Source organism: Janibacter limosus NBRC 16128 (genome assembly GCF_001570985.1).
Taxonomy (GTDB): Bacteria; Actinomycetota; Actinomycetes; order Actinomycetales; family Dermatophilaceae; genus Janibacter; species Janibacter limosus.
Genome location: NZ_BCSS01000006.1, coordinates 1 through 55676, shown reverse-complemented (window position 1 = coordinate 55676; position 55676 = coordinate 1). Strand labels below are relative to the sequence as shown.

Annotated in this window: 58 protein-coding genes and 2 tRNA genes (1 of these 60 running past the window's edge); 16 read left to right on the top strand and 44 right to left on the bottom strand. The window is 69.0% G+C overall.

What is annotated here, in order from left to right; genetic code table 11:
* Both JLI01S_RS03420 and pknB read left to right on the top strand, forming a co-directional pair.
* Positions 1-921, top strand: the 3' portion of a protein-coding gene (locus JLI01S_RS03420; protein WP_068259945.1) for a peptidoglycan D,D-transpeptidase FtsI family protein. Its footprint begins 534 nt before the window's first position; 921 of the gene's 1455 nt are visible here — the last part of the coding sequence; its start codon lies beyond the left edge, outside the window; it ends in the stop codon at positions 919-921.
* Positions 922-970: 49 nt separating this feature from the next.
* A complete protein-coding gene (pknB, locus tag JLI01S_RS03415) occupies positions 971-2842 on the top strand; it encodes a Stk1 family PASTA domain-containing Ser/Thr kinase (RefSeq protein WP_068259942.1) in 1872 nt (623 codons plus the stop codon).
* Positions 2843-2853: 11 nt separating this feature from the next.
* On the opposite strand, the gene JLI01S_RS03410 is transcribed toward pknB, so the two are convergent.
* The 3 genes from JLI01S_RS03410 to JLI01S_RS03400 are packed head-to-tail and all read right to left on the bottom strand — an operon-like array spanning position 2854 to position 5275.
* Entirely contained in the window at positions 2854-3837 is a 984-nt protein-coding gene (locus JLI01S_RS03410) for a YihY/virulence factor BrkB family protein (RefSeq protein WP_084349170.1), read from the bottom strand.
* Positions 3838-3852: 15 nt separating this feature from the next.
* Entirely contained in the window at positions 3853-4509 is a 657-nt protein-coding gene (locus tag JLI01S_RS03405; RefSeq protein ID WP_068259940.1) for an aminodeoxychorismate/anthranilate synthase component II, read from the bottom strand.
* A gap of 16 nt (positions 4510-4525) precedes the next feature.
* Positions 4526-5275 (bottom strand): DUF881 domain-containing protein, encoded by a 750-nt coding sequence (locus JLI01S_RS03400; RefSeq protein ID WP_245634513.1) that lies wholly within the window; start codon positions 5273-5275, stop codon positions 4526-4528.
* A 131-nt stretch (positions 5276-5406) separates the two neighbouring features.
* Here JLI01S_RS03400 and JLI01S_RS16580 point away from each other — a divergent pair, with 131 nt between their 5' ends.
* On the top strand, positions 5407-5805 hold the full coding sequence (locus tag JLI01S_RS16580; RefSeq protein WP_245634512.1) for a cell division protein CrgA: 399 nt from the start codon (positions 5407-5409) through the stop codon (positions 5803-5805).
* Positions 5806-6004: 199 nt separating this feature from the next.
* Here JLI01S_RS16580 and JLI01S_RS03390 read toward each other — a convergent pair whose 3' ends face one another.
* Both JLI01S_RS03390 and JLI01S_RS03385 read right to left on the bottom strand, forming a co-directional pair.
* A complete protein-coding gene (locus JLI01S_RS03390; protein WP_068259935.1) occupies positions 6005-6904 on the bottom strand; it encodes a rhomboid family intramembrane serine protease in 900 nt (299 codons plus the stop codon).
* A gap of 6 nt (positions 6905-6910) precedes the next feature.
* Positions 6911-7432, bottom strand: a complete 522-nt coding sequence (locus JLI01S_RS03385; RefSeq protein WP_068259933.1) for a peptidylprolyl isomerase — start codon at positions 7430-7432, stop codon at positions 6911-6913.
* A gap of 122 nt (positions 7433-7554) precedes the next feature.
* Here JLI01S_RS03385 and JLI01S_RS03380 point away from each other — a divergent pair, with 122 nt between their 5' ends.
* Positions 7555-8526 carry a hypothetical protein gene (locus JLI01S_RS03380; protein ID WP_068259931.1) on the top strand — a complete coding sequence of 324 codons (972 nt, stop codon included), beginning with the start codon at positions 7555-7557 and terminating at the stop codon, positions 8524-8526.
* Positions 8527-8629: 103 nt separating this feature from the next.
* On the opposite strand, the gene JLI01S_RS03375 is transcribed toward JLI01S_RS03380, so the two are convergent.
* Together JLI01S_RS03375 and JLI01S_RS03370 are read right to left on the bottom strand one after the other, a co-directional pair.
* Positions 8630-9460, bottom strand: a complete 831-nt coding sequence (locus JLI01S_RS03375) for an alpha/beta fold hydrolase (RefSeq protein ID WP_068259929.1) — start codon at positions 9458-9460, stop codon at positions 8630-8632.
* A gap of 68 nt (positions 9461-9528) precedes the next feature.
* Positions 9529-10977: an MFS transporter gene (locus JLI01S_RS03370; protein WP_068259926.1), complete on the bottom strand. Its 1449-nt coding sequence runs from the start codon at positions 10975-10977 to the stop codon at positions 9529-9531.
* A gap of 96 nt (positions 10978-11073) precedes the next feature.
* Between JLI01S_RS03370 and JLI01S_RS03365 the strand changes: the two genes are divergently transcribed.
* Both JLI01S_RS03365 and JLI01S_RS03360 read left to right on the top strand, forming a co-directional pair.
* Positions 11074-11526: a MarR family winged helix-turn-helix transcriptional regulator gene (locus JLI01S_RS03365; protein WP_068259923.1), complete on the top strand. Its 453-nt coding sequence runs from the start codon at positions 11074-11076 to the stop codon at positions 11524-11526.
* On the top strand, positions 11523-11879 hold the full coding sequence (locus JLI01S_RS03360) for an MmcQ/YjbR family DNA-binding protein (RefSeq protein ID WP_068259921.1): 357 nt from the start codon (positions 11523-11525) through the stop codon (positions 11877-11879). Before JLI01S_RS03365 ends, JLI01S_RS03360 begins: the two co-directional genes overlap by 4 nt.
* Positions 11880-11997: 118 nt before the next feature.
* Here the strand turns inward: JLI01S_RS03360 and JLI01S_RS03355 are convergent.
* From JLI01S_RS03355 to JLI01S_RS03290, 15 genes are all read right to left on the bottom strand, one after another.
* Positions 11998-12070: transfer RNA gene (locus JLI01S_RS03355), tRNA-Ala, on the bottom strand.
* A gap of 24 nt (positions 12071-12094) precedes the next feature.
* Entirely contained in the window at positions 12095-12271 is a 177-nt protein-coding gene (locus JLI01S_RS16850) for a DLW-39 family protein (protein WP_157074805.1), read from the bottom strand.
* 24 nt (positions 12272-12295) lie between these two features.
* Positions 12296-12372: transfer RNA gene (locus tag JLI01S_RS03350), tRNA-Ile, on the bottom strand.
* Between the two features lie 88 nt (positions 12373-12460).
* A complete protein-coding gene (locus tag JLI01S_RS03345; protein WP_245634511.1) occupies positions 12461-12931 on the bottom strand; it encodes a DUF3566 domain-containing protein in 471 nt (156 codons plus the stop codon).
* A complete protein-coding gene (gyrA, locus tag JLI01S_RS03340) occupies positions 12928-15528 on the bottom strand; it encodes a DNA gyrase subunit A (RefSeq protein ID WP_084349168.1) in 2601 nt (866 codons plus the stop codon). The genes JLI01S_RS03345 and gyrA overlap by 4 nt, the downstream gene beginning before the upstream one ends.
* A gap of 68 nt (positions 15529-15596) precedes the next feature.
* Positions 15597-17702: a DNA topoisomerase (ATP-hydrolyzing) subunit B gene (gyrB, locus tag JLI01S_RS03335; protein ID WP_439645558.1), complete on the bottom strand. Its 2106-nt coding sequence runs from the start codon at positions 17700-17702 to the stop codon at positions 15597-15599.
* Between the two features lie 190 nt (positions 17703-17892).
* Positions 17893-18759, bottom strand: a complete 867-nt coding sequence (locus JLI01S_RS03330; protein WP_157074804.1) for a hypothetical protein — start codon at positions 18757-18759, stop codon at positions 17893-17895.
* A 4-nt stretch (positions 18760-18763) separates the two neighbouring features.
* Positions 18764-19633 carry a hypothetical protein gene (locus JLI01S_RS03325; RefSeq protein ID WP_068259911.1) on the bottom strand — a complete coding sequence of 290 codons (870 nt, stop codon included), beginning with the start codon at positions 19631-19633 and terminating at the stop codon, positions 18764-18766.
* Between the two features lie 117 nt (positions 19634-19750).
* Complete coding sequence (locus JLI01S_RS03320; protein ID WP_068259908.1) at positions 19751-21205, bottom strand: aldehyde dehydrogenase; 1455 nt, start codon at positions 21203-21205, stop codon at positions 19751-19753.
* Positions 21202-21426: a tautomerase family protein gene (locus tag JLI01S_RS03315; protein WP_068259905.1), complete on the bottom strand. Its 225-nt coding sequence runs from the start codon at positions 21424-21426 to the stop codon at positions 21202-21204. Before JLI01S_RS03315 ends, JLI01S_RS03320 begins: the two co-directional genes overlap by 4 nt.
* Before the next feature lies 1 nt (position 21427).
* Complete coding sequence (locus JLI01S_RS03310; protein WP_068259902.1) at positions 21428-22213, bottom strand: 2-keto-4-pentenoate hydratase; 786 nt, start codon at positions 22211-22213, stop codon at positions 21428-21430.
* Positions 22213-23277, bottom strand: a complete 1065-nt coding sequence (gene dmpG, locus JLI01S_RS03305) for a 4-hydroxy-2-oxovalerate aldolase (protein ID WP_068259899.1) — start codon at positions 23275-23277, stop codon at positions 22213-22215. Before dmpG ends, JLI01S_RS03310 begins: the two co-directional genes overlap by 1 nt.
* Positions 23274-24251, bottom strand: coding sequence for an acetaldehyde dehydrogenase (acetylating) (locus JLI01S_RS03300; RefSeq protein ID WP_055989698.1), 978 nt, complete (start codon positions 24249-24251; stop codon positions 23274-23276). The genes dmpG and JLI01S_RS03300 overlap by 4 nt, the downstream gene beginning before the upstream one ends.
* A gap of 11 nt (positions 24252-24262) precedes the next feature.
* Positions 24263-25054 carry a 2-keto-4-pentenoate hydratase gene (locus JLI01S_RS03295; RefSeq protein WP_068260111.1) on the bottom strand — a complete coding sequence of 264 codons (792 nt, stop codon included), beginning with the start codon at positions 25052-25054 and terminating at the stop codon, positions 24263-24265.
* A 147-nt stretch (positions 25055-25201) separates the two neighbouring features.
* Positions 25202-26017: an IclR family transcriptional regulator gene (locus JLI01S_RS03290; RefSeq protein WP_068259896.1), complete on the bottom strand. Its 816-nt coding sequence runs from the start codon at positions 26015-26017 to the stop codon at positions 25202-25204.
* Between the two features lie 104 nt (positions 26018-26121).
* Between JLI01S_RS03290 and JLI01S_RS03285 the strand changes: the two genes are divergently transcribed.
* A complete protein-coding gene (locus JLI01S_RS03285; RefSeq protein WP_218005450.1) occupies positions 26122-26844 on the top strand; it encodes an IclR family transcriptional regulator in 723 nt (240 codons plus the stop codon).
* Positions 26845-26875: 31 nt separating this feature from the next.
* Here the strand turns inward: JLI01S_RS03285 and JLI01S_RS03280 are convergent, their stop codons facing one another.
* The 6 genes from JLI01S_RS03280 to JLI01S_RS03255 form a co-directional block, all read right to left on the bottom strand.
* A complete protein-coding gene (locus JLI01S_RS03280; RefSeq protein WP_068259890.1) occupies positions 26876-27973 on the bottom strand; it encodes an NADH:ubiquinone reductase (Na(+)-transporting) subunit F in 1098 nt (365 codons plus the stop codon).
* Between the two features lie 35 nt (positions 27974-28008).
* The gene (locus JLI01S_RS03275) at positions 28009-28335 is read right to left on the bottom strand and encodes a phenol hydroxylase subunit P4 (RefSeq protein ID WP_068259887.1); all 327 of its coding nucleotides are present in this window, start codon (positions 28333-28335) and stop codon (positions 28009-28011) included.
* Position 28336: 1 nt separating this feature from the next.
* Positions 28337-29908: a YHS domain-containing protein gene (locus JLI01S_RS03270; protein WP_068259884.1), complete on the bottom strand. Its 1572-nt coding sequence runs from the start codon at positions 29906-29908 to the stop codon at positions 28337-28339.
* Positions 29909-29999: 91 nt separating this feature from the next.
* Positions 30000-30314, bottom strand: a complete 315-nt coding sequence (locus JLI01S_RS03265) for an MmoB/DmpM family protein (RefSeq protein ID WP_068259882.1) — start codon at positions 30312-30314, stop codon at positions 30000-30002.
* A 15-nt stretch (positions 30315-30329) separates the two neighbouring features.
* Complete coding sequence (locus JLI01S_RS03260) at positions 30330-31340, bottom strand: ferritin family protein (protein ID WP_084349166.1); 1011 nt, start codon at positions 31338-31340, stop codon at positions 30330-30332.
* Positions 31341-31377: 37 nt separating this feature from the next.
* Positions 31378-31818: a hypothetical protein gene (locus tag JLI01S_RS03255; protein ID WP_068259879.1), complete on the bottom strand. Its 441-nt coding sequence runs from the start codon at positions 31816-31818 to the stop codon at positions 31378-31380.
* Between the two features lie 235 nt (positions 31819-32053).
* Here JLI01S_RS03255 and JLI01S_RS03250 point away from each other — a divergent pair, with 235 nt between their 5' ends.
* The gene (locus JLI01S_RS03250) at positions 32054-33004 is read left to right on the top strand and encodes an AraC family transcriptional regulator (RefSeq protein WP_068259876.1); all 951 of its coding nucleotides are present in this window, start codon (positions 32054-32056) and stop codon (positions 33002-33004) included.
* An 18-nt stretch (positions 33005-33022) separates the two neighbouring features.
* Here JLI01S_RS03250 and JLI01S_RS03245 read toward each other — a convergent pair whose 3' ends face one another.
* The 9 genes from JLI01S_RS03245 to dnaA all read right to left on the bottom strand — a co-directional run bounded on the left by JLI01S_RS03245 (position 33023) and on the right by dnaA (position 41701).
* On the bottom strand, positions 33023-33451 hold the full coding sequence (locus JLI01S_RS03245) for a GlcG/HbpS family heme-binding protein (RefSeq protein ID WP_068259873.1): 429 nt from the start codon (positions 33449-33451) through the stop codon (positions 33023-33025).
* On the bottom strand, positions 33451-34380 hold the full coding sequence (locus tag JLI01S_RS03240) for a catechol 2,3-dioxygenase (RefSeq protein ID WP_068259871.1): 930 nt from the start codon (positions 34378-34380) through the stop codon (positions 33451-33453). The genes JLI01S_RS03245 and JLI01S_RS03240 overlap by 1 nt, the downstream gene beginning before the upstream one ends.
* A gap of 2 nt (positions 34381-34382) precedes the next feature.
* Positions 34383-34751, bottom strand: a complete 369-nt coding sequence (locus JLI01S_RS03235; protein WP_068259868.1) for a 2Fe-2S iron-sulfur cluster-binding protein — start codon at positions 34749-34751, stop codon at positions 34383-34385.
* 116 nt (positions 34752-34867) lie between these two features.
* Positions 34868-35422, bottom strand: coding sequence for an LURP-one-related/scramblase family protein (locus JLI01S_RS03230; protein WP_157074803.1), 555 nt, complete (start codon positions 35420-35422; stop codon positions 34868-34870).
* 20 nt (positions 35423-35442) lie between these two features.
* Positions 35443-35991 carry a DciA family protein gene (locus JLI01S_RS03225; RefSeq protein WP_068259863.1) on the bottom strand — a complete coding sequence of 183 codons (549 nt, stop codon included), beginning with the start codon at positions 35989-35991 and terminating at the stop codon, positions 35443-35445.
* Positions 35988-37193 (bottom strand): DNA replication/repair protein RecF, encoded by a 1206-nt coding sequence (gene recF, locus JLI01S_RS03220; protein WP_068259861.1) that lies wholly within the window; start codon positions 37191-37193, stop codon positions 35988-35990. The genes JLI01S_RS03225 and recF overlap by 4 nt, the downstream gene beginning before the upstream one ends.
* A 1-nt stretch (position 37194) precedes the next feature.
* Positions 37195-38280 carry a phosphogluconate dehydrogenase (NAD(+)-dependent, decarboxylating) gene (gene gnd, locus JLI01S_RS03215; protein WP_068259858.1) on the bottom strand — a complete coding sequence of 362 codons (1086 nt, stop codon included), beginning with the start codon at positions 38278-38280 and terminating at the stop codon, positions 37195-37197.
* 49 nt (positions 38281-38329) lie between these two features.
* On the bottom strand, positions 38330-39463 hold the full coding sequence (dnaN, locus tag JLI01S_RS03210; RefSeq protein WP_068259855.1) for a DNA polymerase III subunit beta: 1134 nt from the start codon (positions 39461-39463) through the stop codon (positions 38330-38332).
* A gap of 756 nt (positions 39464-40219) precedes the next feature.
* Entirely contained in the window at positions 40220-41701 is a 1482-nt protein-coding gene (gene dnaA, locus JLI01S_RS03205; protein WP_068259852.1) for a chromosomal replication initiator protein DnaA, read from the bottom strand.
* 452 nt (positions 41702-42153) lie between these two features.
* Here dnaA and rpmH point away from each other — a divergent pair, with 452 nt between their 5' ends.
* From rpmH to JLI01S_RS03165, 8 genes are all read left to right on the top strand, one after another.
* On the top strand, positions 42154-42291 hold the full coding sequence (rpmH, locus tag JLI01S_RS03200) for a 50S ribosomal protein L34 (RefSeq protein ID WP_068259849.1): 138 nt from the start codon (positions 42154-42156) through the stop codon (positions 42289-42291).
* A 10-nt stretch (positions 42292-42301) separates the two neighbouring features.
* On the top strand, positions 42302-42676 hold the full coding sequence (gene rnpA, locus JLI01S_RS03195; RefSeq protein WP_068259846.1) for a ribonuclease P protein component: 375 nt from the start codon (positions 42302-42304) through the stop codon (positions 42674-42676).
* Positions 42673-43005: a membrane protein insertion efficiency factor YidD gene (gene yidD / locus JLI01S_RS03190; RefSeq protein WP_084349164.1), complete on the top strand. Its 333-nt coding sequence runs from the start codon at positions 42673-42675 to the stop codon at positions 43003-43005. The genes rnpA and yidD overlap by 4 nt, the downstream gene beginning before the upstream one ends.
* Entirely contained in the window at positions 43002-44042 is a 1041-nt protein-coding gene (yidC, locus tag JLI01S_RS03185; protein WP_084349163.1) for a membrane protein insertase YidC, read from the top strand. The genes yidD and yidC overlap by 4 nt, the downstream gene beginning before the upstream one ends.
* A gap of 51 nt (positions 44043-44093) precedes the next feature.
* Positions 44094-44735, top strand: coding sequence for a Jag family protein (locus tag JLI01S_RS03180; RefSeq protein WP_084349162.1), 642 nt, complete (start codon positions 44094-44096; stop codon positions 44733-44735).
* Positions 44736-44765: 30 nt separating this feature from the next.
* Positions 44766-45410, top strand: coding sequence for a 16S rRNA (guanine(527)-N(7))-methyltransferase RsmG (gene rsmG / locus JLI01S_RS03175; protein WP_068259844.1), 645 nt, complete (start codon positions 44766-44768; stop codon positions 45408-45410).
* Positions 45411-45842: 432 nt separating this feature from the next.
* Positions 45843-46739: a ParA family protein gene (locus tag JLI01S_RS03170; RefSeq protein WP_068260103.1), complete on the top strand. Its 897-nt coding sequence runs from the start codon at positions 45843-45845 to the stop codon at positions 46737-46739.
* Positions 46736-47839, top strand: a complete 1104-nt coding sequence (locus JLI01S_RS03165) for a ParB/RepB/Spo0J family partition protein (protein WP_068259842.1) — start codon at positions 46736-46738, stop codon at positions 47837-47839. The genes JLI01S_RS03170 and JLI01S_RS03165 overlap by 4 nt, the downstream gene beginning before the upstream one ends.
* Before the next feature lie 129 nt (positions 47840-47968).
* Here the strand turns inward: JLI01S_RS03165 and trxA are convergent, their stop codons facing one another.
* The 7 genes from trxA to JLI01S_RS17095 form a co-directional block, all read right to left on the bottom strand.
* Positions 47969-48292 carry a thioredoxin gene (trxA, locus tag JLI01S_RS03160; protein WP_068259840.1) on the bottom strand — a complete coding sequence of 108 codons (324 nt, stop codon included), beginning with the start codon at positions 48290-48292 and terminating at the stop codon, positions 47969-47971.
* Positions 48293-48321: 29 nt separating this feature from the next.
* Complete coding sequence (gene trxB, locus JLI01S_RS03155; RefSeq protein WP_068259837.1) at positions 48322-49341, bottom strand: thioredoxin-disulfide reductase; 1020 nt, start codon at positions 49339-49341, stop codon at positions 48322-48324.
* Positions 49342-49451: 110 nt separating this feature from the next.
* On the bottom strand, positions 49452-50213 hold the full coding sequence (locus JLI01S_RS03150) for an RsmA family anti-sigma factor (RefSeq protein ID WP_157074802.1): 762 nt from the start codon (positions 50211-50213) through the stop codon (positions 49452-49454).
* The gene (sigM, locus tag JLI01S_RS03145; protein ID WP_068259832.1) at positions 50206-50835 is read right to left on the bottom strand and encodes an RNA polymerase sigma factor SigM; all 630 of its coding nucleotides are present in this window, start codon (positions 50833-50835) and stop codon (positions 50206-50208) included. Before sigM ends, JLI01S_RS03150 begins: the two co-directional genes overlap by 8 nt.
* 8 nt (positions 50836-50843) lie before the next feature.
* Complete coding sequence (locus JLI01S_RS03140; protein ID WP_068259829.1) at positions 50844-52808, bottom strand: hypothetical protein; 1965 nt, start codon at positions 52806-52808, stop codon at positions 50844-50846.
* Between the two features lie 47 nt (positions 52809-52855).
* Positions 52856-54529, bottom strand: coding sequence for a murein biosynthesis integral membrane protein MurJ (murJ, locus tag JLI01S_RS03135; protein WP_084349161.1), 1674 nt, complete (start codon positions 54527-54529; stop codon positions 52856-52858).
* On the bottom strand, positions 54529-55676 hold a 1148-nt coding region (locus JLI01S_RS17095), incomplete at its 5' end, for a DUF6049 family protein (RefSeq protein ID WP_169797281.1). The genes JLI01S_RS17095 and murJ, both read right to left, overlap by 1 nt.

Sequence of the window (55676 nt, the reverse complement as noted above, 5' to 3'; positions counted from 1 at the left end):
CCGACGCCGCTCGTGAGCCACAACCCCTCGACCGAGAAGAAGGCCTGGGAAGCGCTCAACGGCGACCCGGCGCGTCCGCTCGTCAACCGCAGCATCTCCGGCAACCTCTACCCGCCCGGGTCCGTCTTCAAGATCGTGACCGCCGCGGCGGCCCTCGAGAGCGGCGACTGGACCGGGGACTCCTCCATCCCCGGGCCAGCAGTCCTCGACCTGCCCCAGACGGAGGTCGGCCTGCCCAACTCGCACCCCGGCGCCTGCGGCCCCGACGACAAGGTGAGTCTCGCCGTCGCCCTGCAGGACTCGTGCAACACCGCCTTCGGGTGGCTGGGTATGGAGCTCGGTGGCGACGCCATGCGTGAGCAGGCCGGCAAGTTCGGCTTCGGCGACGACCTCGAGGTCCCGATGAAGGTCACGCCCTCGACCCTCCCCGGGCAGATGAGCCCGGCGCAGGAGGCCCAGGTCGGCATCGGGCAGTACGACGTGCGCGTCACGCCCCTGCAGATCGCCATGGTCACCTCCGCGGTCGCCAACGACGGCGTGGTCATGAAGCCCCACCTCGTGCAGTCCGTCCTCGGCTCAGACCTGTCGACGATCAGCGAGACCAAGCCGGAGCAGCTGTCCAAGGCCATGGAGCCGGAGACCTCCGACACGCTCACCGACATGATGCAGCTCGTCGTGGAAAAGGGCACCGGCACCCAGGCCGCCGTGCCCGGCACGAGCGTCGCCGGCAAGACCGGCACCGCTGAGCACGAAACCGGTCAGCCCCCGCACGCCTGGTTCACCGGGTTCGCCCCGGCCGACAACCCCCAGATCGCCGTGGCCGTCGTCGTCGAGGACGGCGGACGGGCCGGCAGCGAGGCGTACGGCGGGTCGGTCGCAGGACCGATCAGTGCTGCTGTGATGAAGGCGGCCCTCCAGTGATCACGACCCGACACCAGACCACTTCGACCGGCAAGCCCAGGGAGACACGATGAGCACAGCGGCACCCCGCCTGCTCGGCGGACGTTACGAGGTCGGCGAGCTCATCGGCCGTGGCGGCATGGCCGAGGTCCACCTGGGTCACGACACGCGACTGGGTCGCCCGGTTGCCATCAAGATCCTGCGTACGGACCACGCCCGCGACGCCGCCTTCCTCGGCCGCTTCCGCCGGGAGGCCCAGTCCGTCGCCGGGCTGAACCACCGCTCGATCGTGGCCGTCTACGACTCCGGCGAGGAGCGGATCATCGAGACCGGCGGCGCCCCCCTGGACATCCCGTACATCGTCATGGAGTACGTCGACGGGTACACCCTCAGGGAGCTGCTCAACGACTCGGAGACGGGCACCCTCGAGCCCACCGAGGCCGCCAGGATCGTCCAGCAGGTCCTCGAGGCCCTCGACTACAGCCACAACATGGGCATCGTGCACCGCGACATCAAGCCCGGCAATGTGATGATCTCCGACGACGACAGCGTCAAGGTCATGGACTTCGGCATCGCCCGGGCGATCGCCGACACCCAGGCGACGATGACGCAGACCCAGGCCGTCATCGGGACCGCCCAGTACATCTCCCCCGAGCAGGCACGCGGCGAGACGGTCGACAAACGCAGTGACGTCTACTCCACCGGGTGCCTGCTCTTCGAGCTGCTCACGGGACGCACGCCGTACACGGGTGAGCCCATCGCGCTCACCTACCAGCACGTCAACGCCGACATCCCCCTCCCTTCGTCCATCGAGCCCTCAGTCCCGCCGGAGCTGGACGCGATCGTCCACCACGCGCTGACCAAGGACCGGGACGAGCGCTACCCCGACGCCAAAGCCATGGCGGAGGACCTGGGCGCCTACCGCGGCGGGATGCCGATCAGCCCCATCGCCACCGAGCGTCTGGACGCAGCGACGACCACGCTGCCGCTCGCCGCACCGCGGGCCGAGCCGGTGCCCCGTCAGGACCCTGAGACCGCCTCCATGCCCGCAGCCCAGGCTCGTCGCCGTGGGGGTGGCCTGGGGTGGCTCATGGCCGCGCTCCTGCTGATCCCCATCGCCCTGCTCGGGTGGTTTGCCTGGGATGCCAGCCAGGGCGAGGAGATCATCCAGGTGAGCGTCCCTCGCGTCGTCGGCATGGACGAGGACGCAGCGGTCGCCAAGCTGGAGCAGGTGCAGCTCACGGCGGATGTCGAGACCGTCACCGATGACGCGGCGGTCGGCACCGTCGTGCGCCAGAACCCGACCCCGGGCACGAGTGTGCCCGAGGGTGACACCGTCGTCGTCGAGGTCTCCGCCGGCCCTGACGAGGCCGGCGTGCCCAGCGTCGTGGGGATGGAGCGTGGTGAGGCGACCCGGGCCATCGAGAATGCCGGGCTGACCGTCGGTCAGGTCACCACCGAGGACAGTCCCGACCAGGCGGCCGACCACGTCCTCAGCTCCAGCCCCGGCGCTGCCGAGTCCGTGGCCAAGGGGACCAAGGTCGACCTGGTCGTCGCCTCGGGTGACGTGGACCTGAAGGACTACACGGGCAAGAAGATCGACGACGTGCGCAGCGACATCTTCGGACTGAAGCTGAAGATCAAGGAGACCACGCGCGAGTCCTCCGAGCCGGAGGGCACGATCCTCGACCAGAGTCCCGGTGCGGGCACGATCAAGCAGGGTCGCACGGTGACCTTCGTCGTGGCGAGGGAGCCGGCCCAGACGGTCACCACCACGTCGAGTCCGAGCGAGACGAGCGAGCCCTCGGACACCTCCACCGACGAGCCCACCTCGACACCGACGTCGACGGACAGCCCGACGGACTCCCCGACCTCGTCGACCAGCGAGCCGAGCAGCACCCGCTCGACGAGCATCACGACCCGGTCGCCGGCGAGCCCCTGACCCTCCGGGCGTCAGTCCTCCTCGTCGCGCCCTCGGGCCTCGTCGAAGAACACGTCGATGCGCTGGAAGCCCTTGAGCCGCTGGGCCTCTGCGTGCCGTGAGTAGGCACGCTGGTCCGCACCGGTGAGCACGACCTGATCGGTGAAGGGGGTGAGGAGCGCCCGCGGCCACAGGTGCTCCTTGCGCACGACGTTGACCTCGACGCACAGCATGGTGACGACCGCCATCGTGTAGAGGAAGACGAGCAGCCCGAGCACGAGGGCAAAGACCGAGTTGAGATTGCTCGCGCGCTCGATGACCGTGCTGACGTACACGGCACCGACGGACTGCATGCCCTGCCAGGCCAGGGCCGCCAGGACCGCGCCGGGCAGTACGTCGAGCAGGTCGAGGGGTCGGGTCGTCGAGATGATGAAGACCAGCCCGATGACCCCCGTGTTGAGGGCGATGGAGGCGATGGTGATGGCCCAGGCCGTGTAGCCGCCCGCGACCAGCCACTGCAGGTACGTCGTCAGGCCGGTGGTGACGACGATCGTCGCTGCGGCGACGGCCAGCAGGAGGAGCCCCCGTCCACGGCTGGCGAAGGGGTTGGGGCGGGAGTTGCGCGGGATCATCCACGCGGTGTTGTTGGCGTACTGCAGTGCCTGGCCGACGCCGAGCCCGCCGTAGAGGGCGGCCAGCCCACCGATGAGCAGTCCGACCGGTCCCCCGCCGAGGGTGCCGGTGCTGCGCAGCTCGTCCCCGACGATGGGGAAGTCCGACAGGGCCGAGTCGAGGATCCGCTCCTGCCACTCGGGCTGCCCCTGCAGGACGAAGCCGACGGCGGTGGACAGCAGCAGCAACGCGGGGAAGAGCGAGAGGAACCCGTAGTAAGTCAGGAGCGCGCAGAGGTACCCGCCGAAGTCGTCGAAGAACTTGTAGACGACGGCGATGGGGAAACCGATGACAGGGTGGCGACGCTGGAGACGATCCAACGGACCGATCGTCGGATCACTCACGGCGGGTCCTCCCCGTCAGCCGGCGGCAGCGGCTCGGGCCACGCCCTCGACGTCACGCACGAGGGGGGACAGCCCCTCGCTACGGCCGACCGCCCCGTCATCACCGGTCAGCGCCAGCCAGTTGGCCAGGATGCGGTGCCCACCCTCCGTGAGCACCGACTCGGGATGGAACTGCACCCCGTGCAGCGGCAGGTCGCGGTGCTGAGCGGCCATGATCACTCCGGACTCCGTGTGGCCGTTGGGCACCAAGGCGTCCGGGACGGTGGTCGGGTCGATCGTCAGCGAGTGGTAGCGGGTCGCGGTGAAGGGGGAGGGCAGCCCCGCCAGGACTCCGGTCTGGTCGTGCAGGACCCGGCTCGTCTTGCCGTGCAGCAGCTCGGGCGCGCGACCGACGCGCGCTCCGAGGACGATCCCGAGGGCCTGGTGCCCGAGACAGACCCCGAGCATCGGCTGCGCGCGCTCGGCGCAGGCCTCGATCATCGCAGTGGAGACGCCTGCGAGCTCGGGGGTACCGGGTCCGGGAGAGATCAGGACGCCATCGAAGTCCGCGCCATCAGCTGGCACGACGGCGTCGTTGCGCACGACGGTCGTCTCCGCACCGAGCTGCTGGAGGTAGCCCACGATGGTGAAGACGAAGCTGTCGTAGTTGTCGACGACGAGGATCTGGGTCACTCGGACAGTATGTCCCTCATCCGCCCTCAGGCATCGGTCGGGCGTACTCGAGCCGGGTGCGACCGGTGAAGGCGGGCAGCTGCGTCGTCTCCTCGGTCGTGACCTCGTAGCCCAGCCCCACCGCGTCGACGTACTGCCGGTAGATGTCGACGGCCGGGTCGTCGTCGAGCGCCTGGCGCAGCTCGTCCGGGTCGCCGATGGCGGTGATCGTGAAGGGCGGCGAGTACACGCGCCCCTGGAGGATGAGGGTGTTGCCGACACAGCGGACCGCGCTGGTGGAGATCACCCGCTGGTCCATGATCTGCATGGCCTCGGCACCGCCTCGCCACAGCGCGTTGACGACACCCTGGACATCCTGCTGGTGCACGACGATGTCATCGACGGTGAAGCCCTCCGGCACCTCGCTCGCGGCGAGGTCCGCATCGTCGAGGGAGACGGTCAGCGACGGGCCGGCGACGGGGGTCAGGCCGGCGTCCTGGCTGCGGGCGCTCGTCTGGCGGGAGATTTCCTGCAGACGGGTGCTGCCCGGGGCCGCGTCACGGGTGAGCCCGTCGACGTCGCTGCGCAGGCTCTCCACCCGCTTGCCCGAGCGCTCGTTGTCGATGGTGCGCTCACGGATGACGTCGGGCAGGCCCGTGGCCTCGCTGCGCAGGTCCGTGCCGCGGGCTGTGGTGCTCGACGTGGCGAAGAGCAGCCCGGCCCCCAGGGCGATGACCGGGACGAGGGAGGACCAGCGGCTCGGTCGCTGGGTGAGCCAGGTGCGCACGCGTGGTCCCAAGCGGGTCTCGTCAGGTGACGGGCGTTCGTCGGGCACAGGGCGCACCCCCTTCGCTCGGTTGGTCGGGCTCTGGGCTCTACGCTAGGCCACGAACCGCACCATCCTTGAAGGAGCACCCTGTGGCGAAGTCCGCCGACGACGCGAAGGACACGACCGGCACCACGGACGTGACCACCAGCGAGACCACGACCACGTCGACCACCGCCACGGGCAAGGGGGCGGCCAAGGACAAGGGCGCTGCCAAGCGCTCCGGTGACCCGCGCAAGCGCGCGGCCGCCCAGGCGGAGGATGACAAGGCCGAGACCAAGGCCCGCCACAAGGTCAAGGCGCAGCGCATCGGCAACCCGGCGTGGTTCGTCCCCGTCATGCTCGGCCTGATGCTCATCGGGCTGGTGTGGGTCGTGACCTTCTACATCACCCAGGAGCAGTACCCGGTCGAGTCCTGGGGGCGGTGGAACCTCGGTGGCGGCTTCGCCTTCATCCTCGCCGGGTTTGCGATGACCACCCGCTGGAAGTAGCCCGCCGCTCCCGCGTCCCCACCACGGACCGGTCAGCGCATGCAGAGGCCGCATTGCCCACGGGCAGTGCGGCCTCTGTGCGTCCACCTCTGTGCACACAAGCCTGTGGACAACTGAGGTTATCCACAGGCTTGTTCACAGTTGGGGACAAATGACACGGGTGTAACTCCCGGAATCCCGGGGTTCTTGCCCCGGACCCTCAGACGAAGGGGATGAGGACCGGGGCTGGGGACGAGGCGTACTTGCCCACAGCCAGCGCGATGACCACTGCCAGCACGGCCCCGAACGCGACCCAGGCCAGGGCCGGGCGACGCTGGCTGCGCGAGACGGCGATCGCGAATGCGAGGAGGCCACCGGCGACGAGCCCACCGAGGTGGGCCTGCCACGCCACATTGGGGACGACGAAGCCGATGACCGCATTGATCCCGATGGTCGCGATCATCGACGAGCTGTCCCGGCCGAGGTGCCGGTTGAGGACGATGACCGCGGCGAAGAGGCCGAAGACCGCCCCGGAGGCGCCCACCACCGGGACCCAGGCCCCTTGGTTGCTCGGGTCGACGGGCTGGAAGAGCAGCCAGGTCACGGAGCCGGCGAGGGCGGTCACGAGGTACATCGCCAGGTAGCGGGCCCACCCGAGCATGCGCTCGAGGTAGCCGCCGACGATCCACAGCGCGAGCATGTTGAAGATGATGTGCATCGGCTGGGTCGGGCTGTGCGCGAAGGCCGAGGTGATCAGGCGCCAGGGCTCGCTCGTGCCGAGGGCCGGCGCGAAGGCGACCTCTTGGAAGACGCGGGGGGAGAGCAGCTCGCCCAGCCAGACGACGACACAGATCGCGATGATCGCGATGGTCAGATAGGGACGGTCGGCGCCCGCCCGGCCACCGAAGACGGTGACCTGCGGCCGGATCCCCTTGGCCTGCTCACGGATGCAGTCCACGCACTGGACACCGACGGCGGCGCTGCGCTGGCACTGCGGGCACACCGGGCGGCGGCACCGCTGGCAGCGGATGTAGGACACCCGGTCTGGGTGTCGGGGACAGGTGGGGACCTCGGTGCCGGGGCCGCCGTCCGGCACCCGGCCGGACGGCGGCTGCGACATCGTGGATCAGTCCTGGACGATCTCGACGGACTCGATGACCACCGGCTCGACCGGCTTGTCCATCGCACCCGTGGGGACAGCGGCGATCTTGTCGACGACCTCACGGCTGGGACCGTCGGCGACCTCGCCGAAGATGGTGTGCTTGCCGTTGAGCCACGGGGTCTCGCCGACGGTGACGAAGAACTGGGAACCGTTGGTGCCCTTGCCTCCTCGCTTGCCCGCGTTGGCCATGGCCAGCAGGTACGGCTTGGCGAAGGTCAGCTCGGGGTGGATCTCGTCGTCGAACTCGTAGCCGGGTCCGCCGACGCCCTGACCGAGCGGGCAGCCGCCCTGGATCATGAAGCCGGGGATGATCCGGTGGAAGCCGAGGCCGTCGTAGAACTTGGTCGGGTTGGTCCGCCCGGCGTCGTCCTTGTACTCCTTCTCGCCAGAGGCGAGGCCGACGAAGTTGTCGACGGTCTTGGGAGCGTGGTTGGGGAACAGCTCGATGGAGATGTCGCCATGGGTCGTGTGCAGGATCGCCTTCATGCGATCCATCGTAGTCAGCCCTTCCGAGGCGTGGACGTGGTGGGGCTCATCGGCCCCTTCGGTTTCCTCGGCGACGGATCCGGTGCAGGATGGGGGAGTACCCCACGTCCGCAGGAGGAAGTGTGTTCCAGAAGAACAACAAGGTCGAGGGTGGCCGCGTGCGCGCTCACGAGACCGCCGAAGCCACGTCGCTCAAGGTCCACGAGATCATCGACAAGGTCGCCGCGCAGACCGAGCAGGGCACCGAGCGCGCTCACGAGCTCAAGGGCTCCGCAGCCGACCACGCCACCGCCGCGCGGGAGACCGCCGCAGCCCGTGCCGCCGACCTGCGTGAGCAGGCGCAGGAGGCCAGGAAGCAGGCTGCCAAGGACGCCAAGAAGGGCAAGAAGGACGCCCGCAAGAAGGTGCGCAAGGCCACCAAGCAGGCGCGCAAGCAGGGCAACAAGGCCGGCAGTGATGTGCAGGACCTGCGCGACACCTTCGTCGACGACGTCCTGCCCAAGGTCGTCACGACCGCGTCGGGTCTGGCTGCTGCCGGTGCCGCCGCGAGCCGCAAGGCTGCGGACGAGGCCGCGCACCGCGCTCCCGATGTCATCGCTGCCCTGCGTGACGAGCAGGACCCCAAGTTGGCGCTCGCCGCCGCCAAGGGGGAGAAGCCCAAGAAGCGTCGCGGGCTGAAACTGCTGCTCCTCGCGCTCGTCGCCGGTGGCATCGCCGCCGTCGTCGCCAAGCAGAAGCAGGGCCCCAAGAAGGACCCGTGGGCCGTCCCCGCAGGCGACCCCTACAAGGCGCCCGCGACCGGCCGCGAGTCCACCGTCCCGTCCACCCCGGCTCCGGCCGCTGCTGCTGGTGTCGCACCCGCCGCTGCGGTCGTCGACAGTGCCGACGTCACGGACCCGCTGGCCGCGGCTCCGGTCGCGGATGCACCCGAGGCCGGTGCGGAGACCGCGGAGGGCGATGATGCCTGGAGCTCGGCCCGCGACTGGGCCGACAACTCGGCGGTCCCGTCCACGTCGGACACCTCCGAAGGCACGGACCTGTCGACCGACCACCTCGGTGGCGACCTCCCGGTCGATGGTGACAGCAAGGCCTGACGTCACCCACCGCTGCAGCAGCGCTCCCTGAGGAGCTTGCGCAGCAAGCGTCTCGAAGGGGTCGGTCCGCATCGTGCGGACCGACCCCTTCGTCTTGCCCCGCTCAGGCGAGGAAGTTGCCGACCAGCTGGGTGAAGCCGGCGGTGTGCTCGATCTGCACCCAGTGCCCGCACTGGCCGTAGACGTGGAGCTCGGACTGCTCGATGAGCTCGTTGAGGCGCATCGAGTTGCTCAGCGGGATGACCTCGTCGTCGCGACCGTGCACGATCAGCGTGGGCTGGGTCAGCGAGCGGATGTCGGCGTCGGGGACGGTCATGGCCTCGACCGAGCGCTGCCGGGGCGCGGGGAACATCGCACTGTAGGCCTCGTGCACCCCCGGGCGGGTCGCCGCCTCGAGGCGGAGCTTGGCCAGGTCCTCGGTGAGCAGCGAACGGTCGTAGGCGAAGACGTCCATGAGGTCGACCATGTTGGGCAGGCTCGGCTCGAAGCCCCACACCCTGTCCAGGCCTTCGGTGATCTCGAAGGGGACGCCGACAGCGCCCATGAGGACGAGCTTGCTCACGCGGTCAGGGTGGTGCGTCGCGACATTGAGCGCGAGCGCCCCGCCGAAGCTGTTGCCGATGATGGCGACCCGGTCGAGCCCCAGGGCGTCGAGCAGACCCACGAGGTGCTCGGTCCACGTCGCCATGTCATAGGTGACACCGTCGGGGCGCTCCGTGTAGCCGAAACCGAGGATGTCGGGGGCGATGACCCGGTGCTGCTTGGACAGCTCGGGCAGCACGGTGCGCCAGTTGGCCCACGCGCTGACGCCCGGACCCGAGCCGTGGATCAGCAGGACGGGATCGCCCTCACCCACGTCGTGGTGGTTGGTGGCGATGCCGTTGACGTCAATCGTGACGGCGATCTCTGGGTTGGCGGTCTCGACAGTGCTCATGCTCGGCAACCTAGAGGCTCCGGGTCGGCCGCGAAGGGGGTGTTCCGCACAGCGCACCCCCGCCGCGCTCAGGCGTTGACCGGCAGCGGCTCCGGCTCGGGCTCCACCTGCTGCGTCCGCTGGCGCGGGATCAGCAGACAGACCAACGCACCGGCGAGCGTGGCAGCGGCTCCGACGAGGAAGCAGAGCTGGAAGGCGGACTGGTCGGGGATCACGTGGCCACCGAGGGAGATCGTGCGGCTGGTGAGGATCGCGGCCATGACCGCGCCGGCGATCGTCGTGCCGACGGAGCGCATGAGGCCGTTGACCCCCACGCTCGCACCGGCCTCGTGCTCCGGCACATTGTCGAGGATGAGCGTGGGCATGGCCGCGTAGCCGATGCCGACACCCGCGCTGGCCACGAGGCTGGCGACCATCAGCTGCCACGGGGCGCTCATCAGGCCGAGTGCGACGAGATAGCCGGCGCTGATGACGACCGCGCCGATGGCCAGGGTCAGCTTGGCGCCGATGCTGTTGATGAGCCGGCTGGAGACGGGCGCGAAGACCATCATCATCAGTCCGCCGGGGGCCATCCACAGGCCCGCCTCGAGGATCGACTGGCCGAGGCCGTAGCCGGTGGCCTCGGGCATCTCGAGCAGCTGGGGCACGACGATCATCTGTGCCATCATCCCGAACCCGATGAGCAGCGCCGCGATGTTGGTGAAGAGCACGGGACGACGCACGGTCGTGCGCAGGTCGACGATGGGGTCGTCGTGGCGCAACTGGTACCAGCCCCACACGAGCAGGACGACCAGCCCGCCGGCGATGCAGCCCGCCGTGCGACCGGATGCCCAGCCCCAATCGGACCCCTTGCTGATGCCGATGAGGACGGCGCAGAGGCCGACGGCCAGGCCGATGATGCCGGAGACGTCGATGTGCGCCGGGTGGGCGTCGTGGACCGACGGCACGACGACTGCGGTGGTGACGAGGGCGACGAGGGCGAGGACGGCGGAGAACCAGAAGAGGCCGTGCCAGGAGAAGTCCTGGGCGATCCAGGCCGAGAGCGGGAGCCCGATGGCGCCACCGACCCCCATCGTGGCGCTCACGACCGCGACCGCACCAGCCCGCTTCTCCACGGGCGCGATCTCACGGACCAGGCTGATGGCGACGGGGATGTAGCCCATCGCCATGCCCTGCAGCGCCCGCCCGACGAGGAAGAGTGCGAGGCCGCTCGAGAGGGCCGCGATGACGGAGCCGAGCACGAGGAGCGCGGCGGAGGCGACGAGCACCTTCTTCTTGCCGAACATGTCGGCCAGACGACCGGTGACCGGCATCGTGACGGCGGCGGCGAGGAGTGTCGCCGTGACCGCCCAGGAGGCATTCCCTGCGTCGGTGCTCAGCAGGCGCGGCAGCTCGCTCTGGATGGGGATGACGAGCGACTGCATGAGGGCGCCGCTCAGGCTGCCCAGGCACAGGGCCGCGATGACGAGGTTGGCGGAGAAGCGTGCGGGCGTGGTCGCCGGCGACGAAGGGGGCATGCGGAGAAATCCTTGTCCCGAGTGGGATATGTACGATACACAAACTGACCATGTGTACTCTACACATCAACAGGTCCCCACGAAAGGCGCCAACGCATGACCTTCCTCACGCCCGATGACGGACCCGCCTGGACGGCGATCCGGGTGGCCACCCGGTGGTCCACCGTCCGTCGTGGGGTCGAGGCCGGGCAGCAGCTCAAGGTCGCCGAGGGACGGCTGCTGTGGCTCCTACGGGACGGGCAGCCGCGCACGCTGCGGCAGCTCGCCGAGGAGCTCGATCTCGAGCAGTCGACCGTCAACCGTCAGGTCCACGCTGCCCTCGACTCCGGACTCATCGTCCGCTCACGGCCCGAGGACTCGCCCGCCTATGTCGTGACGGTGAGCGACGAAGGGGGGGCCCGCTTCCGCTCCGACATGGCGCGCCTGACGGAGGTCTACGAGCGAGCCCTCGCTGCGATCCCGCGTCAGGACCAGGACCGATTTCTCCAGCAGCTTGCGACCTTCGTGGAGGGGCTCGACGAGGCCTCCCATGCCACGCTGGGTCCATGACCTCAGGTGGATCGGTCCGCGAGCACGCCCTCTCCCTTCCCGGTGCCTGGCCTGACGAGCCTTGGGAGGGCGACCTGGTGGCCAAGGTCGGGCCACGCGACGCGGGCAAGATCTTCGCCTTCCTCGGCGCGACCTCGGTCGGCGTCAAGGCCGGCGCCTCACGCGAAGAGGCCGACGAGTGGCTGGCTCGCTACCCGGACGATGCCTCGGTCATGCCCTACATCGGCCGGAGCGGCTGGAACACGCTGACCATCGACGGCGCCATCCCGCTGGAAGAGCTGCTCGAGGCGGTCGAGGACTCCTACGCCACGATCATCGCCAAGCTGCCCAAGAAGGCTCGTCCTGAGGCGTGAGGGCCGCCCGGGCCCGAGCCTCGAAGGGACCGACCGGGCGCCGCACGTCCATGAGTCGTGCTCGGACAGACCAGAGGCCCTCTCTCCGGGCGGAGAAAGGGCCTGCGTCTGCGAGAAGTGGAGACTAGGGGGTTCGAACCCCTGACCCCCGCCTTGCAAAGGCGGTGCTCTACCAGCTGAGCTAAGTCCCCTGGTTCAGTTGTGCTGCGGGCTGCTCAGGACGGACGGTCCGAGGCCGCAGCCCAAGCGCCACCGGTACCGGCGGGCTTGGGGGTGCTGCTCATCCGGCTGGTCGCGGCGTGCAGGTCCTTCTCAGAACGCTGCTGCTCGATCCTGCGCTTGGCATACGCCGCGCCGGCTGCGGCCGCGACGAGTACGAGAACCTTCTTCACCGGAACTCTCCTCACCGTCGGATGTGGTGGGCCTAAGAGGACTTGAACCTCTGACCTCTTCGTTATCAGCGAAGCGCTCTAACCGCCTGAGCTATAGGCCCGTGTTGCGCTACGGAGGTTGTCCGTGGCGCGACGCCCGAGATTACCCCACACCCGCCGCCGAAACCAAAACGGCGACGGGCGAGCGGATCAGTCGTCGGTCAGCGTCATGTGCACGCCGCCGACGAGGCTGGCGACGATGTTGTAGAGGAAGGCCCCGAGAGTCGCGATGGCCGTCAGCAGGAAGACGTCGACGACCGCGATGACGATCGACAACGAGACGACCCGACCGAAGCCGAGGAAGTCCATGACGTCGAACTTCTCGCCGGAACCCTCACCGATGATCTGGCCGGCGAGCTCGTTGACGGAGTCGAAGACGCCCATCGCCGAGAGCAGCACCCACACGACCGCGGTCATGACGACCAAGGCGATGCCCATGGCCACCGAGACGAGGAACCCGACCTTCATCACGGAGAAGGGGTCCACCCGCGAGACCATGAGCTTGACGCGGCGGCCGGCCCGGGGCGCGGGCCGCGAGGCCGCGCCAGCGGTCTGTGTGCGACGGGGCTGGGACGAGCCTGCGGCAGAGCGCGTGGCCGTGGTCTCTCCTGTCGAACTCACTCCTGGTCACCTCCGGGGGCGTCCCCCTGCTGGGCGGGCTCCACCGGGTCATTCCCGGTGGACTGCACGTCAGGGACCGACGCTACATCGTCGGGCTGCGCCTCACCGTCAGCCACGACCTCCGCGTCGTCCTCGCCACGGTCGACATTACGAGCCACCGCGACGATCGAGTCACCCTTGCGGGGGGCAGCGAAGCTGACACCCATCGTGTTGCGAGTGGTGCGGTTCACCTCGGTGACGGCCGACCGGACGATGTTGCCCTTCTCCATCACGACCATGACCTCGTCGTCCTCGTCGACGACGAGCGCGCCCACGAGGTGGCCGCCCTTGCCGGACTTCGCCGCGGTCACGCCCAGGCCGGCGCGGCCCTTGGCGGTCCACTCCGAGGCGGCCGTCCGCTTGGCCACGCCGTTCTCGAAGACGACGAAGACATCGGGGTCGGTGCCGTCCTCGATGACATTGAGTGCGAGCAAGGAATCCTCGTCGCGGAACTTCATGCCCGTCACACCGCTCGTGGAGCGACCCATCGGGCGGATGATCTCGTCGGTCGCGTGGAAGCGCACCGACTGGGCATTGCGCGAGACGAGCAGCAGGTCGTCCTCGGCGGAGACGAGGCCGACGCCGACGAGCTCGTCGTCCTCCCGCAGCTTGACCGCGATGAGCCCGCCGCTGCGCGGCGAGTCGTACTCGGTCAGGCGGGTCTTCTTCACCAGACCGCGCTTCGTCGCCAGCACGAGGTAGGGAGCCACCTCGTAGTCCCGGATCGCGTAGACCGCGGCGATCTGCTCGTCGGGCTGGAAGGCGAGCAGGTTGGCCACGTGCTGGCCGCGGGCATCGCGCGCCGCCTCCGGCAGCTCGTAGGCCTTGACCCGGTAGACCCGGCCGAGGTTGGTGAAGAACAGCAGCCAGTGGTGCGAGGTGGTCGTGAAGAAGTTGCGCACGACGTCCTCACCACGAAGGGAGGCACCGCGCACCCCCTTGCCGCCACGTTTCTGCGCTCGGTACTCGTCGACCCGGGTGCGCTTGGCGTAGCCACCGCGGGTGATCGTGACGACCACGTCCTCCTCGGGGATGAGGTCCTCCATGGCGACATCGCCGTCGTAGGGCAGGATGCGGCTGCGCCGGTCGTCGCCGTAGCGGTCGACGATCTCTGCCAGCTCGTCCTTGACGATCTGTCGCTGCCGCTCGGGTCGGGCGAGGATGTCCTTGTAGTCGATGATCCGGGTTTCGATCTCGTCGTGCTCGTCGATGATCTTCTGCCGCTCCAGGGCCGCGAGGCGACGCAGCTGCAGGTTGAGGATCGCCATGGCCTGCAGCTCGTCGATGTCCAAGAGCTCGATCAGACCCGTGCGGGCCTCGTCGACGGTGGGGGAGCGGCGGATGAGCGCGATGACCTCGTCGAGCATGTCGAGCGCCTTGAGGTAGCCGCGCAGGATGTGGATCGCGGCCTCGTCCTTGCGCAACCGGTACTCGGTGCGGCGCACGATGACGTCGATCTGGTGCTCGACCCAGTGCCGGATGAAGGCCGAGACCGGCAGCGTGCGCGGCACGCCGTCGACGAGCGCCAGCATGTTGGCGCCGAAGTTGGTCTGCAACTGCGTGTGCTTGTAGAGGTTGTTGAGCACGACCTTGGCGACGGCGTCCCGCTTGAGGACGATGACGAGCCGCTGGCCGGTGCGACCGGAGGTCTCGTCACGCAGGTCCGCGATGCCCGACAGGCGCCCTTCCTTGGTCATCTCCGCGATCTTCTGCGCCAGCGCGTCCGGGTTGACCTGATAGGGCAGCTCCGTGACGACCAGGCAGGTGCGCCCCTGGATCTCCTCGACCTCGACGACCGCCCGCATGATGATCGAGCCGCGACCGGTGCGGTAGGCGTCGTCGATCCCTCGCGTGCCCATGATGAGCGCGCCGGTGGGGAAGTCGGGTCCCTTGATGAAGCCCATGACGGCCTCGAGGGCCTCCTCGCGGGTGCTCTCCGGGTGGTCGAGCATCCACTGGGCGGCGTCGGCGACCTCACGCAGGTTGTGCGGGGGGATCTGCGTGGCCATGCCGACGGCGATACCGGCCGAGCCGTTGGCCAGCAGGTTGGGGAAGCGTGCCGGGAGGACGTCCGGCTGCATCGTCTTGCCGTCGTAGTTGGGGACGAAGTCGACCGTCTCCTGGTCGATGTCCCGCACGAGCTCCAGCGACAGCGGCGCCATCTTGCACTCGGTGTATCGCGGAGCGGCCGCGCCGTCGTTGCCGGCAGAGCCGAAGTTGCCCTGTCCGTCGATGAGCGGGTAGCGCAGGGACCACGGCTGGACGAGGCGGACCATCGCGTCATAGATCGCGCTGTCACCGTGCGGGTGGTACTGGCCCATGACATCGCCGACGACGCGCGAGCACTTGTTGTACCCGCGGTCGGGGCGGTAGCCGCCGTCGTACATCGCGTAGACGATCCGGCGGTGCACGGGCTTGAGCCCGTCCCGCACGTCCGGCAGCGCACGGGAGACGATGACGCTCATCGCGTACTCGATGTAGCTGCGCTGCATCTCCGCGTTGAGGTCGATCGGCTCGGTGCGGTCGGTCTCGGGGGGTGTGGTGGGGATGTCGGTCATGTGCTCAGGTCACCTCGGGGTCATCGCCGTGGACGGGCGGAAAGGCAGGGCGGGGCGGGTGGTGCGCGTCAGATGTCGAGGAAGCGCACGTCGCGCGCATTTTTCTGGATGAAGCTGCGGCGCGACTCGACGTCCTCGCCCATGAGCACGGCGAAGATCTCGTCCGCCGCGGCAGCGTCGTCGAGCGTCACCTGAAGCAGCACGCGGCTGTCGGGGTCCATCGTGGTCTCCCACAGCTCCTGGTAGTTCATCTCGCCGAGACCCTTGTAGCGCTGGATCGAGTTGTCCTTCGGCAGACGCCACCCCTTGGACTGACCCTCGGCGACCATCGCGTCGCGCTCGCGGTCGGTGAAGGCGAACTCGTGGTCGTGGTTGGACCACTTGAGTCGGTAGAGGGGCGGCTGCGCCAGGTAGACATACCCGGCCTCGATGAGCGGCTTCATGAAGCGGAAGAGCAGCGTCAGCAGCAGGGTGCGGATGTGCATGCCGTCCACATCGGCATCGGCCATCAGCACGATCTTGTGGTAACGCGCCTTGGAGATGTCGAAGTCCTCGCCGATGCCGGTACCGAAGGCCGAGATCAGCGCCTGGACCTCCTGGTTGGCCAGGACCCGGTCGATCCGTGCCTTCTCGACATTGAGGATCTTGCCGCGGATCGGCAGGATCGCCTGGTTCTCCGGGTTGCGACCGGCCTTGGCCGAACCTCCGGCGGAGTCGCCCTCGACGATGTAGACCTCGGAGACCGTGGGGTCCTTGGTCTGGCAGTCGGACAGCTTGCCGGGCAGGCCGCCGGACTCCATCAGGCCCTTGCGGCGGGTGGCCTCGCGCGCCTTGCGGGCGGCCATCCGGGCAGCGGCGGCGTGCACGGACTTGCGCACGATGTCCTTGCCCTCGTTGGGGTGGGCCTCCAGCCAGTGACCGAACTCGTCGGTCATGGCCCGCTGGACGAAGCCCTTGACCTCGGAGTTGCCGAGCTTGGTCTTGGTCTGGCCCTCGAACTGCGGCTCACCGAGCTTGACCGAGATGACCGCCGTCAGGCCCTCGCGGATGTCGTCACCCGTGAGGTTGTCGTCCTTGTCCTTGAGCAGGTTCTGCTTGCGCGCGAAGTCGTTGACCATCTTGGTCAACGCCGACCGGAAGCCCTCCTCGTGCGTGCCGCCCTCGTGCGTGTTGATCGCGTTGGCGTAGGTGTGCACCGACTCGCTGTAGGCGCTCGTCCACTGCATGGCGATCTCGAGGGAGAGCTCGCGCTCGGTGTCCTCGGTCTCCATCGAGATGATCTCGGCCGTGACTGGCTCGGCCTTCTTGGAGCTGACGAGGTGCTGCACGTAGTCGACGAGGCCGTTGTCGTACCGGTAGGAGACCTTGCGGGCCATCTTGGGGGCGGCCGTCTGCTCCTCGGAGTCGACGACCTCGGTGATGTCCGCGTCGACCTCGTCCAGGTCCTCGTCCTGGTCGGCCTCGGTGGGCTCGGGAACCCGCTCGTCGACGAGGTTGATCGTCAGGCCCTTGTTGAGGAAGGCCATCTGCTGGAAGCGGGCCCGGATCGTCTCCCAGTCGTACTCGACCGACTCGAAGATCTCGTCGTTGGCCCAGTAGGTGATCGTCGTGCCGGTGGCGTCGGTCTCCTCCTCGCGCTCGAGGGGTCCCAACGGCACACCGTGCTCGAAGGACATCCGGTGCGCGTACCCCTTTTGCCGCACGCACACGTCCATGCGCTTCGACAGGGCGTTGACGACGGACGAACCCACACCGTGCAGACCACCGGACACCTTGTAGCCACCGCCGCCGAACTTGCCTCCGGCGTGCAGCTGGGTCAGGACGAGCTCGACGGCCGAGATGCCCTCGGCCTCGTGGATGTCGGTGGGGATGCCGCGACCGTTGTCCTTGACCCGGACCGCACCGTTGTCCATGAGGGTGACGTCGATGGTGTCGGCGTGGCCGGCCATCGCCTCGTCCACGGCGTTGTCGACGATCTCCCACACGAGGTGGTGCAGACCGCGCTCACCGGTGGAGCCGATGTACATGCCGGGCCGCTTGCGCACCGCCTCGAGACCCTCGAGCACCTGGATGGCGCTCGCGTCGTACTCGGGGCTCCCCGTGTCCGGGGACTTGGGCTGGATCTCAGGCGACTGCTCGTCTGCCACGGTGCTCCTCGAGCTGGTGCGGTGCATGGATTACCGCGGGCTGGCCCTCAGGGCTGGCACCGCGGCCTCAACCCTCTGATTCTACCCCGTCAACGCCTGACGCGACGCATCTTCGGGGCCCGTGTGGGCACTTCTCACCGCAGATCCCCGCCGCCGACGACTCCCGGTACGTCAACCGGCCCCTGCGGCGCTCTGAGAGCCGCTCCCGGCGACCGGCTCAGTCGCAGCTGCCGACGGGCAGCTCGCCGCGGTGCGCGCGCAGGGCTGTGGTCAGCTCGTCGGCGATTCCCGTGCCCTCCGCGTGGGTGCCCGACCGGACCTGCAGGGTGACGGCGGTGTCCCCCTTCGTCCCGGGCACGATGCCCAGCTGGCGCACGACATATCCCTTGGGCGTGGACCCCCAGCCGCCCTTGTAGCGCGCGCCGTCGATGCCGCCCAGCCCCCACCGCTGGCCGTCGACGACCCGGCCCATCGCGTCGGTGATGGTCCTCGATCCCGCCAGACAGGGCAGCGCCGCGGTGAAGCGCGTCTGGTCGGTGAGTCGCCAGGTCGCCTGCCCGAAGGGGGAGAAGCCGACGACCGTGACCTGTGGCGGGACGCCGGTCCGGTGATCGCGACCGCGCTGCAGCTGGTCCTCGACGGCGGCAGCCGCGGCGTCTCCGCCGCCCAGGTCCGCCCACAACCGGCCCGCGGCCTCGTTGTCCGAGGCCGTGAGCGAGCGGTCGATGTCGGCCTCCATCCGCTCACCGTGACCGGCTCGGACGACGGCCAACGACAAGGGCACCTTGATCGTCGACCACGCGACGAGCGGTTGGGGGTCGCCGACGACCTGCACCTTCCCCGTCGTCCCGACAGGGGCCCAGGCGATCGCGATGTCGGCATCGGGGTGCTCCGCCACGACCCGGCCGACGGCTCGGGCGAGCGCCCGTGGGGGCTTGGTCCTGCCGGAGGTGGTCGTCGTCGCGGAGGATGTGCGCTCGGACGTCGAGGCCGAAGCGCTCTCGGAGGGTCCTGCGTCGGGTCCCGCGCAGGCCGTGGTCAGACACATGGCCAGGCCCAACCCTGCGACCACCAGGCGGCGCACCACGTCAGTAGAGGATGACGACCGCGTCGTTGCCACCGGTGCAGCGGGTGACCGCCTCGCCGGTGCACTTCATCGTGTAGCTCTGCTTGGTCACGGGGCTGCGGACCTCGATGCTGGCCTTGCCGTCCTTGGGCTCGGCACCCAGGTAGGCGTCGCGCACCGCGCCGGCGAAGGCGCAGGAGGTCACGTCCGTGCCGCGACCGACCGCGACACCGTCCTTGGGTCCGTCGCACTCCGTCGTCCCCGCAGGCAGCTTGCCCGAGCGGGTGGGCGACGAGGACGAGCTGCTGGAGGACGAGCTGGACGAGCTCGTCGGCTGCGATGTCGAAGGAGTCGTCGGCTGCGGAGAGGTGGTCTCGGTGACCGTCGTGGACTGCGCGGTCGGCTCCTCGTCACCCCCGAGTGCCATCACGGTGCCGCCGACGCACAGCCCACCGAGGAGGACACCCCCGATGAGCATCCCGACCATCGCCACGGGGGAGAGCCCGCGTCGAGGTGACTGCGGGTGGAAGGGCTGCTGGTACGACGGCTGCTGGTGGCCGCCCGGGGTGGGCGCGGCGCTCCACGTGCTCTGTGATCCGGCCGCCGGTGCAGCCGCAGGAGAGGGAGTGGGGTCCGCCTGCCACCACGCATCGGGAACCGCCCCGTGCGGGGTCGGCTCGGGCTCGATGACGGGAGCCGGTCGCACTGCCTGGGTCGCCTGCTCGCGACGGCGCAGCTCGACATCCTGGGTGGGCTCGTCGTCGGGGTGCTGCTCGGCGAGGGGGGCCGTCCGCGACCCCTCCGATGCGGGACGCATCCGCCCTGAGGGCGTCGGGTCGCCGAAGAAGTCGTCGAAGGCGTCGCCGCCTCGTTCGTCCTTCGGTCCGCTCATGGTGCACTCCTCGCAGGCATGGTTCCGCCCCCGGAATCAAGAGCGGCATCTCACGATGCCATAACAACCGGGGGGGTCCGCCAATCGTGCGTGACGGCGGACACCCCTCGTGGTCCGTCAGGCGCCGGGGACCCTCCGGTCGATCTGCATGACGACGGCCTTGGGCTCGGTGAAGAACTCCCGGCTGAAGTTGCCACCCTCACGCCCGACGCCGGAGTCACCGACACCGCCGAAGGGAGTGCGCAGATCCCGGATGAAGAAGCAGTTGACCCAGACCGTGCCCGCCTTGAGGTTGGAGCTGACGCGGTGGGCCCGCGAGAGGTTCTCGGTGAAGAGCATCGCGTTGAGCCCGTACCGGGTGTCGTTGGCCAGGTGGACGGCCTCCGCCTCGGTCTCGAAGCGGTTGACGACACAGACCGGACCGAAGATCTCCTCGCAGTACTGCTTGGAGTCCAGCGGCAGGTTGACCAGGACCGTCGGACGCACGAGCCAGCGGCCGTCCTCGTCGACACCGCCGGTGAGCATCCGCCCGCCCTGCTCCTCGATGCCCTCGAGGTAGCTCGACACCTTGTCGAAGTGCTTCTTGCTCGCGAGCGAGGAGTACTTGACCTTCGGGTCGAAGGGGTCGCCGATCGTCAGCGCCTCGGCGGCCGCGACGAAGCGCTTCATGAACTCGTCGTAGATGCCGGACTGGACGAAGAGACGCGAGCCCGCGAGGCAGATCTGCCCCGAGTTGCGGAAGATCGCCTCGACAGCCCAGTAGACGGCATTGTCGATGTCCGCGTCGTCGAAGACGATGTTGGCGCCCTTGCCGCCGAGCTCGAGCGAGACGGGGGCCAGGTGGGTCGAGGCCGAGGCCATCACCGCCTTGCCGGTCGTCGAGGAACCGGTGAAGGTCACCCGGTCGACGCGGTCGTCGGCCGTGAGGGTCGATCCGGCCGGCGCACCGTGCCCGTTGAGGACATTGAGGACGCCCGGGGGGAACCCGGCCTCGACGGCCAGACGACCCAGGAGGGTCACCGACGCGGGAGTGTCCTCGCTCGGCTTGATGATGCAGGTGTTGCCCCACGCGATGGCCGGCGCGATCTTCCACGTCGCCATCATCAGCGGGAAGTTCCACGGCGAGATCGCCGCAACGACCCCGACAGGGCCGAACTCGCTGTAGGTGTGGTGACCCGACGGCATCGGGTAGACCTCGCCGGTGTGGTCGCGCTGGTGGTCGGCGAAGAAGCGGAAGTTGGCCACCGACCGACCCACGTCGTGCTTGGCCTGGGCGAAGGGCTTGCCCATGTTGGTCGAGTCGAGCGTGGCGAGGTCATCGGCCCGCTCCTCCATGAGGTCCGCGAGCTTGTGGATCGCGGCAGCTCGCTCGGGGCCGGTCATCCGCGGCCACGGACCCTCGTCGAAGGCCCTGCGGGCGCTGGCGATCGCTCGCTCGGCGTCCTCGGCGCCACCCTCGGCCGCCTGGGCGAAGACCTCCTGGGTGTAGGGGTTCCACACGTCGAAGCGCTCGCCGGAGAGGCTCTCGACCTCGACGCCGTCGATGATGTGACCGAAGAACTGGGTGCTCATGAGGTGCTCTCCTGGGGGTCTGCAGCCTGCGCGGCCTTGCGCTCGGTGATCGTGACGTCACCGGCTGCGAAGTAGTCGGTGGGGATCTCGTTGACGAGGACCCGGATGGCCTCCTTGGGCGCGACGCCGGTGTCGACGAGCGCCCCGGTGATCGCCGAGATCATCGATCGGATGGTCTCGGGCGTGCGCCCCTGCGTGAGCGTGACCTGGACGACGGGCATCTCACTCGCCCCCGTGGATCCGCACGGAGCCCAGGTTGGTGAAGTGCAGCGAGATCGAGGACCCCGGGGGCGCGAAGTAGGCATCGGTCATCCCGCCGGTGAGCACGATCCACCCGGGCTCGATGGCGTGACCGCGCTTGGCCAGGTCGTTGGCGGCCAGAGCGAGTGCCTCGCCCGGGTGGCCCTGCACGGCGGCGCCGGTCGCCGAGTCGACGACCTGACCGCCGACCTCGACGAGCACGGCCTCGGTGGACAGGTCCAGCGCGCTCGGCGGCACCGACACCGGACCGGTGACGAAGGCGCCCGAGCTCGCGTTGTCGGCGATGACGTCACCGGCGGCGAACTTGAAGTCCTTGTAGCGGCTGTCGATGACCTCTGCGCCGCCGAGGACCTGGTCGACGGCCGCCATCGCCTGTGCGGCGGTGACCCCGGGGCCCTCGAGCCGCTCACCCATGACGAAGACGAGCTCCGGCTCGATGCGCGGGTGGATCAGCTTGTCCTGCGGCACGGGGTCGCCGGCCGGCAGGATCATCGCGTCCGTGAGCCACGCGACGAAGGGGGTCTCGACGCCCATGCGCTGCTGCTTGGCCCGCGAGGTGAGCCCCAGCTTGATGCCGATGAGCTTCTCGCCGCGGTCGAGGCGACGCTGGAGGGTGAGGTCCTGGATCTCGTAGCCGGTGGCCACGTCCAGCTCGGGCCACTCGTCGGTGAACTTCACCCGGTCGCGGCGCTCGTCCTCACATGCCAGGAGCTCGGTCGCGACCGACTCCACATCCCATGCCGCCATCAGACGCTCGCCTTCTTCTTGCCGTCACGCAGCTCGAGCGCCACGTCGATGATCATGTCTTCCTGGCCGCCGACGTAGCCGTACTCGCCAACCTTCATCAGGATCTCGTGGGCCGGGACGCCGTAGCGCTCGGCCGCGCGCTCCGCGTGCAGCAGGAAGGAGCTGTACACACCCGCGTAGCCCTGGGTGATCGAGGAGCGATCCATGATCGGCATCCGGCGGATGAAGGGCTTGACGACGTCCTCGGCGGCGGCCAGGACACCGTTGATGTCGACCCCCGTGTGGATGCCCAGCCGCTCGAAGGAGGTCGCCAGCACCTCGGTGGGGGAGTTGCCCGCACCGGCGCCGAGGGCGCACAGCGAGCCGTCGATCTGCCGGGCACCGGCCCGGTAGGCCAAGACGGAGTTGGCGACGCCGAAGGACATGTTCTGGTGACCGTGGTAGCCCACCTGGGCGTCGTTGCCGATCTCTGCGACGATCGCGGACACGCGGTCCGAGACGTCCTCGAGGATCAGGGCGCCGGCGCTGTCGACGACGTAGACGCACTGGCAGCCCGCGTCGACCATGATGCGGGCCTGCTTGGCCAGCTCCTCCGGGCTGATCATGTGGCTGAGCATGAGGAAGCCGACGGTCTCCATGCCGAGCTCACGGGCCGCCCCGAAGTGCTGGATCGAGACATCGGCCTCGGTGCAGTGGGTGGCGATGCGGGCGATCTGGGCGCCCATGTTGTGCGCCTCGTGCAGCTTCTCCACGGTGCCCAGGCCCGGGAGCATGAGGACGGCGATCTTGGCCTGGTGCGCCTCGGCGACGGCGGCCTTGATGAGCGACATCTCGTCGACGGCGGAGAAGCCGTAGTTGAAGGAGGATCCGCCGAGACCGTCACCGTGGGTCACCTCGATGACCTGGACACCGGCGTCGTCAAGGGCACGGACCGTGGTGCGCACCTGCTCCTCGGTGAACTGGTGGGACATGGCATGCGAGCCGTCGCGCAGGGTGGTGTCGGTCAGCCGGACGTCGACACCCCCCGTGAAGTCGGGGATCGGATGGGTCATCTCGGTGCTCATGCGGGGACCTCCTGGCCAGTCGTGGCGGCGTCCGTGGCGACCCAGCCGGAGTCGACCCCGAGCTTGTGGGCCACCATCATGTCGCCCACGCGGGCGGCGGCGGACGTGATGATGTCGAGGTTGCCGGCGTACTCCGGCAGGTAGTCGCCGCGACCCTTGACCTCGATCGGGACGGTGACGCGAGCCATGCCGTTCCACAGGTCACGGGCGTCGTCGAACTGCGGGTCGGCCCGAAGGTGGTAGCCGGGCACGTACTCCTGGACCCGGGCGACCATCGCGTGGATGGACTCCTCCAGCCGGTCGCGCAGGGCGCCCGCCTCGGCCGCGGCCTGGGGGATCGCGCAGAAGACGGTGTTGCGCATCATCAGCGGGGGCTCGACGGGGTTGAGGATGATGATCGCCTTGCCGCTCTTGGCGCCACCGACGACCTCGAGCGCCTCGCTCGTCGTCTCGGTGAACTCGTCGATGTTGGCCCGGGTACCCGGGCCGGCCGACTTGCTCGAGATCGAGGCGACGATCTCGGCGTAGGGGACGTCGACCACCGAGGAGACGGCGGCGACGATCGGCGTCGTCGCCTGGCCACCGCAGGTGATCATGTTGACGTTCATCGCGTCGAGGTTGAAGTCGAGGTTGACCGGCGGGCAGAGGTAGGGCCCGACGGCGGCTGGCGTGAGGTCGACGGCGAGGATCCCGGCCTCGGCGTACTTCGGCGCGTTGGCCTGGTGGGCCTTGGCCGAGGTGCACTCGAAGACGACGTCCGGCAGCTCGTCCTGGGCGAGGAGCCAGTCGACGCCCTCGTGGCTGGCCTCGAGGCCGAGCGTCTTGGCGCGGCGCAGGCCGTCGCTGCTCGGGTCGACGCCCACCATCCAGCGGGGGTCGAGCACCTCAGAACGACGCATGAGCTTGAACATGAGGTCGGTACCGATGTTGCCGGGGCCGACGATGGCAGCAGTTCCCTTGGTCCTGGTGGTCATGGGTGCACCTTTCACTTGTCTGCGAACACGGCGGTGACGCTGCCGAGACCACCGAAGGTCGCGGTGAAGACGTCGCCCGGCGCGACGGGGACCATCGAGGTGACGGACCCGGGGAGGATGATGTGGCCGGCCTCGAGGGTCGTGCCGAGGGCACCGACCGTGTTGGCCAGCCACACGAGGCTGGTGATGGGGGAGCCGAGGACGGCGCCACCGGCGCCGGTCCCGACGACCTGGGAGTTGCGGGTGAAAACACAGCCCGTGAGACGCAGGTCGACGTCCTCCAGGCGGGTCGGCGTGGAGCCGAGGACGAAGCCGCCGGAGCTGGCGTTGTCGGCGATGGTGTCGACGAGCGTGATCTTCCAGTCCGCGACGCGGCTGTCGACGACCTCGAGGGCCGGCAGCACGTAGTCGATCGCGTCGATGGCCTCGGTGACGGTGACCCCGGGGCCGGTGAGCGGCTTGCGCAGGACGAAGGCGATCTCGGGCTCGACGCGCGGCTGGAGATAGGTGTCCAGCGGGATCGGCTGGTGCTCCAGGTGGGCGAAGTCGTCGGTGAGGTGACCGAAGTCCGGCTGGTCGACGCCCAGCTGCTTCTGCATGGCGAGCGAGGTCAGACCGACCTTGTGCCCGATGATGCGGCGCCCCCCTTCGGTCCAGGTGCGCACCTGCGCGAGCTGGATCGCATAGGCGTCCTCGACGGTCAGGCCGTCGAACTGCTCGGTGAGGGGAGCGGTCGGGGTGCCGGTCTCGTAGGCCTGCAGCAGCAGCCGCGCGGCCTTGGCCTGGTCGGGGGTGGACTCCATGGTGGTCACGCTAGGACTGCCCTTCGTGGGTCGGGGGTCTCGTTCCCGCGGGGGGAACGGTGCTCTGGCTGGATCGCGGTGGCCTGCATTGCCCTAGGGCAATGCAGGTTTGCTTGCATTGCCCTAGGGCAATGCGGGTGTGGCGGGTCAGGGAACGTAGCTCTTGGCGATGCGGTTGGCGGCGGCAGTGAGAAGGGGGACGACCCGGCGGATGTCGGCGTCGATGAGCGGCGTGGGGCCGAGGACCGAGATGGACCCGACGGCCATGCCGCGGGAGCGGATCGGGACGGCCACCGAGCTGGCCCCGACGAAGGAGCCGGAGTGCAGCACCGCGTGACCGCGGCGGCGCACGTCGGCGAGCGCCGCGTCCCACTCGGAGGCCCTGCGGATCGTGCCGCGCGCCTTGGGCGGGAAGCCCGCCTCACGCCGGTCGTGCTCCACGGTCGGGTTGAAGGCCGCGATCGCCAGGCCCGAGCTGGTGCAGTGCGCTGGCTGGCGGCGACCGCTGTGGCCCAGGATGCGCACCCCGTCCATCGACTCGATCCGCTCGATGTAGACGACGTCCGCACCGTAGGGGACGCCGAGGTTGACCGTGTGGCCGGTCTGCTCGGCCACGGCCTGCATCACCGGCAGGGCCACGTGGCGCAGCCCGTTGCGGGCGTGGGAGAGCATCCCGAGCTCGTAGAGGTGCAGGCCCAGCCGGTAGAGACCGTTGGCGTCCTGCTCGACGAAGCCGCGCCCCGCGAGCGTGCTGAGCACCCGGTGCGCGGTCGACTTGGCGACGCCCAGCCTCCGGGCGACATCCGAGACCCCGAGCGCCGAGTCCACGGCGAAGCACTCGAGCACGTCGAGCGCGGTGCCGACCGACCGGAGCCCACCGGCAGCGGCCCGCTTGGGGGTCGAGGTGCACCAGGCATCCTCGGAGGCTGTCTGCGGGAAGGGGTCGTGAGTCGCCGTGGTCATCGTCGTCCACACTTTCTCTGGGTCGGTGCGTTCACTGTCGCCCCGGACTGGGGCATGATCAAGGAGTGCGTTCCGATCAACGAAACGAGCCACCGCTGTCGGTGGTGGGCCGGATCACCGCGATCCTCACCGTCATCGAGCAGGCGCCGGGGTCGGTCGGCATCAGTGAGCTCGCTGCCGCAACGGGACTGGCGAAGGGGAGCGTCCACCGGCTCGTCGGGCAGCTGCTCGAGGAGCGCCTCGTGGAGCGCTCTGCGGATGCCCGGCTGACGCTCGGGGTTCGCCTCTTCGAGCTCGGCTCGAGCGTCCCCCTCCCTCGCACGCTCGCCCAGGCGGCTCGGCCGCTGATGCTCGACCTGCACCACGCGACCGACCGGCAGGTCCACCTGGCGGTGCTCGACGGGGTCGAGGTCGTCTACGTCGAGATCGTGCACGGCGGTCTGCCACTCGCCTCGAGCGTCGGTGGCCGACTTCCCGCCCACGCCACGGGCGTGGGCAAGGCGTTGCTCGCGTACTCGCCGCAGGCGGTCGTGGCCGAGCGGGTCGAGGCGGGCCTCGACCCGATGACACCGCGCACGATCTCCACACCGGCCGGGCTCACCAGGGCCCTGCAGGACATCCGCACGGTCGGCACCTCCTACGACCACGAGGAGTCCCACCTCGGGGTCTCGTGCGTCGCAGCGCCCGTCTTCGGCGCGGACAAGAAGATCCGGGCCGCTCTGTCGGTCACGGGGCACACCCCGCGGATGGACCTGCCCCTCCTGGGGGTGGCCGTGCGCACCGCAGCCTTCACGCTCTCGCGACAGCTGCGGGACGCCGGCCTGTAGCTCACCGTCGGCCTTGGTCGTCAGCTCAGGGTCATCGCTTGATGAGCGGGCTCTTCAGCCCGGAGCCGTTCTTGTCGGACTCGTCGAAGAAGTCCTCCCGGAAGATGTCCCGGGGGAACAGCCGCCGGCTCATCAGGGTCTTCAGGGCCGCGTCCACCATCGGCGGGGGACCGCACAGGTAGCCACGGCAGCCGATGAGCCGCTCGTGGTCGGCCTCGATGACCGTCGTGACCATGCCGTAGGCGTAGCCGTCCGGGTCGTCACCGTCCGCCGCGACGTCCTCGGGGGTCTCGTCGGAGAGGCAGGGCCGGTACGTAAATAGCGGGTACTCGTCGTGCAACATTCTGAAGGCCTCGACGTCGTAGAGGTGGGCACGGGTACGCCCTCCGGCGTAGAGGGTGATCTCGCCCTCGTACTCGCCGGCCTCGAAGGCGTGCCGCACCATCGACTTCAGCGGCGCGACGCCGGTGCCACCCCCGACGAGGATCGCGTGCTTGTCGTCGCCGGTCTTGAGCACGAAGCGGCCGTACGGCCCCGACATCCGCACCTGCTCGCCCTCCGCGAGGGTGGCGAAGACCCAGCCGTCGGTGCCGCGTCCACCGGGGACATTGCGGATGTGGAACTCCAGGCGCGTGGTCTCGCCGGGGGGCGAGCCGATCGACCAGGTGCGATCGACCGCTTCGTCACCGTCGGCGACCGGCACGGAGAACTTCATGTACTGGCCGGCGTTGAAGCCGATCTCGCGGTCGAGCTCGACGACCAGTCGCTTGGTGTCCTGCGCGATGTCCTCGAGGACGACGACGGTGCCGGTGTAGTCCTCGACCGGGAAGACCTCCATGTCCTCGTCCACGTCGAGGTCGGCCTCGATCGTCACGTCCTCCCGCGGTTTGGCGCAGCAGGTGAGCAGCTTCCCTTCGTCCCGCTCGAAGTCCATGAGGGCGAAGGTGCTCGCCTCACCGAGGTCCACCTCACCGTCGAGCTTGTCCACCTTGCAGGTGGCGCAGGTGCCGTGGGTGCAGCTGTGGGGCAGCCACACCCCCGCCCGGAGGCAGGCATCGAGGATCGTCTGGTCCTCGTCGCACTGGACCTCGCGGCCCACGGGTTCGACGGTGATCGTGTACTTGGTCATGGTTTCTCTCCTGGAGCGGGACGAAGGGGGCAGCTTCAGGCAGCCACGCGGGTGCCGATGACGTCCTTGTGCCGGACGCCGAGCTCGGCGAGGGTCTGGCCGTCCTGCGGCTCGAAGGGCTTGCCGTGCAGGGTCCACGCCCGGCCGGCGGCCGGGTCGTAGTCCGGGTCCTCCTCGGCGAAGGGCACGAACATCTGGGTCCGGAAGTCCGCCCAGGTCATCTCGCGCGGCGCGCGGAACATGACCGGTGCGGCGAACCACAGCGTGTCCTGGAACCACACGGACACGAGCTGGTCGTCGCCGTAGTTCTCTGCGGCGGACCGCGAGGGGAAGTTGTACTCGCCCAGGCTCTTGATCGCCATGTCAGGCACCTGCCTTCGTCTCGTCGCTTACCGTGCTCGTCTCTGCCGCAGCCTCGCCCTGCCAGGCCACCCAGTTCTTGTGGTCGCGCGAGCCGAGGTACTCACCCGCGTCACCGTCCTGCAGGCCGTACCAGTCGAGGACCTCCGGGATGGACGGGCCACCGCAGTTGCCCTGGAGGATCTGATGGACGGGCAGCCACGCCTGGCGGTACTTCTCCGGCTCGCGGTCGAAGATCCACTGACACCCGTTGGAGCAGGTGTGGTAGATCTCGCCCTCGAACTCGGACTCGTGCTGGGCGAGGACATTGGGCTCGCCCGGCTCGGTGAAGAGCATCGGGACCTGGCAGACCTGGCACAGCTGCGGCAGGCCGCGAGCGAAGTGACGCCCGCCGTTCTCGATGTTCTTCTTCTCCTTCTCCCACAGCGGCCGGTAGTACGTGTCGAAGGTGTCCGGGTATGCCTGCGACAGCCAGTCGAGGTGCTCGTCGGTCGGAGCGCTCGTCGTGAATCCGGCGGCGAAGGAGAACTGGTAGAGGGTCCAGTACACCTGGTGGGAGAGGACCTCCTTCTCCTTGATGGCGTCCTCGACGTGGCGCGGGGGCTTGATGCCGTAGAAGGCGAGGTCCTGGAAGAGGCCGCCGAGCATCTGCTCCTCGAAGTACAGCTCGAAGGACTCCTTCCAGCTCATGACCTTGCGCGGCAGCATGTAGTCGAGCATCTGGGCGATGAGCGCCGTGACGCGGTAGGAGCGCCAGAACCACTTGTCGATCCAGCCCTGGACGATCTCGACATTGGCCTCGTCCTGCTCGAGGAGGAACTTGATCGCCTCGAGGCCGAGGGTCATGTGACGCGACTCGTCGGACTGCGCGGAGAAGCCGAAGGTCATCGTCGGCAGGTCACCGTTGAAGGACGCGCCGGACATGAAGGGCACGAAGAGCAGGTTGGTCAGCAGGTACTCGAAGGAGAACCCGACGGCGATGAGGAACTCGAAGGGCCCGCAGGAGAGGGCGTCCTCGAAGAAGCTCTTGGGAACCGACAGGTACCAGACCCGGTCGAACTGCTCGGGCCAGTTGTGGAAGCCCGAGTAGTGCTTGTTGTAGTTGCTCAGGGTGTGGATCTCGGTCTGCATGTGCCGGATCTCGTCGATCGACTGGCACAGGGCCGCGAAGCGCGGGCCGGGGCCGGCGAAGTGCCGAGCGAGGTAGGCGAAGTGGCGGTGCGCGCCGTACTCCAGCGGGGTGACGCCCTGGATGAAGAGCTTCATCGCGTTGAGATAGGAGGCGTCGGTGAGGCCGAGGTGGCCCTGGCCCTGGGCGAAGCCGTCGATGACGGCATAGAGGCGCTTGTCCTTCTCCGCCTGGTACTTGCAGTACGAGTCGATCGTCAGGCGGAAGGGGTCCTCCCAGGCCGCCCAGTCGTGGATCTTGATGCCCTCGTACTCGAGGTGCGGGAACATCTCGTCCTTGGTCACATAGCTGGGCTCCCAGTCGAGTCCGCGGGTGAGGGCCTCGTAGCGGGCCTTCATCGACAACTTCTTGGGCTTCTTGCTCTTCTTCTCGGGTGCGAGAGTCATCTCACGTCTCCTGTGAACGTCGTTGTTCGGTCTGTTCTTCACGCGGGTCGAGGTGCGAGGCCGGCTGCGGCCGAGCCTCGAGACCCCCTGCTCAGTGGTCCCAGGCGATGACGATCTCGTCGTCATCCCATTCCTGGATGTTGCCGAAGTAGCTGACGATGGACATCTGGAACTCGTGGGTCTCCCACTCGCGCCCGACCTTCTCCTCGACAGTCTCCTGGTTGATCACGATCCGTCCGGGTGCAGTGATCCGAACGAGGCCCGGGGTGTGCATGACGGTGCACTCGGGGTTGTCCTGCTCGATGGCCTCGATGACGGGCCGGTTGTTCTCGGACTCCTGGATGACGACGCCGACATCGCGCACGGTCTTGGTCTGGGTCTGATCAGCTGTTGTCTGCTCGCTCATGGCGCTCTCCTTCTCTCAGGCCTGCTCGCCGGTGTGCGCGGAGCGCACCTCGGCGGCCTTGGCGGTGATCCGGTCGACGGCCTTGATCCCGTCGCCGAGCAGCTCCTCGATCCGGGCGGCGAAGGGGGTGACCGCCTCCAGTGCCGTGTCGACAGCGGCGGCGCCGTGCTCGGCGAGCAGCGCGGAATTGGTCTCACCGAGCTCGGGGTCGGCACGCCAGGCCTTGTACAGGGCGTCGATCCACTTGCGGTTGTCGTCGAACCAGCTCGACATGTGCTGCGAGATGAGCGAGTAGGCGGGCGCCCCGCTGTTGACGGCCTCGTCGTCGAGGTAGCGGTAGAGCAGGTCGTAGAGCAGGTGGTCGACGGCGTCGAGCTGCAGGAGCGCGACACCCCAGTCGGACTCGACGATGGTCTCCTCGGCGAGCTTGCGCAGGGGCTGCAGCGCCGCGTCGTCCATCCAGTGCTCCTTGGCCTCGGTCAGGAGGTCGGCGGTTCCGCCACCCAGGGCGATGCCCGCGCGGCTGAGGACCTGGGCATTGCCGACCCGGTCGAAGCCGGAGTAGGCCGCCGCCTGGGTGATCGTGGCGCCGAAGGCGAAGCGAGCCATGCCGCAGAGGATCAGCTGACCGGCGCTCTCCAGGTGGCGCAGCGGGACGACGAGCTCGGTGAGCACGCCCTTCCAGCCGTCGGAGAGGCGCTCGAGCAGGCCACGGTCCTCGATGTACTGCAGCGAGGTGGCGAAGGCCTCGTGGTGAGCGGCCCGGGCCGTGACGTAGGGGGCGTAGTAGAACTGCCGCGGGTCAAGGAAGGAGTAGGTGTCAGTCAGCCGGAAGACGCTGTAGGAGTCGTCGTAGATCTCCCGCGTCGGGTCCCAGGTGGGCCGGTAGTGGAAGTTCTCCTTCGGCTGCACGTCGATGGTGCCCTCGAGATAGCGCGAGGCCGGCTTGTCGCCATAGCGCTTCGCGATGTGGGTGAAGGTCTGCCGCTGGGGTTCGATGACCTGGGTCTTGAGTTCGTACTGCACTGGACGTTCTCCTCGGTCGTGGTGGGGCGAAGGGGGGTCAGGCGGAGGTCGGCGTGTCGGCGCCGGCCTCCAGGAGCTGGACCAGCAGGTCCGGCAGGGCGTCAGGACCGACGAGCTCGCGCGCTTCGTCCCCTTCGTCGAAGGTGCCGACGATCCGGCCGAAGGCGCGCCCGTCGGCGAAGGCCGTCGAGCAGCGCGCGCCGGCGTCGCCGTAGGTGACGGTGAAGGCCAGCTCGTCGGGGAGGGCCTCGTCGACGAGGTCGAGGTGCTCTCGGCCGGGGCCGAGGATCGCGTTGCCCTCGCAGACGTACTGCTCGGCCAGCGAGCGCAGAGCGACGTGCCGGTCGGCGCCGGTCCCGGTCGCGACACGCTTGCTGATGCGGGTCTCCGGGACGGTGGTGCCGCCCGGGGCCAGCCCGGCCAGGTCCTGCTCCGGTGTGCCGACAAGCTCGGCCACGCGGGTCATGAAGGGCGTCATCCGCTCGTCTCCCTAGGGTCGATCGGAGTACGGGCTTCGCCCATCACCCCGATGTGATGTGTGCTGACGAACGTAGGCCGGTCGCGGGCTCCCCACGATCCACCCGACGCAACCTCTGTCCACCTGACGCACCCGGCTGGTTGGCCAGAGGTGTTCCGTGGTCCGGAACGCCTCGAGGTGGGAGACTGGTGGAGGTCATCATCGATGGAGCAGTGATGATCGCGAGAGGAGTGCGATGAAGCACCTTCGGGAGACCGCCCCCCGGTTCGAGGACTGGGAGGGGCTACAGGAGGCGCTCGCCGATGCCTACTTCCCGCACGCGATGCACCCAAGCTCCTCCCCGCGGGAGGCCGCAGCATCCGGCCTGGAGGTCATCGACCTCGGCAGCTGCCGGCTGGCGCACATCCGCTTCGGCGCGACGGTCGGCATCGAGTCCGACCACCCCGGAGCGGTCGCGGTCAACATCCCGCTGAGCGGCCACCTCGCCTCACGCATCGGCAGCCTCGACTTCGACGCCGGCCCCGGTCAGGCGACGGCCTTCCCCGCGGACACCCCCGCGCGGATGCCGGCGTGGACCCCAGACGCGGACGTACTCGGGCTGCGTATCGACGCCGAGCACCTGCGCCGGGAGAGCGAGCGGGTCTTCGCCCGCAAGGACGTCGTGCTCCCGACCGACATCGACCTGCGCACCCCGGCGGGGGCTGCGTGGTTCCGGATGGCGCGCACGACCTTCGACAACGCCCGCGACTGCGGCGGCGTCCTCTACCGCGACCCGCAGGTCGCCGCCTCCGTGGCGAGCATGCTCGTCACGGGGCTTCTCCTGGCCGCGGTCCCGGAGGAGCCGCCGACGCGTGGCACCCTGCGCCCGAGACCGGTCCACCGGGTCATCGAGGCGATCGCGCTCGACCCCGCGCGGGCCTGGTCTCCCGCCGACCTCGCCGAGATCGCGGGGGTGAGCGTTCGTCGGCTGCAGCAGTCCTTCCGCGAGCACGTGGGCACCACCCCCTTCGCCCACCTGCACGACGTGCGGCTCGAGCGCATCCACGACGACCTCGTCCACGGACGGGGCGGGACGGTCACCGACGTGGCGCTGTCGTGGGGGGTGACCCACCTGGGCCGCTTCGCCGCGGCCTATCGCGACAAGTACGGCGAGCTGCCGAGCCAGACCCTGGCCACCGCCAGCTGAGGTCCGTCCGAGCTGAGGTCAGCGAGCGGTGACCGCAGCCGCTCCAGCAGCCGCGACCTGCTCGTCCTCCTGCGCCGACCCGCCCGAGGCACCGATCGCTCCCACCAGCTCTCCGTCGACCACGATCGGGATGCCGCCACCGAAGGCCGCGACCCCGGGACGGTTACCGATCCCCCGGATCACGGCGTCCTCCTGGGACAGCGCCTCGTACAGCCCGGCGGTCGAGGCGCCACCGAAGCCGACGGTCGTGCACGCCTTGTCGATGGCGATCGGACCGGAGTGGACGAAGGCGCCGTCCATCCGGGCGAAGGTCAGCAGCGCGCCACCGGTGTCGACGACGGCGATGTTCATCCGCAGGCCGTGCTCGGTGGCGTGCGCCAGGGCAGCGGACAGCGCCGCCCCGGCCCCCTCGAGGGTCAGGACGGCGCTGCGACGGGTGTGGCTCATCAGGTGAGGACGCTCGTGAAGCGCTCGTTGAGCTCGCGGGAGTGGTAGAAGATGCCCTTGCCGATCTGGTCGACCGTCCAGACATTGGTCGGGCGGTCCGGGAAGGCGAGGTAGCCGCCGCCGAAGACCTCGTTGCGGTTGCCGCTCGGGTCGAAGAAGTAGGTCGTCTGCCCGCGGGTGATGCCGTGACGGGTCGGCGTGACGTCGACCGACACGTCGTCCATCGTCAGCAGGTCCGCAGCGTGCCCGACCTGGCTCCAGTCGTCCAGGCGGAAGGCGAAGTGGTGCAGCTTGCCCTGCGGCCCGCCGATGATCGCCATCTGGTGGATCTGGTTGTTGGAGGTCAGCCAGGTACCAGCGAGCTCGTGGTCGTCCTCGAGGCTGGTCTGGATCCGCTCGGTGGGGTAGAAGTCGAAGACGTCGATGAGCAGCTTCTCCATCAGCTTCGGGTCCTCGGCCGTGATCAGCGAGTGGTCGAGGGCCGGGACACCGATGCCGACGAGGTGCCGGGGGAAGGGGTCGGGGTTGTGCGTGCCGACCTCGGTCCCGATGGCCGTCTGGGAGTGGTAGACCTCGAAGACGTGGTCGCTCGTGGTGGTGAAGCGGATGCCGTCACCGACCTCGGGGTTCTCCCCGGCGGACATCCGCTCGACGGTCAGCCCGAAGGTCTTGGCCTTGTTCTCGATGGCCTCGATGTCGGCCTCGTGCTGCACCTTCCAGCCGTACTTGACGACGCCGACACCGCCCTCCTCGAGGACGACGGAGTGGTGGTCCCACTCGTCCCAGCCCTTGTAGAAGACCCGCTTGTTGCCCTCGGGGGAGACGTCCTCGAGGGTCTCGTACAGGCCCATCGTCGACCCGTAGTGGTTCTTGGCCTCGGTCATGTCGGTGACACGCACGTGGGCGTACCCCATTCGCATGATGCCCATGTCTACTGCTCCTCCGGTGCGTTGCTGGCCGCCCTGGCACGCTCGCGTGCCTTCGCGTTGAGCTGGCCCAGCAGGGGGTTGACGAGGCGCAGGGATGCGTCTCGCATCTGGATCGTCAGGTCCACGTCGGGGACTGCACGACAGCTCAGGCAGGTGCCGTCGGTGCGCTCCTCGGCCGTGATGACCGAGTCGGCCACGGGTCGGTTGTAGGTGAAGGACCCCTCGAGGACGTCCACCTTGCAGATGCCGCAGCCTCCGCGTCGACAGCCCACCGTGCACGCATAGCCGGCCTTCTGCAGACCGGCCAGCACGGTGTCGTCGGGCGAGATGAGGATCTCGGCCCCCGACGGCTGCACGATGATGGTTGGCACCGAGCACTCCCTCGTGGTCGACATCGAGGCATCGGCGCCCCGTTGCCTCGACTCTCCCCCACCACGGGGACGAAGGGGGGTGGCGTTCCCCTTCGCGGAACGGCCGTGCGACCAGATCAGCCGTTGTTGCGCTGCTTGGCCCGGATCATGTCGAGGGCCAGCACGGCGCCGATGGTGCCCAGCTTTTCGGGAACCGGGACCTGCGGGACGAAGCCGAGGACATAGCGCTCACGCCCGAGGAAGGCTTGGGCCACGCCCGGCCAGCTCCGGCTGGCCGTCGCGGCCAGACCCCCAGGACCGGTGACGGTGAACTCGCGGTCGAAGATCGACCCCTCTAGACGCAGCACCGGGCCGGTCACGAGCTCGATGCGCAGGGACTTCTTGAGGAAGGTGAACTCCTTGACGATCTGGGCCAGGGGTTGGCCCCACCCGTCGTGCACCTCGAAGCGGTCCAGCCCCAGATTGGGGATGTCGTTGACGCGCAGGAGGAGGCTGTTGTCCCCGTCGACCACCGCGAGCTGGCGGTTGCCCATGAACATCCGGCTCGCCGCGCTGCCCTCGGTGGCGATCCGCCCGATGGGTCGCCCGCCCAGGTCGTGGATCCCGAAGTCGCTGGAGAGGAAGGACCGCACCTGGTCCATGACGATGGCATCGGTGGTGAGGATTCCCATGGGTCCATCCTCCACCTGCATCACCCGTAGGTGTCGCGCGGCCCCCGGCCGTCACTCGTGCGGCGCAGACCCCGCGACCACGAGGGTGCACTCGGCCCGTGGACGCGGATCTCGTGGACCACATCCGGCCCCACCGACTCGGCGATCCGCCCCAGGAGCGTGCTGGAGAGCAACCGGATCTGCGTGGCCCACGCAGTGGAGTCGGCGCGCACCGACAGCACGCCGGCCTCGAAGCTCACCGGCTCGCAGTGCTCCGCGACCTGCCGTCCGACGATCTCGGGCCACCGGCCCATGACCGACCCCGCGGCCACGTCCATCTGCCACCCGCGGTCACCCATGAGCCGCTCGACCTGGTCGCCGATCGTCTGCGGGTCGCGGCCCCCCATCGACAGGACGCCCTGGGGCTGCCACGTGCGCTTGCGCTTCGGCTTCATCCCGGGACGTAGCCCCTTCTTCGCCGCGGCTGCCCGGGCACGGGCCAGGGCGGAGGCTGCCGCGTCCTCGACGCTCGGCTCCACCTCTGACTCCTCGACACCATCTGCCGAAGGGGGGACCTCCCCTTCGCTCATGACGCCACGACCTCACCCAGGGTGACAGTGTAGGAGCGGCCCTCGAGCACGTCCGGCACGTCCTGCGGCACCGCAGCGGTGATGAGGACCTGCTCGCAGTCCGCGATCATGGCGGCCAGCCGCTCCCGGCGACCCGAGTCGAGCTCGGCGAAGACATCGTCGAGCACGAGCACCGGGTCGTCCCCGAGATCGTGACGCAGCAGGTGGTAGGCCGCCAGGCGCAGGCCGAGCGCGAAGGACCAGGACTCACCGTGGGAGGCATAGCCCTTGGCCGGCATCGGCCCGAGACCGAGGACGAGGTCGTCGCGGTGCGGGCCCACGAGGTTGACGCCGCGTTCGATCTCCTGATCCCGCACCCGGGCCATGGACTCCAGCAGCATCGTGCGCAGGTCGTCGGCTTCGGGAACCTCGCCGCCCGCGATGGCCTCGGCCGCCTCGGCGTGCAGGGAGCTGCGATAGACCGCGGTCGCCTCCGACTGGTTGGCGCTCACCTCGCGATAGGCCTCCTGCAGGTGTGGGACGAGGTCCCGCAGCAGTCGCAACCGCGCGTAGAGCAGCTGACTGCCGACGCTCGCGAGATGGTCGTCCCAGATGTCGAGGGTGCGCACCGCCTCCTCGGCTGCGGCCCGCGGGTCCACCCCCTCGGGCGCCGAGGAGCTGCGCCGGCCCCGCCCCCGCTTGCTGCCGAGCACGGCGGACGCCGACTTCAGCAGCGCACCGCGCTGCTTGAGGATCTTGTCGTAGTCCGAGCGCACCCCGGACCACCGCGGCTGGCGCTGCACGAGCAGCTCGTCGAGGAAGCGGCGCCGCTCACCGGGATCGCCTTTGATCAGGGCCAGGTCCTCGGGTGCGAAGAGGACGGTGCGCAGGGTGCCGAGCACATCACGCGTGCGGGGGACCGGTGACCTGTTGAGCTTGGCGCGGTTGGCCCGGCCGGGCGTGATCTCCAGCTCGACGAGGCTCTCGCGCCCCTCCCGCACGACCGCGCAGCGCACGATCGCCTGGTCGGCGCCGAACCGCACGAGCGGCTGGTCCGTCGCGACCCGGTGGCTGGAGAGGGAGGCGACATAACCGATCGCCTCCACGAGGTTGGTCTTGCCCTGGCCGTTGAGACCGACGAGCGTGGTGATGCCCGGCTCGAGGGCCACCTCGGCCGATGGATAGCTGCGGAAGTCGCCGACGCTCAGGTGACGTACGTGCACGTCACTCGGTCGACCCGGAACCGCTCGTCGGTCCGGGCGACCCACCGGTGCTCTGGGTGCCGGAGGTCGGGCCAGCGTCCGCGGCGTCACCCTTCGCCGACTGGCCGGGAGAGGCCGGCTTGTCGATCTTCTTCGCCTCCTGGGCCTTGCTTGCGGCGGGGGAGGCCACTCCCTTCGCCGCCTCGGCCCGCAGGTCCTCGCCCTCTGCGACGGTCATGACCTGGTGACCACCGAACTGGCCGCGCAGCGCGGCGACCGCCTGCATCGCCGGGCTGACCTGCTGACGGGATGCGAATCGGGCGAAGAGCGAGGCCGAGATGACCGGCATGGGCACCGCATTGGCGATGCCCTCCTCGACGGTCCACCGGCCCTCGCCGGAGTCGGCGGTGTAGTCGCTGACATCGTCCATGCTCGGGTTTTCCTCGAGTGCCTTGACCATGAGGTCCAGGAGCCAGGAACGCACGACGGTGCCGCGGCTCCATGCCTTGAAGGCGCCCGGGACGTCGGTGACGATGTCCTTCTTCTCGAGGAGCTCGTAGCCCTCGGCGTAGGCGTGCATGAGGCCGTACTCGATGCCGTTGTGGACCATCTTGACGTAGTGACCGGCACCGACCTCGCCGGCGTGGACGAAGCCCTCGTCGCGCGGACCCTCGGGGCGCAAGGCGTCGAAGATCGGCATCGCGAGCTCGACGTGCTGCGCATCGCCGCCGACCATCAGGCCGTAGCCGTTGTCGAGTCCCCAGATCCCGCCGGAGACGCCGCAGTCGACGTACCCGATCCCCTGGGCACCGAGCAGCTCGGCATTGGGCCCGTCGTCGCTGAAACGGGAGTTGCCGCCGTCGATGACGAGGTCACCGGGCTCGAGCCGGTCGGCCAGGTCGCTGATCACCGACCGGGTGATCTCCCCGGCGGGCACCATGACCCACACGACGCGCGGCGTCTGCAACGCGTCGACCATCGCCTGGACGCTCTCGGCGTCCGAGACCTCGGGATTGGTGTCGTAGCCGATGACCTCGTGGCCGGCATTGCGCACGCGCTCGCGCATGTTGCCGCCCATCTTGCCCAGACCGATGAGACCGAGCTGCATGACGAGAGCCTTCCTGACGGGGGCACCCTGCGAGAGGGCGAAGGGGGGATCAGCCGGCGAGTCGCACCGGCTGGAGGACGTAGCGGTAGGTCGTGTCGAGGTCGCCGTCCAGGCTGTCCTGGCCGGTGATCATCGCCGGCTTGAGGGGTGCCGTGAAGGACAGCCGGGTGAAGGTCGTGCCCAGCACTCCGAGCCCGTCGAGGAGGTAGCCGGGGTTGAAGGCGACCTCGATGTCGGGGCCGTCGACCTTGGCCTCGACCGCCTCGGACGCCTGGGCGTCGTCGCCGGTGCCGGCTTCGATGGTGACCTGGCCGTCGGTGAAGCGCAGTCGGACCGGGGTGTTGCGCTCGGTGACGAGGGCGACACGCTTGACGGCCTCGGTGAGCACGTCCGTGGCCACGACGGCCTCGGTCTCGCTCGAGCTGGGGAAGATCTTGGCGACCTTGGGGTACTCGCCGTCGAGCAGTCGACTGGTGGTGTGACGCTGGCCGGCCTCGAAGCCGACGAGCCCGGACCCACCTGCCGCGGCACCGAGGGAGATCTCGATGGAGCCGGCTGCACCGAGGGCCTTGGCCGTGTCGGAGAGGGTCCGCGCCGGGATGAGGGCGACATGGCTTGCGTCGGAGGTGTTGGGGCTCCACGTGAGCTCGCGCATCGCCAGGCGATAGCGGTCGGTGGACAGGAGGGTGACCTTTTCGCCCTCGATCTCGACCCGCACACCGGTGAGGATCGGCAGGGTGTCACCGCGGTCGGCCGCGATCTGGACCTGCTGGACGGCCTGGGTGAAGGCGGTGCCGTCGATGCTGCCGCTGCCCTCGGGCGAGGTCGGGAGGGTCGGGTACTCGTCGGCCGGCATCTGGAGCAGCGCGAACCGCGAGCTGCCGCACGTGACCTGGACCTTGGCTCCGTCGGTGGTGACATCGACCGGCTTGCCGGGCAGGTTGCGCGAGATGTCGGCGAGGAGGCGTCCGAGGACGAGCACCGTGCCGGGCTCGGAGACCTCGGCCGCGACGGTGATCCGTGCCGAGACCTCGTAGTCGAAGGTCGACAGGGTGAGCGTGCCGTCGTCCGCTGCCTCGATGAGGACACCGGCCAGGACGGGGACAGGCGGACGGTTGGGCAGACCACGGGCGACCCAGGTGACCGCCTCGGCCAGCACATCGCGCTCGACGCGGAACTTCACGACAGACCTTCTTTCGACGCGCCCCTGCGCGAGCTCATCCGAATGACACAAACGACCACGCGCAGCACAGCGCATGGATGGCTGACATTACGCGCTCAGGGCCCCGCTGGTGAATCGAGGTGCTTGTCATTTGTCGGCGTGGTTTCGGGCTCATCCACAGAGAGGGCAGCCGTCATGCGTGGGGGAGGAAATGGATGGATCTAGGACTCATCGTTGTCATAGGCGGTGTGGACACGGTGGACAACCGCCTCCAGCCCGCTGCTGCGGCCGATCTTGCCTGTGGACGACGCCGTGGATGGCACGTGGACAGGGCCGAGGGGCTGTGGGCGATGGGTGGTCGTCACCAGCCCCCCGCTGTCCTGCACAGTCTGTGCACAGGTTCGTCCTCAGGCACCTGTGGGTGACGGAATGCCGACTTTCCGGGATTCCCCGATCTGCTGCCGGTGGCCAGGCGCTGGAGAGCGTGTGCTGCGTCGAGATGTGCACGATGTGCGGCCACCCGTGGGCGAAGGTGTGGACGGCGACATGGAGATCACCGGAAAGTCGCGACTCACGAGTACCCACAAGAGTTTCCACAGGCTGGGGACATGTGGACGAAGGGGGTGGGTGACGAGTCCGGCTGCGGGGTCACGATTGGGTCTCCCGTCGCGCACAGCTGGGGAGAAGTCTGTGGACAACTCGACATGAGGGGTTGCCGAGGTCGACGCGAGGCGTCGGACCACGACGTCGCGAGGCGCCCGTGGGCGGTCAGACGGGTCAGCCGGCCTGCTGCTTGATGCGGTTGGTCAGCTCGGTGACCTGGTTGTAGATGGCCCGGCGCTCGCCCATGAGCTCACGGATCTTGCGTTCGGCGTGCATGACCGTCGTGTGGTCACGCCCGCCGAACTGCTCACCGATCTTGGGGAGCGACATGTCCGTGAGCTCTCGACAGAGGTACATCGCGATCTGGCGTGCCGTGACGAGCAGGCGGGTGCGTGAGGCGCTCTGCAGGTCCTCGATGTTCAGACCGAAGTAGTCAGCGGTCTGCGCCATGATCGTCGCGCTCGAGATCTCGCTGGACTGCTCGTTGGGGATGAGGTCCTTGAGCACGATCTGGGCCAAGCCGATGTCGACCGGCTGTCGGTTGAGGCTGGCGAAGGCGGTGACGCGGATGAGCGCGCCCTCGAGCTCGCGGATGTTGGTGCTGATCCGGCTGGCGATGAACTCGAGGACGTCGGCAGGCACCGACAGCTTTTCCTGGATGGCCTTCTTGCGCAGGATCGCGATCCGCGTCTCGAGGTCGGGCGGCTGGACGTCGGTGAGCAGGCCCCACTCGAAGCGGCTGCGCATGCGCTCCTCGAAGCCGGAGAGCAGCTTGGGCGGGACGTCGGAGGTGATGACGACCTGCTTGTTGGCGTTGTGCAGCGTGTTGAAGGTGTGGAAGAACTCTTCCTGGGTCTGCATCTTGCCCTGGAGGAACTGGATGTCATCGATGAGGAGGACGTCGACATCGCGGTAGCGGCGCTGGAAGTTGGCCGCCTTGTCGTCGCGGATGCTGTTGATGAAGTCGTTGGTGAACTCCTCGGAGTTCACGTACCGCACCTTGACGTGGGGGTAGAGGCTGCGGGCGTAGTGCCCGATCGCGTGGAGCAGGTGCGTCTTGCCCAGCCCCGAGTCGCCGTAGATGAAGAGCGGGTTGTACGCCTTGGCGGGTGCCTCGGCGACGGCGACGGCGGCCGCGTGGGCGAAGCGGTTGCTCGCGCCGATGACGAAGGTGTCGAAGATGTACTTGGGATTGAGCCGGGTCAGCTCGACCTGCTCCGGCTCGGGTCGACCGCGGCGAGAGCGCACGGGGACCGGCTCTGGGTCCTCGTCGACCAGACCGTCATCACGATCCTCGACCGGCAGCGTGGAGGACAGGCCCTGGGGACGGGGTGCCGGCTCGACATCCGACTCGGTCGCCAGTCCCTGGGTCGCCGGGAGGGGTTCACCATCGGCCAGATCGGGATCGACCGTGACCGCCAGTCGGATCTGGCGTCCCAGCTGGTCCGAGAGGGCCTGGGTGACGTGGCGGCGCAGACGCTGTTCGACAAAGTTCTTGGAGAAGTCGTCGGGGACGGCGATCAGGGCGGTGTCATCGAGCAGTCCCACCAGGCGGGCCATGCTGAGGAAGGCGCGCCGGGTGACGGGGACACCGTCAGCGTCCAGGGACTCAAGGGTGGTGCGCCACACCTCGCTGAAGTCGACCGCGTCAGCCACTGGGCGTACACCTCAAATTTCTGCGGCTCGCGGGCCGATCGAGAGACTCTGACACCGATCATCCTGCACCCTCGAAGGCGTCATCCACAAAGTTGTCCACAGGCTGTGGGTATGCATGAGGGGCAGGTGATGAGGGCTGACGCTAACAACACCCACGGGTCCGGGCAACCCAGTCGGAGCGGCAATCAAGGAGCAATCGGCGTGTCACCTCGGAATCACGGTGCCGACGTGGCAAAGTCGGCCGGTTGAGCGATGAGTGGACCTTCGTTCGGCGCGGTTTGACCTCGTGAGCCGGCTTCCCGTACCTTGGACGTCGGCCTGTCGGCCGCTTTCGCATGCCCATGATCCAGCCGGAGTTCTCGGTGTTCAGACGTGGGCTTCCGATCGTGGCCGAAGATGGCCGTCGACTTCAGCACCGGGCCCACAGGCCCACAGATCATCGGAGACCGCACATGAGCAAGCGCACCTTCCAGCCGAACAACCGTCGCCGCGCCAAGACGCACGGCTTCCGTCTGCGCATGCGCACCCGCGCCGGTCGGTCCATCCTGGCCAACCGTCGCGCCAAGGGCCGTTCCAAGATCTCGGCCTGACGAGCCGCCGGTGCTGCCCGCGCGGCACCGCCTGACGGACCGCGCGGACTTCGCGGCAACCATCCGGGGACGAGGCGCACGACGTCACGGCTCCAGGCTGCTCGTGGTTCATGCCCGTGTGGCGGACGCGACCCAGACCGACGCCCGAGGAGAGTCCTCCCCGCGCGTCGGTCTCGTCGTGTCCAAAGCAGTTGGCAATGCCGTGATCCGCACGCGGGTCAAGCGTCGGCTGCGCGCTCAGGCAGCGCCGCTCCTGACGCAGCTGCCTGCCGGCACCGACCTCGTGATCCGCGCCAACCCTGCGGCCGCGGACGCCTCCAGCGCAGATCTGGGCGCCGCCATGAGGCACTGCCTGAGGGGCCTGCTCGTTGGTGAGCGGGGATGAAGATCCTCGCGCTGCCGTTCGTATGGCTCGTCCGCGGCTACCAGCTCCTGATCTCGCCGCTGCTGCCTCAGACCTGCCGATACTTTCCCAGCTGCTCGGCCTACGGACTGACCTCCCTGCGCAGGTTCGGGCTTGTCCGCGGCAGCTACCTGACCGTGCACCGCCTCGTACGGTGCAATCCCTGGTCCGCCGGGGGAATCGACCACGTGCCCGAGACGTGGGCGCAGCGCGGCTCGCCTGACCTGGCCCGGCCGCGCTTCGCTGACATCGCGGAGCACGACGACGGCGTCGACACCGACGTCACCGACCGAAGGACGTTCACCACGTGAGCTTCAGCGACATCATCTATCCCTTCGAGTGGCTCGTCTCCTGGATCATGTATCTGTGGCACGGGGCCCTCACCACGATCGGCCTTCCGGAGGCCAGCGGATGGACGTGGACCCTGTCCATCGTCGGGCTCGTCGTCGTCATGCGAGCCGCGCTCATCCCGCTCTTCGTCAAGCAGATCCATGCGTCGCGCAAGATGCAGCTGATCCAGCCCGAGATGGCCAAGATCCAGGCCAAGTACAAGGGCAAGACCGACCCGGACTCCCGTCAGAAGATGACGGAAGAGACGATGGCGCTCTACAAGGACAGTGGGACCAACCCCTTCGCGTCCTGCCTGCCGATCTTTGCGCAGATGCCCTTCTTCTTCGGCCTCTTCCGGGTGCTCAACAGCCTCGACGAGATCGGCTCCGGCGCCAGGAGCGGTATCGGGCCGATCACCCAGCAAGTTGCCGCACAGGCAGAGTCCTCCTCGATCTTCGGAGCCCAGCTGTCCGCCCAGTTCCTGGGCACCGACGGTGGTATCAGCGTCAAGATCGTCACGGTCACCCTGATCATCCTGATGTCGCTCACGACCTTCACCACGCAGTACCAGCTCATGCGCAAGAACATGCCGGCTGCCGCGCTGGAGGGGCAGTTCGCCCAGCAGCAGAAGATCATGCTGTACCTCTTCCCGATCATCTTCGCCGTCTCCGGCACCTACTTCCCGATCGGTGTCCTCATCTACTGGTTCACGACCAACCTCTGGACGATGTGCCAGCAGTTCTACGTGATCCGCCGCATGCCGGCGCCCGGTTCGGCCGCGGAGAAGGCCATGCAGGACCGTCGCCGCAAGTCGGGCAAGCCGATCGACACTCCCGAGGAGACGCGCGAGCGGGCCCACGACGCCGAGATGGCGCAGGAGCTGGAGGCCAAGGGCGTCATCTCCGGCCAGCGTCAGCAGCCGACCTCCAAGAAGCGAGCGAAGAAGAAGGGCGGCACGCCGCCGAAGTCCGGCACCACGTCTGCCGTCGACGAGCAGAAGCCCCCGACCAACAACTGACCTCGGCCGTTCCGCGAGGACTGCCACACCGCCACACGCAGGAGAATTCACATGAGTGACAACCCCACGACTGAGGTCATCCCGGAGCAGAGCGCCCAGGAGCAGGAGACGGACGCAGTCGAAGCCGCCCCCCGCAAGACGCGCCGCCAGCTGCTCGAGCGTGAGGGCGAGGTCGCTGCCGACTTCCTCGAGACGCTGCTGGACATCGCGGATCTGGATGGCGACATCGACCTCGACATCGATGGCGACCGCGCGGCTGTCGCGGTCGTCGACTCCGACGAAGGGCGTGTGCCGCGCCGTCTGGTCGGGCAGGACGGCAAGGTCCTGGAGGCACTCCAGGAGCTCACTCGCCTCGCGGTCCAGTCCGCCACGGGCGACCGCAGCCGCCTCATGCTCGACGTGGCCGGACACCGCGCAGCTCGCCGTGCCGAGCTCGCCGAGATCGCCCGGACGGCTGTCGACGCAGTCAAGGCATCCGGGGAGCCGGTGGACCTCGAGCCGATGAGCGCCTTCGAGCGCAAGGTCGTGCACGACGAGGTCCTGGCTGCCGGACTCGTCTCGGACTCCTCGGGCACCGAGCCGCGGCGCTTCGTCGTGGTACACCCTGCCGACGGAGACGACAGTGACGGTGTGGGGGCGCCGGCCGAGTCGTCGCACGACGCCCAGGCAGACGACGCGACGGCCGGTGCGTGAGCGCGATGTTTCACGTGAAACGCTGGCCCCATGACTGTTGAGATCCCGCCAGCACCGGAAGGCGCTCACCGATTCTTCGGTGGGCGCCTTCCCCGTGCTGAGGCCTTCGTCGCCATCCTCGCCGACACCGGTGTCAGTCACGGTCTGATCGGACCGCGTGAGGTGCCCATCCTGTGGGAGCGGCATGTCCTGAACTGTGCCGTCATCGAAGACGCCTTTGCCGCGGACTCGCGAGTGATCGACGTCGGGTCCGGGGCCGGACTGCCAGGCATCGGCGTTGCCATCGTCAGGCCCGACCTCGACGTCCATCTGGTGGAGCCGATGCTCCGACGCACGGAGTGGCTCTCCTCGACGGTCGAGCAGCTGGCGCTGGACAATGTCACGGTCCATCGCGGTCGGGCTGAGGAGTTCCACGATCAGTTGTCTGCCCCCTATGTCACCGCGCGGGCAGTGGCCCGACTCGACAAGCTGGCTCGCTGGTGCCTTCCCCTCGTGGAGCGGGGCGGCAGCATGGTGGCGATGAAGGGTCGTTCGGCACCTGAGGAGCTGACTGCGGCGACGAAGGTCCTGCGACGGCTCGGCGTCACGCACAGTCAGGTCAGCACGCACGGCGAGGGCTTCCTGTCGGAGCCGACCCTGACCGTGAACTGCTCGAAGGGCGCGCGCTCATCGTGACTCCATGGTCGAACCGCGCGTTTCACGTGAAACATGTGGATGAAGGTCCCCCGTTTCACGTGAAACGCCGTGGTGGCAGGCCTGAGTCATGTGGATGACGTTGTGGACACAGAGGACGTCGCATCACCCATCGAGCTCACCCGCCCGCGCCACGGTCACCCTTTTGGCGTGTCGGGCACGCGTGGGGTTGTATGGCTGGGCTTGCAGTCCCACAGGAGGAATGTCTCGGTGACACCAGTTCGATCCGTAGCCCCGGGAATCGGGTGGCCCACGGTGGCCATCCCCACCACAAGGGGGTCCATCGGGTGGCCCGAGGCCCCGTCCCGCACAGCTCCCGGTCCGTTGCCTCAAGGCGATGAGACGGCTGGTGTGGCGGCCCCATCTCAGGCAGCAGTGCCGCTCGACACGCACCAGGTGGAGGATGACCCCGAGATGACCGAACCCCTGACTGCTCCCCTCGGCGCTGCGGCACCACCGGTCGAGGTCGGATCGGCGGAGCCCACGCTGCCACGGCCCGCCCAGCCTCGAGTCATCACGGTGTCCAACCAGAAGGGCGGCGTCGGCAAGACGACGACGGCCGTCAACATCGCTGCCGCTCTCGCCCAGCACGGCCTTCAGGTCCTGTTGATCGACACCGATCCGCAGGGAAATGCCAGCACCGCCCTGAACATCGACCACCGCGCTGAGGTGCCAAGCATCTACGACGTCCTGGTGGACGGGACGCCGATCTCCGAGGTCATGCAGCCGTGTCCCGATGTGGACAACCTCTGGTGTGTGCCGGCCACGATCGATCTCGCCGGCGCCGAGATCGAGCTGGTCTCCCTCGTGGCACGTGAGAGTCGCATGAAGAAGGCGCTGGATGTGTGGATGAGGGAGCGCGAGGCCGCCGGCGAGCCCCGGATCGACTACGTGATCATCGACTGCCCGCCCAGCCTCGGGCTGCTCACCGTCAACGCCTTTGTTGCTGCCCGTGAAGTCCTCATCCCGATCCAGTGCGAGTACTACGCCCTCGAGGGCCTGAGCCAGCTGCTCAACAACATCCAGCTCATCCAGACCCACCTCAATCAGGATCTGCACGTCTCGACGATCCTGCTGACGATGTACGACGCGCGTACACGCCTCTCGGCCCAGGTGGCCGAGGAGGTCCGGGAACACTTCTCGCAGCAGGTCCTGGCCGCCACGGTCCCGCGCTCGGTCCGAGTGTCCGAGGCACCCAGTCATGGCCAGACTGTCATCACCTATGACCCGCACAGTACCGGCGCCCAGCGTTACCAGGATGCAGCCGTTGAGATCGCCCATCGCGGCGCAGAGATGAAGGATGAAGCATGAGTGAGAAGCGACGGGGCCTCGGCCGCGGACTGGGCGCCCTGATCCCGGACTCTGGCGGCGCACCCCGCGTGGAGCGCCCGGTCGACGTCTTCTTCCGCGACCAGGATCGTCCTTCGACGGTCCCCAACACGGCTGCTGGGATGCTCGCGGACTCGGCACACTCGAGCGCGACTGCGGCCGCGCGCACGGCCGACGTGGGTGGGGCGGGTTCCATCCACGCCGACGAGCAGGATGTCGCCGGTGTGGACGCCGACGACACCGGGCTGGCAGCAGTTCCCGGGGCCACCTTTGCCGAGGTGTCCGTCAACGCGATCCGCCCGAACCCGAAGCAGCCACGCACCGTCTTCGACGAGGACGACATGGCCGAGCTCGTGCACTCGATCCAGGAGATCGGGGTGCTGCAGCCCATCGTCGTCAGACGCGTTGACGCCGAGGACGGCGTGGACTTCGAGCTCATCATGGGTGAGCGCCGCTGGCGTGCGAGCAAGGCCGCCGGCAAGGAGAGCGTCCCGGCCATCATCAAGGCGACCGAGGATGACGCGCTGCTGCGTGACGCCCTCCTGGAGAACCTGCACCGCAGCAATCTCAACGTACTCGAGGAGGCGGCCGCATATCGGCAGCTGCTCGACGACTTCGGGTGCAGCCAGGAAGAGCTGGCGGGGCGCATCGGTCGTTCCAGGCCGCAGATCTCCAACACCTTGCGTCTCCTGCGCCTCCCGCCGATGGTTGCGCGGCGCGTGGCCGCGGGGGTGCTCAGCGCTGGTCACGCGCGGGCACTGCTCACTCTCGAGGACGGTGCGCAGATGGAGAGGCTCGCCCAGCGCATCGTCGCTGAGGGACTGTCAGTGCGCACTGTCGAGGAGATCGTCGCACTGGGCATGGAGCCTGAGAAGGAGCATCGCTCGGCTCCCCGCGCCGGAAGGCACCACCCCCAGCTCGATGACCTCGCCGGACGCATCAGCGACCGCCTGGACACCAGGGTCAAGATCAACCTCGGCCAGCGCAAAGGCCGCATGACGATCGAGTTTGCCTCGATGGAGGACCTGCACCGGGTCCTGGGTCAGATGGGCGTGGACGCCGAGGACGCCGAGGACGTCTGACACCTCGGCTGATCACGGTGATCGCGGTGGTCGCACCGCGGGCACGAAGACGCCGCACGTCGTCAGGGATGTCCTGACGACGTGCGGCGTCTCTTGTCACGCACGAACTACGTTGCGTTGCAACGGAACTCAGCCGATGAAGGGCTCAAGCTCCTTGACGATCTTGGGCTTCGGCAGGGCGCCGACGATGGTCTTGACGACCTCGCCGCCCTGGAAGACATACATCGAGGGGATCGAGGTGATCCCGTACTTGGCCGTGGTCTGCGGGTTGGCGTCGGTGTCGAGCTTGACGATCTTGAGCTTGCCGTCGTACTGACCGGACAGCTCCTCGAGCACGGGCGCGACAGCGCGGCACGGCCCGCACCAGGTGGCCCAGAAGTCGACGAGGACGGGGATGTCGCTCTTGAGGACGTCCTGCTCGAAGCTCGCGTCGGTGGTCGGTGTGGTGGCCATGAGGTCTCCTTGGGTGGTCTCGGGTGGGTTCAGCGGGCGCCGACGGTGCCGGCGACGGGGTTGTCCTGCGCGGTGAGAGCTTGGTCCTCTGCGGGTCCGCCGGCCTCGTCGCGAGCGGCGAGCCAGCGCTCGGCGTCGAGCGCGGCGGCACAGCCGGACCCTGCAGCCGTGATCGCCTGACGGTAGGTGTGGTCGACGAGGTCGCCAGCGGCGAAGACTCCGTCGATGTTGGTGCGCGAGGAGCGGCCGTCCACGAGCACGTAGCCCTCGTCGTCGAGGTCCACCACGCCCGTCACGAGCTCGTTGCGCGGGTCGTGGCCGATGGCGACGAAGATCCCGGTGGCCTCGACCTCACGGGTCTCGCCGGTCAGGGTGTCGCGCAGGGTGAGCCCGGTGACCTTGTCGTCGCCGTGGATGGCAGCGACCTCGGAGTTCCAGGCGAAGCGGATCTTGTCGTTGGCGCGGGCCCGGTCGGCCATGATCTTGCTGGCCCGCAGCTCGTCACGGCGGTGCACGATCGTCACGGTGCGGGCGAACTTCGTCAGGAAGGTGGCCTCCTCGACCGCGGAGTCACCGCCACCGACGACGACGATGTCCTGCTCACGGAAGAAGAACCCGTCGCAGGTCGCGCACCAGCTGACACCGTGGCCGGATAGGCGCTTTTCGTCCGGCAGACCGAGCTCGCGGTAGGCGGAACCCATGGAGAGGATGACGGAGTGGGCCCGGTAGGTGTTGCCCTCACCGTCGGTGACGACCTTGACGGGGCCCTCGAGGTCGACGTCGGTGACGTCGTCGGTGATGATCTCGGTCCCGAAGCGCTCGGCCTGGGCCCGCATGTTGAGCATGAGGTCCGGACCCATGATCCCGTCGGTGAAACCCGGGAAGTTCTCGACATCGGTGGTGTTCATCAGCGCACCACCGGCGGTGACGGACCCCTCGAACATCAGGGGCTCGAGGTTGGCCCGTGCGGCGTAGACGGCCGCGGTGTAACCCGCCGGGCCGGAACCGATGATGATGACATTGCGGATGTCGGTGCTGGCGTCGGCCACGAGGTGAGTCCTTGGGTCGGTGAGTGCACGCACGGAGCGCGCTCGGTCTGACGATGACAACGTCATCGTAGGGCGCTGTTGTTCCACGGGTGCTGGCTGCACCCGCAGCGTCACTTCGTGGGGACGTCGACGAAGTCGGGCCAGATGGGTTCGCACCCGGACGTGACGGCCCAGGCCCGCGAGGGGCCGTCAGGCAGGGTCTCGGCGATGAGCAGGAGCCCGTCCTCACCGTCGAAGCGGGCCACGTCGATGACGACCGCCTGCATCTGCGGCTGGCCGAGGCGAGCCAGGCAGTCGGTCGCACCGGCGGCCGTGGTCATCGTGCCCAGGGCCTTGTCATCGGAGTTGTCCGGAAACTCGGTGGGGTTGTCGAGCAACGTGGCGGCACCGTCAGCGACGGTGTCCTGGGAGTAGTCGGACCCGCTGGCCGTGATGACGAAGGCCGGGACCTCGCTGTCGGCCGAGGGCGCGCTCCCGCTCCCGCTCGCAGCGTCGTCCTGGCCGGCCGCCTGGGAGGACTGGTCGGCCGCAGACGGTGCCGGGGCGCTGTCGGCCATCTCCTGGCCACCACCACCCTTGAGCATGAGCCCACCCACGCCGAGGGCGACGACGGTGGCCGCTGCAGCACCGAGGATCCACGGCATCACCTGACGTCGACGACGAAGGGGGCGGACACCGTCCTCCTCCATGGTCTGCCAGAAGGCGGACCCGTCGTCGGGTCCATCGGTCATCCCTTCGCTGTCGCCACGTGCGGCGTGCTCCTCCGCGAGGCTGGCGCGGATGCGGTCGTTGAGGTCGGCGGGCATGGGTCCGCTCTCCCTGAGGCTTGCGAGCAGATGACGCATGCCGGTCGGGTCCTGTTCCTCAGTCATGGCCACCTCCCTGGGGGCGTGTCTGGGTTGATGTGTCTGACGAGCCACGAGGCCGTGAGGTTCCCTCGGGACCGAAACCGGCATCTGCGAGAGCGATCCCGATGGCCTCGCGGCCGCGCGAGCAGCGGGACTTGATCGTCCCCGGGGCGACCTGGAGGATCTCGGCCGCCTCCGCGACGGGGACGGCGTGCATGTCGACGAGGACGAGCGCCAGTCGCTGGGCTTCGGGGAGGGCGTGCAGGGCCTCGTGGACCGCCATCCGGGTGTCGACCCGTCCAGTGGCGTCGGCTGCTGCCGGGGCCAGTCGGACGACCTCGTCGGTGAGCTCGCTCGTGGGGCGGGCCTTGCGCGTGAGGTCGATGCAGGCGTTGACGATGATCCGGTGCAGCCAGGTCGTCACGGCGGCCTCGCCGCGGTAGCTGCTGGCTCGGCGGAAGGCTGAGATGAAGCCGTCCTGGACGGCCTCGGCGGCCAGCTCACGGTCGCCGCACACCCCGACGGCGACGGCCCACATCCGGTCACGGTGACGCCGATAGATCTCCCCGAAGGCCTCGGGGTCGCCGTCAGCGTGACGCTGCATCAGGACGCGGTCATCGGCTTCACCGAGAGGCGGGATCGTCATGGCGGGTCTCAGCGGACCGCGATCTCGCCGAGGGCCGCACGGTAGCGCCCGTCGTCGCTCGGGGCGAGCGAGGTGAACCAGACGGTCACGTACTGGCCGGTGACCTCGGAGGAGGGCTTGAGGACGACCTGGCCGGTCTTGCCCTCGGTCTTGCCGATCTCGGTCCCGGAGTTGGTGGCCTGGTCTCCGGCGTAGACGGTCGCCTGCGCCGTGGTGGGCAGGTCGAGCGTCACAGAGCTGATCTTTTGCGTCTGTCCCAGGTCGACGGTGATGCCGACGCCCTGCTTGACCCCGCCGAAGGACTCGCTGTTGTAACCCTCCGTGGTCCAGGCGGTCGACGCGTTGCCGTCGTAGACGCGGGGAACCTCGGCATTGTGCTCGGCGCCGTCGCCGGGCGGCGGATCGAAGCCTGCGGCGTTGATGACGCCGAGCGGTTCGCCGTCGCCGCCGGAGCCTCCATCGCTCCCGGGGCTGGTCTCCGTGGTCTGCACGGCGGTCGTCTCGTCGCCACCGAGGATCCGGCCGAGGTCGGTGCCGGACCCGATGCGGGAGACACCGATGCCACCGAGGAGGCAGGCGAGAGCAACGAAGCCCGCCATGATCATGAGCACGACATTGGACTGGCTGCGGCTCGGGGGCGCCCCGGCCTCAGCGGGCAGCAGCGGTGCGGGTGACTCGAGCTCGACGGTGACGGGCGCGGAACCCAGCGAGGTCCGGGTGCGCTGGTCGGCACGGATGGCATCGCGACGTGCCCGGACGTCGTGGATGGCGTCCTTGGACCGGCCGCTGGCGCTGCGGGCGGCTTTACCGAGACGGTCGCCGATGACCTTGCTCCCGCTGCCGACGGCCCCTGCTGCAGCCGCAGCCGCTGCGGCTGCAGCCGTTGCGGCTGTGCGCCCGTGGTGGCTGTCGTCCTCTGGCTGCTGCTGGCTGTCGTCGGGGCGCCCGTGCTGTGTCTCGTCGGGCGACGCGGCGGCACCGGAGCCGCCTCCAGGCGTGATGACGACGCTGTGGCGGCCGTCGTCGTGGCGGATCGGGCGGGTCACCTCATCAGCATCGGCCTGTGCGGCGGCCGGATTCGGTGCGGGGGTGACGGGGACGACGGTGGTCTCGTCGCCGTCGCCGTCGCTCGTGCTGACGACCTCTGTGGGGGCATCCGCAGGGCTGGTGCGCACGGCCCCGGCCAGCGGGATGCGCGACCACGGGGCGATCTGTGCGGCGTAGTCGCCGGGGGAGTCCGGGCCGGTGCCCTCGCTGAGGGTCTCGCGGCAGATCGTGTCGAGGTCACCCGGCACACCGACGGCCAGGTGCGAAGGGGGCGTGGGTCGTCCGGCTGTGGTGGGCGCGGCGGGCAGCGTGGTGGTGTCCGGGAGCGGCCAGCTGCCGGTGAGCCCGGCGTAGGCGAGGGCGACGATGGCGCGGGCATCGTCATGATCGGCCTCAGCGCCCTCGGTCTCGACGCCGGCGAGGGCTGCGGTCGTGGCGAGGCCGCGGACCTTGACGCGGCCGTCACTGGTCAGCTGCACGGTCTCGGGGGTGAGGGCGAGGTGGTGCAGTCCCCGGGCACGAGCGGCCTCGACGCCCGTGGCGACCTCGCCGGTGATGCGACGGACCTCCTCGGCGGGCAGGCCGTCGCTTCCGATGGCGGAGGCATAGGTGCGCGCGCCGTCGAGGGCGTCCTCAGCGATCCAGGAGATCTCGCCCTCGGCTCCGACATCGAGGATCCGCACCAGCTGGGCGGCCTCGATCCCGGCCGCGCGGCGGGCCGCGTCGAGCGCAGCGGCCGTCGTGGCGGCATCGGCGGGCATGAGGAGCAGGGTCACGTCGCGGTCGAGCGTCGTGTCCCTGGCGGCCCAGCGCTCGCCGCCCGGGATCTGCTCGATCCGGGAGTCGAGCGTGTAGCGACCGAGCTCGGTCCCCGGGTTCAGCCCGTGCACGCTGTGCCTCTCGTCGGTGGATGTCTGCCGCGCCATCCTAGGTCCACGGACCGACGCATGCCGGGAGCCCCACCCGGGGCGCGTCAGCCGCGCCCGAGCCTGCGGGTGAGGGGGGCCAGCATCTCGGTGACTTCACGCACGCGCATCCGGGCCGCGATGGCCAGGCTCGCGGCGAGGACCACGAGAGCGACGAACGCCGTGACGATGACGGCACCGAACCAGGTCTGCGTGTCCACGACCCGCCCCAGCCCGTCGAGCACGAGCCAGCCCAGGCCCGTGGCGAGGAGCGTGGCGAGGAGCAGACGAGTGTTCTGCCGGACGACACGCCCCAGCCGCAGGGTCCCCAGTCGTCGCTGGAGCAGCCACAGGCCGAGGACCGCGGCGGTGAGGTTGGAGAGCGACTGGCCGATGCCGACCCAGGTGGCGACGTCCTGGGGCGCGCGGGTGCTGCCGATGAGCGTGAAGGTCACCGCGACGAGGGTGACGAGCACCTGGAGGACGAAGGGGGTGCGTCCGTCCTCGTAGGCGTAGTACGCGCGCTGCACGAGGAAGAACCAGCCGTAGGGCACGAGGCCCAGCATCATCGTCACGAGGACACCGACGGAGGCATCGGTGGCCGCGCGTGGAGTACCGGGCAGGATCGCAGCGAGGACGAAGGGGGCGAGCAGCACGCTGATCGCGGTGGCCGGGATGAGCACCACGGCTGGCATCGTCATCCCGCGCCTCAGGTCCCCGGCCACGGCCCGCGTGTCGCCGTCGTGCGCGGCGTGGGACAGCCGGGTGAAGAGCGCCGTGACGAGCGAGACGGTCACGAGCCCGTGGGGGAGCATGAAGAGCAGGTAGGCGTTGGCGTACGCGGTCAGGCCGGCGCCCTCGACCCCGATGCGCTGTGCCTCATAGGTCGCCGAGGTGAGCACCCGTGAGTTGACGAAGTACCCGAGCTGGCCGAAGGCCACTGCAGCGAAGGCCCACATCGCCATCCGCGAAGCGCTCCCGAGGCCGCTGCCACGCACGCCCCAGACCGGCCGGAAGCGCAGACCGGTGGCACGCAGCGAGGGAATGAGGACGAGCGCCTGCAGGGCGATGGACAGGGTGGCTGATCCCGCGAGCACCGCGATCATCATCGGTGTCCAGTCGGACACCGGGGACCGCAGCGGAGCATCGGTGAGGAGGAACCATCCGAGGCCCGCGATCGCGACGACATTGGCCAGGGCAGGCGCCCACATGAACATGCCGAAGCGGTTGTGCGCGGTGAGCACCTGGCCGAAGAGCGTGTAGACGCCGTAGAAGAAGACCTGCGGCAGGCAGATCACCGCGAAGGCGGTGGCGAGCCCGCGTGAGGGACCGTCCCAGCTGCTCGAGACGACGACCTGGACGAGGAGGGGAGCGGCGAGGGTCAGCACGAGCGTCACGGCGGCGAGTGCGGTGACGGCGAGGGTCAGCAGCCGGTTGATGTACACCGTGCCGCCGTCCTCGTGGCGCATCGCCTTGGTGATCTGCGGGACGATGACGGCGTTGAGCACGCCACCCGCGATGAGCAGGTGGAAGATGTTGGGCAGGGTGTTGGCGGCATTCCACGCGTCGGCGGGGACCAGGTTGAGCCCCACGACGGCGATGGTCAGGGTGTTGCGCACGAGCCCCAGGACGCGGGAGGCGAGGCTGCCTGCCGCCATGACCGCGCTGGACCGCACGATCGAGGGCGCCTGACGGCCTGGCGCCGGCTCGACGTCGTCGGAGCCTGCTGGGGCGTGGCTCATCAGCTCTCCTTGGTGGGGTCGACCTCGGTCCCCGCCCGGCGACGACCGCCCCGCACGCTACGCCACGTCCCCGCGAGGAGGAGCAGGAGCGCCAGACCGCCGATGATCCAGTAGATCGAGGCGCCGGTCGGGCGCACCTTGACGTGGAGGGTGGCGGGCGCGGCGATCTCCTGACCAGTGGGCGTCGCGACCGTCACGTGCACCGGCACCTGTCCGGCGGCGAGCGCGGATGCGGTGACGGTCACCGTCTGGCGGCCGTCCGGACCGATCGTCACCGGATCGGGGTCCCCGTCGATGCGGAGCGAGGGGCTGTCCGGGGTGAGGCGCACGACGAGGTTGGACAGCTCGACGTCCGTGTGGTTGACGATCGTGATCTGCAGCCGCCCCGTGTCGGCGAAGAAGTTGACGTCTCCCTCGGAGACGACGAGGTCGTCGTGGGTGAGCTCGACCTCGGCGTCGAGCTGCTGCTGGAGGGCGAGATAGCTGCGCGGGGCCGAGCGCCATCGCGTGGAGGTCAGCTGACGGATCGTCGAGCGCACCTCGCTGCTCCAGACGGGTCCGTCAGAACGCACCGAGGCAAAGGTCTTCATGGCCGCGTGGTCGTCGAGCAGGCCCTGCGCTCGCTTCCCGGTCAGCACGAGGGGGTGGGCACGGTCCCCCTTCGTCGCTGCCGCGATCTGCTTCTGGCCGCGGGCGGTGCGTCCGGGATCGGCGCTCGCTGCATCGCCGAGGACGGCGTCCAGACTGCCCTTCCTGAGCCAGGGGATGTCATCGGTGCTGTTGCGCAGCTGCTCCCAGGCCGTGGGGTCGGGGGTGGCATCCCGGTCGGGCACGACGACGAGGGTGCGGGGAGTGCCGGCCCGCTCGCGCAGGACCGAGGCGGTCTCCGCCACGAGCTGCTGGCGGGCGAGGAGCACGTCGTCTTCCGAGCCCAGGCCGGCGACGAGCTCGGAGAGGGGCCCGTCGCGCACCACGAGGCGCGTGTCGTCGGTGGTGCGGACCCCCCCGGTGGGGGTGAAGCCCTCGGGGACGACGCTGGTGCCCGGCACGAGGAGCGTCGTGCTCTTGTCGGGGTGCAGCTGCTCGAGCGCGGTGGCCCGCGTCTGGGTCGCGAGGCCGTCCGCGGGCCACAGGACGTCGCTGCGGG

Coding starts and splice junctions, on each gene's coding strand:
- pknB (WP_068259942.1), top strand. CDS start 971: ATGAGCACAGCGGCACCCCGCCTGCTCGGCGGACGTTACGAGGTCGGC.
- JLI01S_RS03390 (WP_068259935.1), bottom strand. CDS start 6,904: ATGTCGCAGCCGCCGTCCGGCCGGGTGCCGGACGGCGGCCCCGGCACC.
- JLI01S_RS03385 (WP_068259933.1), bottom strand. CDS start 7,432: ATGAAGGCGATCCTGCACACGACCCATGGCGACATCTCCATCGAGCTG.
- JLI01S_RS03375 (WP_068259929.1), bottom strand. CDS start 9,460: ATGAGCACTGTCGAGACCGCCAACCCAGAGATCGCCGTCACGATTGAC.
- JLI01S_RS03370 (WP_068259926.1), bottom strand. CDS start 10,977: ATGCCCCCTTCGTCGCCGGCGACCACGCCCGCACGCTTCTCCGCCAAC.
- JLI01S_RS03365 (WP_068259923.1), top strand. CDS start 11,074: ATGACCTTCCTCACGCCCGATGACGGACCCGCCTGGACGGCGATCCGG.
- JLI01S_RS03360 (WP_068259921.1), top strand. CDS start 11,523: ATGACCTCAGGTGGATCGGTCCGCGAGCACGCCCTCTCCCTTCCCGGT.
- gyrA (WP_084349168.1), bottom strand. CDS start 15,528: ATGACCGACATCCCCACCACACCCCCCGAGACCGACCGCACCGAGCCG.
- gyrB (WP_439645558.1), bottom strand. CDS start 17,702: ATGCACCGCACCAGCTCGAGGAGCACCGTGGCAGACGAGCAGTCGCCT.
- JLI01S_RS03325 (WP_068259911.1), bottom strand. CDS start 19,633: ATGAGCGGACCGAAGGACGAACGAGGCGGCGACGCCTTCGACGACTTC.
- JLI01S_RS03320 (WP_068259908.1), bottom strand. CDS start 21,205: ATGAGCACCCAGTTCTTCGGTCACATCATCGACGGCGTCGAGGTCGAG.
- JLI01S_RS03315 (WP_068259905.1), bottom strand. CDS start 21,426: ATGCCCGTCGTCCAGGTCACGCTCACGCAGGGGCGCACGCCCGAGACC.
- JLI01S_RS03310 (WP_068259902.1), bottom strand. CDS start 22,213: ATGGCGGCATGGGATGTGGAGTCGGTCGCGACCGAGCTCCTGGCATGT.
- dmpG (WP_068259899.1), bottom strand. CDS start 23,277: ATGAGCACCGAGATGACCCATCCGATCCCCGACTTCACGGGGGGTGTC.
- JLI01S_RS03300 (WP_055989698.1), bottom strand. CDS start 24,251: ATGACCACCAGGACCAAGGGAACTGCTGCCATCGTCGGCCCCGGCAAC.
- JLI01S_RS03295 (WP_068260111.1), bottom strand. CDS start 25,054: ATGGAGTCCACCCCCGACCAGGCCAAGGCCGCGCGGCTGCTGCTGCAG.
- JLI01S_RS03290 (WP_068259896.1), bottom strand. CDS start 26,017: ATGACCACGGCGACTCACGACCCCTTCCCGCAGACAGCCTCCGAGGAT.
- JLI01S_RS03280 (WP_068259890.1), bottom strand. CDS start 27,973: ATGACCAAGTACACGATCACCGTCGAACCCGTGGGCCGCGAGGTCCAG.
- JLI01S_RS03275 (WP_068259887.1), bottom strand. CDS start 28,335: ATGGCGATCAAGAGCCTGGGCGAGTACAACTTCCCCTCGCGGTCCGCC.
- JLI01S_RS03270 (WP_068259884.1), bottom strand. CDS start 29,908: ATGACTCTCGCACCCGAGAAGAAGAGCAAGAAGCCCAAGAAGTTGTCG.
- JLI01S_RS03265 (WP_068259882.1), bottom strand. CDS start 30,314: ATGAGCGAGCAGACAACAGCTGATCAGACCCAGACCAAGACCGTGCGC.
- JLI01S_RS03255 (WP_068259879.1), bottom strand. CDS start 31,818: ATGACGCCCTTCATGACCCGCGTGGCCGAGCTTGTCGGCACACCGGAG.
- JLI01S_RS03250 (WP_068259876.1), top strand. CDS start 32,054: ATGAAGCACCTTCGGGAGACCGCCCCCCGGTTCGAGGACTGGGAGGGG.
- JLI01S_RS03245 (WP_068259873.1), bottom strand. CDS start 33,451: ATGAGCCACACCCGTCGCAGCGCCGTCCTGACCCTCGAGGGGGCCGGG.
- JLI01S_RS03240 (WP_068259871.1), bottom strand. CDS start 34,380: ATGGGCATCATGCGAATGGGGTACGCCCACGTGCGTGTCACCGACATG.
- JLI01S_RS03230 (WP_157074803.1), bottom strand. CDS start 35,422: ATGGGAATCCTCACCACCGATGCCATCGTCATGGACCAGGTGCGGTCC.
- JLI01S_RS03225 (WP_068259863.1), bottom strand. CDS start 35,991: ATGAGCGAAGGGGAGGTCCCCCCTTCGGCAGATGGTGTCGAGGAGTCA.
- gnd (WP_068259858.1), bottom strand. CDS start 38,280: ATGCAGCTCGGTCTCATCGGTCTGGGCAAGATGGGCGGCAACATGCGC.
- rpmH (WP_068259849.1), top strand. CDS start 42,154: ATGAGCAAGCGCACCTTCCAGCCGAACAACCGTCGCCGCGCCAAGACG.
- yidD (WP_084349164.1), top strand. CDS start 42,673: ATGAAGATCCTCGCGCTGCCGTTCGTATGGCTCGTCCGCGGCTACCAG.
- JLI01S_RS03180 (WP_084349162.1), top strand. CDS start 44,094: ATGAGTGACAACCCCACGACTGAGGTCATCCCGGAGCAGAGCGCCCAG.
- rsmG (WP_068259844.1), top strand. CDS start 44,766: ATGACTGTTGAGATCCCGCCAGCACCGGAAGGCGCTCACCGATTCTTC.
- JLI01S_RS03170 (WP_068260103.1), top strand. CDS start 45,843: ATGACCGAACCCCTGACTGCTCCCCTCGGCGCTGCGGCACCACCGGTC.
- JLI01S_RS03165 (WP_068259842.1), top strand. CDS start 46,736: ATGAGTGAGAAGCGACGGGGCCTCGGCCGCGGACTGGGCGCCCTGATC.
- trxA (WP_068259840.1), bottom strand. CDS start 48,292: ATGGCCACCACACCGACCACCGACGCGAGCTTCGAGCAGGACGTCCTC.
- JLI01S_RS03150 (WP_157074802.1), bottom strand. CDS start 50,213: ATGACTGAGGAACAGGACCCGACCGGCATGCGTCATCTGCTCGCAAGC.
- sigM (WP_068259832.1), bottom strand. CDS start 50,835: ATGACGATCCCGCCTCTCGGTGAAGCCGATGACCGCGTCCTGATGCAG.
- JLI01S_RS03140 (WP_068259829.1), bottom strand. CDS start 52,808: ATGGCGCGGCAGACATCCACCGACGAGAGGCACAGCGTGCACGGGCTG.
- murJ (WP_084349161.1), bottom strand. CDS start 54,529: ATGAGCCACGCCCCAGCAGGCTCCGACGACGTCGAGCCGGCGCCAGGC.